We start from the raw sequence: 57,671 nt of genomic DNA on the forward strand, positions 1-57,671 counted from the left end.
TGTAATTGAATTACTACCACCCTTGGCTCGTGGATGAATATGCTCTACTTGAAAAGGAACGTCTTTCACTCCACAGTTTGTATCATAAATTTATGAAAATCTCTATAATAGAATCTCCTTTTCCTTTGCGTGAGGTGAAAAAATCGCTATTTATTTACGGATTTGCGTGATATAAGAAGGGATACAGAAAAATGTGTGCGATCGCTCAAATGAAGACAAATTCCCCAAAACCACATCCAAAGCAGTACGAATTTCTTCCCAATATTCATTTTCTTCTAAAGTAATTGTGACTTTCATCATTATGTATGACTCATTTATCTTACCAGTCAATCATACCACTCTTTTGACATTGCGTGAGGTGAAAAGAGATTTTAGGGGGTTGAGGGAGTGCGATAGCGAAGCACGACCTAGGAATCGCTGTTTGGGAGGTTGAAGGGATGCGATCGCAGCAAAATCTTTATTCAAGCAGTAGCAAATACAGTATATTTCCTTTCTTCAGGATCACGAAAAGCTAAAACAATATCAAGATTAGAAATACCTAACTTCATTAGTTTAATAGTACGATTATATCCTATACTCAGGCGATCAATGAAATTAATCTAAATCTTCTTCAGTCAAACCAGCATCTTTCAAAATACTTCCCAGTGTACCCGTAGGTAGATCACGATTACTATCAATAGGTATAGAAAGAATCACACTCATACCTTCCTTAATATAGATATGATGACTACCTGTAATCCTTTTTAGATTCCATCCATAGCGTTCAACAATCTTACACAGAGACTTACCAGAAACCGATTGCGTAAAGATAACTCAATTAACTGTTTTTGTGGTTCAATTTCTTCTTGCTGACTAGCAACTTCTAACCGACCTTGAACAGCATCTTTCAACATTTCTAATAAATGTTCATAACCTAAGTAGGTTGACGTTGAAAATTGTCGTTATAGCAAGGCAAGAGGCAAGAGGCAATAGTAAAGAAGTTTTCAGCGATTTTACGTTTCTTTACACAGTTTGGTTTTATTGTGTTCACCTACTTAGTCAGTGCTTGCGCTATCGCTCAAAACTTAAATTTTGTACAATTTGCAAGAAACAGACAAATAATCTATAATCATATTTGACCCTATAAATTTTGTGAGGCACTATGTCTGTCATTAGTGCAAGTGAAGCGCGGGCTAATTTTCCCGATATTATGAGACTTTTCTGTTTCAAAAATTCTGATTCGTCTAGCTCTGTATAAATCTTTTACCTACTGCTAGGAGGGAACTAGAACAATGCAGTAGAACCGCATAGATTTAATTGTCAAGGTACAGATTACCATTAGGCAGTGAGGTTTTTAGACAGGTTGATTACCTTTCCTGTGGTAATTATGTAACATAAGTCACTGGAGGAAGACAGCCTCTAGTTGGCTTTCATCCCTTGCCTAAAGGACAGTTAAGTTTTTCCGCCACGCTCCAAAACTTGCCCTCAATGGTTTTTAGCCTATTTTCTTATAAAAACTTGTAACTTTGTCAAGCGATACCTACAGGGATGCGATAGCGCAAGTGCTGACTTGTCAGTTCGCTCAACTTACAGCAAATTGTAATCAACCGTGCCACAAATAAAAATGGTGAAAACCAGTACCAAACTTCATTCTGCGATTAATTTTTGTGGTGGGTTTGATCTCAAACTGCTGTAAACCCCAAAACTCAAAAACCTACTTAGATGCAAATTTATTTGAGATTTGCTTTAAAGCTAACCACATAAAGGTTGGGATAGTTGTAATGTAGCGATTAAATAGTCTCAATGGTTCTTGAATCAAACGATATAACCACTCACATCCTAAATGACGTATCCAATAAGGCGCTCTTTTATGACTTTCTGCAAAGACAGAAAATGCCCCCCCCAAACCAATCATCACAGCCTGAATTTTGTCTTTGTGTTGGTTCATCCATAACTCTTGTTTTGGACATCCTAAAGCCACTAAAACTATTCCTGCACCACTATCGTGAATCTTTTTGATAATAGCTTCATCCTCTGCGTGTGTGAGTGGACGAAATGGTAAAGGCTCCATCCCAGCAATTTTTACATTTGGAAAGACACGCTCTAACTTGTTTCTTATCTTCTCTAGAGTTACTACATCAGCACCTAAGAAAAAAAGATGAATATCTCTTAGCGGAGCTAATTTACACAAAGATAAAAGAATATCCATACCAGCAACGCGGTTTTGAGAACCTGCACCCATTAGTTTCAACATCCAAACCAACGGCATTCCGTCAGGAGTTGCAATATCCGCACTCTTTAAAACAGAGGAAAACTCTGGATGCCAATAAGCCTCTACGAGCATATGGGTATTAGATACGCAAATAACTTTGCTGACTTTACTCATCGCCCATTCTAATATGATATTTATTTGAACTTCAAAGGGTAAAGCAGTAACAGGAGAGCCAATTATATCAATCCTGGCAGGGGTTATTGAAGTTTCAAATTCCGGAGATGGATGTAAGTATTGAATTTGATTTTTTGTAGTTAGCATCTTTTTATTTATATTGTTGAGTTGTAAAAATCTTAAGATAATGTTTAAAACTCAAAGTTAGTAAACAATCATCTGAGTTGTTTGATAGTAACCTTTTACCCTTTCACACTTCCCTTACCTGCCAACGATAAATAGTAAAGATTGAGGTCATACCAAAATCTCTACAATCATTTCCTGACAAGATTTTCTGGGAATTAAACACAAATTTCTATTCTCAATAAGAATTACGTAACGCCTATATTTTGATTACTTAGGGCTTGCTGAATAAAGCTAAAACCGTTTATTAATAAAGGTTTCGCGGATTTTTATCACAAAAAAGTGCCAGGTTTTGGCTTATTGTGTCTCAAAATAGGTGCATTTTTCCTTGTCGGGTTTGGAAGATTGAGCATATCCATATAGCTAAAACTGTTCCCTGATCCTTCCTGTTCCCTATCTTCACAAACAACTTTTTCAGCCAACCCTAATTATTGCGACTAAAGGTATGTTAATAACCCAAATTCAATTTTGAAACCTGCCCTTTGACTGGGTTTCAAACACCTGAATTCTTACGATAAATAAATGGTTTTGAGCAATTTATAGGAGGGAGTAAATAATTACGTTTTACAGTAATGTAAACCTAGTATTTGATCTTCATACATCAACAGTAATCGCACCCAAAATAGGAGTAGAAGAGAAATTTAATTGCTCTAATGCTTTGGCTAAAACAGAACGGTTTGTTTTACCTACTCCTATAACCAAAATACTTGCATCTGTATGCCTACTCAGGATATTAGTATCTGCAAAACCTAATAGATGTGATGTGTCATATATGATTAAGTCAAAACTTTGTTTAAATTGTTCTGTCAAGCTTTCCATCTGAGGAGATGACAGTAAACTTGTGGGATTTTGGGAAATTTCTCCAGTAGTTAAGATAAACAAGTTATCCTCTAAGAATAATTTTTCTATATCATTTGCAGTCGCTTTCTGTGAACCATAATTTTGTTCTCTGGTACCGCTACTATGTCTGTGTATAACATTCTCAAAATTTAGCCCTTCAGCAATCAGATTGCTTAATCCTTTTGTATTAGGCAAGTCCAATATTTTATGGATACTAGGATTACGTAGATTTGCATCCACCAATAGCACCCGTTTACCCATCACTGCTGCTGTCTGAGCTAGGTAAAAAGCAATTGTCGATTTACCATCTCCAGGAGCCGCTGAAATGACTGCTAGAGAACGGAGAGAACTATCACCTTTGAGCAGAGCAATATTTGTATAAACAGAGCGAAAAGATTCCCAAAACTTTGAGATGTTCTGTTTTTGATCAGGCTGACCATTTTTACCAAACTTAATATGAGGAATATTCCCTAATATAGGAAATTTAATTTTATCTTTAACTTCCTCATTGTCATAGAAAACGTTGTTGAGCTTATCTATAATTAAAGCAAATCCCGTGCTTAATAATAAGCCCAAAACTGTTCCTACAATTAAATTTTGTATGGTACTTGGTGCAAGATTTTCTGGCTGAATAGGAGGAGTAAGTATCTGCCAAGGTATCTGCTTTTGGGCTGAATCTATGCGTAATCTTTCCAGTTCCGTTAAAAAGTGATTAAGATTATCAACAGCAATTTTTAATTGTCGTTCTAAATCATCTTTTTGACGAATAATAAAGGGAAAGAGTTTAATCTGTTGCCGCAAAGAATTTTCAGCTTGATTAAGAGATTGGATTTCTGTTTTTAATACCTCAATTTGTTTATTTATCTCAAGAAATTTTTGAATTTCTCGCAGACGAGCTGAATTTGGTGTCACTAAATCTAAGGAATTCATCTTTGTGTTTGACAATTTTATTCCCAAAAGTCGCCGTTTTTCTCTGCCTACTAAATCCAGTAAATTTTGTTTTTGAATCAGCAGGGTTTGAATATTTGGACTATTTTCTGTATATTCAGATGATTTTATAGCAATTGTAGCTTCTCTATCTTGGAGTTGGCTTAATAGCTTCTGGTAATCAGGAGACTCACTCAATATGGAAATAGCCTCTGCTTCATCAGTTTCCAGTCTCAACTGTTTTTGTAGAATAGTATAGAGTGTTTTAGTTCTAGCTAATTGCATTTCTGCATTGAGCCGTTTCTGCACAATTTGGTTAAATTGACTAGCAAGTTCCTGTCCTTGAACTTCAGCATTAATCAGTCCATATTTTTGCCGAAAGAGTTGTAGTTGTGACTGAAGGGTTTCCATTCTATTTAGTAGTTGCGGCAATTGTTTTTCAACAAATTTAATTCCCAATTTAGTTTCTGTTTGGCGTTCTTCTAAACTGTATTTTAAGTATGATTCAGATGCTTGATTTAATACAAACAAAACTTTTTTAGGGTTGGGATCTTGGTAACTGACTTCTACAATTTTAGTATTTGGCAGGAGTTTGATATTGAGTTGAGGTGCGGTACTACCTGGATAATATTTTTGCACTTCTTGAGTCAGGGGAGACATCAGTTTAGGACTTTGTAAAATCTTCAACTTAGTTTCATCAATTTTGTTATCATCTGCTTTGAATCTATCATCTCGTACTACTTTATCTTCCGCCGTAATCGGCTCAGTTAAAATTTCAAATTTAGCAACATAAATAGGAGGACTATTCAAAGCTAATCCCACACCAGCACAAGCAAAAGTAGTTGTTCCCATGATAATGAAAATTATTCTCCGTCGAATTACTGCCCATAATTCGCCTAAGTTTAATCCACCTTCATTACTTTCTTCCGGCTGAACTGTATAAATGAAAGGAGTAGATTGACCCTGTTCTGTATTTATTTGAGACAAAGTTTGGAAAGCATAGGGATTTTTTATCATCTCAAACCTTATATAGTTTATAATTGATTTTTAACTCGATATTTCAATTAAGTATAAAACTTGCAAAGTCAAGTAGTTTGTAAATTAGCACTGTTTCATGAATTGTAGTGGACAAATTGGCAAAATCTCTATCAGCTTTCATTTTGCTAAATATATTATTGATAAATTTGTCAAGAGATAAGTTACATCTTGTTAGAAGATTTATAATTTAACTGTTTATATTAACAACCTGCAAAGATTGTGTAAAATTCACAGAAAATGAAAAATTAGGTATTGACTTTTATATTGAACTATCATTTAATTGCTTTCAATTCAGTATTTCTAAATTCAGATACATCATTCGATGGGCATAATTTTCTTCCCAAAGTGAGAGATTGAATTATCAGATATATCTACTCAAGTATAAAAAAGTAGATTTTATAAATTCATTTGCAAGCCTACACACTTTCTGCCAATTTGTCTACAATAAACCATGCAACAATGCTAATTTACAACATAGTTTAGTTTCAAGAAAATGTAGATACAAAAAATTCTCTTTAAATGAGCCAATCAGAATTTCTTAGTTAAAAAATTAATACCTCAAACAATGTTGAATCAGGAGTTGAACTTTGATGGTCTTATTGATCTCAGTCCCTCCAATGCAACCTTCTTACGATCTATTTTTTAGTTAATGATCAGGAGGCCAAAGTGCAGAAAAGGTGTGATCGAAATCGGAAACGTTCTAAACGCAGAGCTATCTATTGTCCAATACATAACTGTTATATAGATAGTGTCAGCCAAAAATATGGACTATTTACGGAACAAGCTGGACAACTCCAAAAACGAGGTATTTCTCGTCGAGAAGCCATGATTTTAGTTAATACTAAGAACACTGTTTCTTTACATGGTGAGTGGCTAGAGGCTTTTTGGTGTGAAGAGTGCCAAGAAACAAAATGGTATCATGTTTATAAGCATGAATCTAGATATAAATTATCTCTTGCTCCGGCAGAACTTTGGCAACAAGCAACAGGTGTAATTCATCCCCATCGAAATCCTTCTGTGGGAGAGTTTACCTATAGACAATCTCGGATGATTGGCGGTAATAGTGTGAAAGATTTTCGAGTCATAAATTGATATTTCAAATATTATGAAAGAAACTACTTTTCAGCCAGAATTAGTAATTGAAGCAGGGCGTACAGAAAAGCAATATTGGCAAGATATCTGGCGTTATCGAGAATTATTTTACTTCCTAGCATGGAGAGATATTTTAGTTAGATATAAACAAACTGTTATTGGTATTATTTGGGCGTTAATTCGTCCTTTTTTAACAATGGTAGTATTTACAGTTGTATTTGGACAATTGGCGAAATTACCCTCAGAAGGTGCGCCCTATCCAATTCTTGTATTTTCTGCCATGTTACCTTGGCAGTTTTTTTCTAATTCCCTTTCAGAGTGTAGTAATAGTTTAATTAGTAATGCTAATTTACTTTCTAAAGTCTATTTTCCCCGGTTGGTAGTACCGACCAGTGCGATAGTAGTTAGCTTTGTAGATTTTATGATTTCGGGAATGATTTTATTGGCATTAATGGCATGGTATAACTTTGTTCCTAGTTGGCGGATTTTGACTTTACCATTGTTTATTGGTATCGCCTTTGCGGCTTCTATGGGTGCGGGTTTGTGGTTAGCTTCATTGAATGTCCAGTATCGAGATTTTCGGTTTATTGTCCCTTTTATAGTCCAGTTTGGTTTGTACATTTCCCCTGTAGGATTTAGTAGTAGCATAGTTCCTGAACAGTGGAGATTCATCTATTCCTTAAATCCTATGGTTGGAGTAATAGATGGTTTTAGGTGGGCAATTTTAGGAGGAGAATCAAAATTATATTTACCAGGTTTTATGCTTTCGATGGTGTTAGTAGTTTTACTATTATTGAGTGGAATTTGGTATTTTCGCAAAATGGAACGAACATTTGCTGATGTGATTTAGTGCTTTGATAAATTATCAAACCACTTTTTGTTTTATTTCACCATTTACTAACTTATCGTTTGTAAAAAATTAGATTTTTTTAAGATGTCTGATACAGTGATTCGCGTTGAAAATTTAGGTAAAAAATATATTATTGGTCATCAGCAGCAAGAACGCTATACAGCACTGCGAGATGTGATTACTAATAAAGTTAAGTCTCTCAGTAGTTTGATTAATTCTCAAGCTAAAAAGGAAAATCCTGCTTTTGAAGAATTTTGGGCTTTAAAGGATGTTTCATTTGAAATTAAACAAGGTGATAGAGTTGGAATTATTGGGCGCAATGGTGCAGGTAAATCAACGTTATTGAAGATTTTAAGCCGTATTACTGAACCTACTACTGGAAGCATCAAAATCAAGGGTAGGGTTGCTAGTTTATTAGAGGTGGGGACTGGTTTTCATCCAGAGTTAACAGGGAGAGAAAATATATTTCTCAATGGGGCAATTTTGGGCATGGGTAAGGAGGAGATTAAACGCAAGTTTGATGAGATAGTTGCGTTTGCAGAGGTGGAGAAGTTTTTGGATACGCCTGTAAAACGTTATTCTTCGGGGATGTATGTGCGGTTGGCGTTTGCGGTGGCAGCGCATTTAGAACCGGAGATTTTAATTGTAGATGAAGTTTTGGCGGTGGGGGATGCTCAGTTTCAGAAGAAGTGTTTGGGGAAGATGGAGGATGTGGCAGGAAAAGAGGGAAAGACAGTTTTGTTTGTGAGTCATAATATGGCAGCAATTTCATCATTATGTTCAAAAGCATTAGTTTTAAAGACAGGAATTGTAGAATTTCCTCTGGGAACTGTAAATAATGCAATTAATAAATATTTAATGCAAGTTAATCAAATATCTAAACCTAACTTATCAGAACGTAAAGATCGTCGAGGTGAAGGTAAAATCCGCATTATGCGTCTCGGCTTCTTTGATGCTCAGGGAAATGAACTAAATTATTTAGTATCTGGACAATCAGTGGAGTTTAGAATATTTTATGAAAGCCAAGAGGAAACACTCAAAAAAGTTCATGCTGGCATTAGTATTAGTTCGGTTAATGGAACATTAATAACATTTCTTAGTAATCAGATAGCAGCACAAGTTTTTGAAACAATATCTAAAAAAGGCTTTATATCATGTATAATTAAAAAGCTTCCTCTTGGCTCAGGTAATTATATTATTAATCTTCTGATTCGAGAGAATAATATTATTCAGGATTGGATTCAAGAGGCAATTTGTTTAACTGTTGAAGATGGAGATTTTTATGGTACAGGCAGAATACCTCCATCTAGCCATAGTGGTATATTTATTGAGCAGGAATGGCTACAAGTTAATTCTTGAGATACTACTCTTTTCTAGGAGGTTTTATGATTTTTTCAATCACTAATCAATTAACAGTTTTTAAACTAAAAGAAATACTTAAGTATTTCTTGATATTTCGCTTGATTGTTAGAAAATACAGAATAGTGAATTACAAAACCAGGAAGCTAATTGAAAGAATTAGGTATTCACGACGACCAAACATATTAGGTCTTGAGCCTAGTAATATCTGTACTTCTAATTGTATTTTCTGCTCTTATCAATATGATCAGCTTCCAAAAAAGATTCCTTCTTTTGATGAATTTCAAGGAATTGTTGAGGAGTATACCCAAATGGGTGGAGATTCAATTCAGTTAACTCCCATTACTGGTGAAATATTTACCAACAAAAAGATTATTGATTGGATTAAAAAACTTGACTCATTTAAGTCTATAAAGCATATAGGTACATATACGAATGCCTCTCTTTTTCACACTATAGACCTGGACGAACTTGTTAATTCTGGTTTGACAGGATTACATATATCGGTTCCTCCTTTGGACGAAGAAATCTATCTTAAGATTTACAGATCTAATCTGTATTCTAAGGTTATCTCAAATTTAAAAAATCTTTTGATTGCATTCTCAAATGCAAATAATAAAACCATTAAGCTTCTTGAAATAAGCTTTAGGGCTGATCGTACATTAGATGAATGTAAGCAACTTCCTGATTATCTTGAGTTTGTTCACCCTTATTTATCAGAAGGAGTTATTGTAACTTCAATGTCATCTTTTGATTCATGGTCAGGCATGATTAAAGATAGTGACTTATTACCAGGAATGGAACTACTTCACACCGAGCTATCAGGTCCAATTCAACCATGTTCAAGAATATATAATGCCCAAATTGTTGTTGACGGATCTATTCGCCTGTGTGGAGCAAGGATAGATAATGGTAATAATGAAGATGAGCTTAAGATTGGACATATTTCAGAATTAAGTTTGACTGCTGCATACAATTCGCCTAAAGCTAAAAAGATTAGAGACAGCTTTAGGAGTGGTAATCTATTAAATATTTGCCAAAAGTGTAGTTGGTACGAAAAATAAAAGTTACCTTGATTTGTAGTATTTTCCGATAAATAAGCACTCTATAGGAATTAAGCTTGCTACAGATATAAATGATCAAAAATAGTCCTAGACTTAGTTATGCAATTTATTTTTGTAGCGAGTTTAATATCAAATTGCTATTAAAAAAATGCTTTCCTCATAAGAGTTTTAGTGACAAAGTTTCGTTGAAACAATGTTAATTTAAGAATTACAACTGTGTAAATTAGGTGATACACAAAATGAAAAAACTTCTAACTTCTTTCAAGAATAAATATACAAGCTTCAAGAATATAGTCCATTTATATAGAAAATCTTATGAAATTGGTGTTCATAACGTCATATATCTTATTAATCTCATTGAAAATGAATATGGTCATCAAAAATCAGTTCAGTTAAGCAAACCAGTAGATGCTTTGCTGAATCCAATTCCTTGGTATACTTATCCAGCTATTGAATATTTAAGACAATTTGATTTTAGTGGAAACCACATATTTGAATATGGAAGTGGAAATAGTTCTATATTTTGGTCATCATTAGCAGGAAGTGTTACTAGTGTTGAAATAGATTATTTATGGTTTGAAATACTCAGTAAATCAAAGCCTAATAATTTAAATCTTTATTTAAAAGAAAAACAATTTGACTATGTTAATTCCATAAAAAATGGTAATACACTTTATGATTTAATAATAATTGATGGAGCTTATAGATATGACTGTGCTGAGGTAGCAATAAACTATGTAGCTAATGATGGCTTAATTATACTTGATGATTCTGAAAGATATCCTGAATTGTGTTCAAACTTGAGAGAGCAGGATTTGATTCAGGTAGATTTTTTTGGTCTAACACCCATAGTTTACTATACAAAAACAACTTCTATCTTTTTGCAAAGAACATCTTCACTGAAGCCATTGTTGGGTAAGTTACCCCATTTTGGTATAGGTAGTTTATGTTGTGAGTATGATAGATATGACAATCTAAAATCATGAATAATTATTGTTCTGAAAACTAAAATAATTGTTATTAATTTTGGATGCTGTAATCGCGTGATCGTTAATCAATCATTGATATTTCCAAATTTAAGCAATGTTTAATAATAATCTATAAACTTTTTGAAAAGTAAGTATTTATGCGCCTAATCAGAATTACAACCAACTATTCCAGCTACCTAACCCAATTTTACAACAAATATCCTGAATTAGTAAATCAACCCTACCAAATCCAGTATCAAAAAATGGTGTCAGACTGTTTTGGCTGGGCAGATTTTTGGACAAACTCCCTTGGTAAAATTGGCTATGAAGTCTGGGAACCCATTGCTAATGCTGAACCCATGCAAAAAATATGGGCAAAAGAGCATCATGTTCCATATAATGAGCAGAATTGGCTAACAGATATTACTAAAGCACAAGTTAAGTCATTTAACTCTGATATACTTTTTGTTGATGACTATAATTCCTTTAAAAAAGAGTTTATTCTCCAATTACGCACAGAATGCCCAAGCATTAAATTAGTGTTAGGCTGGTGTGGCGCGCCTTATAGTGATGCTTCAATATTTTCTGCTTATGACATAGTTTTGTCCAATATTCCCGAATTAATCACAAATTTTCAAGCATTAGGTCATCAAGCACAATATTTTAGACACGCCTTTGAACCACAGATTTTAAATTTAATTAATACTACTGACGAACCATTTATAGACTGCTCATTTATAGGCTCGATTATGCCAGGTAAACAAGCCCATAATCAACGGATAATTTTACTTAAAGCATTACTGCAAAAAAGTAATATAGAAATTTTTTCTGATGTATACCGTCCTACTCAAAAAAACAAAATATTAAATTATATAAAGGAAAATTTGTATAATAGTGTTCAATTAGTTGCGAAAATTAAACCTGGGAAAAAGATTTTACAGCAAATTCCTAAAATCAAAAATTATATCAACATATATCATGATCATAGTCTACCAATTCAGTTAGATCCTATGATTGTAAAAATGGCTAATCTACCTCTTTTTGGCATAGAAATGTTTCAAGGATTGTACAACTCAAAAATTACTTTTAATAATCACATTGATATTTCGCAAAACTCGGCTTCTAATATGCGTTTATTTGAAGCAACGGGAGTAGGAACTTGCTTATTAACTGATTGGAAAAATAACTTACCTGAATTATTTGAACCAGATAAAGAAGTTGTTACTTATAAATCAGTAGAAGAATGTATTGAAAAGTTACAATGGTTGTTAAATAATCCCCAGCAAAGAAAGGCTATAGCCCAAGCAGGACAAGTCAGAACCTTAAAAGATCATACTTTCGATCAACGTGCCATTCAACTGGATGAAATTATCAGAAGAATTATATCAAGTTAGTCCTGTAGCTACATCTCTCAGATTTATTAATATAGTAAATAAAAGATAAACAGCAGTAAAAAACCTGGAAATATGAACTACTACGTTACCCTATTTGATAGTAACTATTTAACTCGTGGTTTGGTGATGTATCGATCTCTAGTGCGCCATGCTAAAGAATTTCATCTCTGGATTATTTGTTTTGATGATTTAGCCTATCAACTTTTACAACAACTAAATCTTGATCAAGTAACTTTAGTTTCCTTATCGAAATTTGAAGATTCGGAACTCTTACAAATTAAGCCGCAAAGAACTCGGCAAGAATACTGTTGGACCTGTACTCCTTCAACTCTTTTATATGTTTTGAACACAGAATCTCATGTTGATACTATAACTTACTTAGATGCAGATTTAATGTTCTTTTCATCCCCTGAGCCAATATTTACAGAAGCAGAGAACGCATCAATTCTACTTACAGAACATCGTTATTTACCTGAATATGATGAATCAACTATCTACGGCATACATAACGTCCAATTTATGATGTTTCGTCGCAACTTTGAAGGATTAAATGCGCTCAAGTGGTGGCGTGATCGCTGTATAGAATGGTGCTATGCTCGATTCGAGAATGGTAAATTCGGCGACCAAAAATATCTGGATGACTGGAAAGAACGCTTTACAGGAGTTCATGTAGTCCAACATCTAGGGGCTGGACTTGCACCTTGGAATGCAGCCCAATACCATTTAACTAAAAATATAGAAGATATATGCGTTGAAAAATACCCCTTAATTTTTTATCATTTCCATGGGCTTAAAATCTATCCCTTCAAAATTGGCTATTTATCAAGTTACCCACTTACACCAAAACTTTGTGAATGGATTTATTCCCCTTATTATCAAGAATTGAATCAAAGCTACAGGGAAATTCAAAATCTGATACCCGGATTTAAATTAGGAATTGTTAATTTTCCTAGACCACCGAAAAGACCTGATAATTTATATCGGTTTATTCGCAGCATCATCAAAGATATAAGACAAGAGAAATATTATTATTATGCGTGAAACTTATCAAGGTAAAAAGGTTTTAATTACTGGTGGTTTAGGCTTCATTGGTAGTACCCTAGCCATTAAATTAGTAGAATGGGGAGCCGATGTAACACTGGTTGATTCCATGATTCCAGAATACGGGGGTAATTTATTTAATATTGAACCTATTAAAAATCAAGTACGCGTAAATTTTTCTGATGTCCGCGATCCTCACAGTATGGAATATTTAGTTAAAGAGCAGGATTATCTCTTTAATTTAGCAGGTCAAGTCAGTCATATTGATAGCATGACAGACCCCTTAACGGATTTGGATATCAATACCAGAGCGCAAGTTGTGATTTTAGAAGCTTGTCGGAAGTTTAATCCTAGAATTGTGGTGATTTTTGCTAGTACCCGACAAATTTATGGTAAGCCTCAATATTTGCCTGTTGATGAACGCCATCCTCTATATCCCACCGATGTCAATGGCATCAATAATATGGCTGGGGAATGGCATCATACACTCTATCATAATGTCCATGACCTCAACACTGTTTCCCTCAGACTAACAAACACCTATGGTCCCCGGCAATTGCTCAAGCATAATAGGCAGGGGTTTATTGGTGTTTTTGTGCGCCAAATTATTCAAGGAGAAAAAATCAAAATCTTTGGTGATGGACAACAAATCAGAGATATGAATTATGTTGATGATGTTGTTGATGCTTTGGTGATGGCCGGGGCAAAACCAGAGTGTTATGGTCAAGTTTATAATCTGGGGGGGAATGAGCCAATTAATTTGCTTAATTTAGTCAAATTATTGATAGATTTAAACGGTGATGGGGCATTTGAAATTATTCCTTTTCCCCCGGAGAAGAAACGCATTGATATTGGAGATTATTACGGAGACTATCGTAAATTTTCACAAATGACAAATTGGCAACCTCAAACTTCTTTAAAAGAAGGATATACAAAAATGATTGATTATTACAAGGAACATTTAGAAAAATATTTAAATTAACAAGTTTAATTAAAAATCATGAAAATACCCTTTGGCGATTTAAAACGTCAGTATGATCAACTTCGTACAGAAATTGATGCTGCAATTAGTGAAGTATGTGATAGTGGCTGGTTTATTTTAGGAAATCAAGTTCACAGTTTTGAGAAAAATTTCGCTTACTATTGCAATGCAAAGTATGGAGTTGCAGTTGGTTCGGGGACAGAAGCTTTGCATTTAGCTTTGGTTGCTAGTGGTGTGGAATATGGGGATGAAGTAATTACCGTTGCTAATACCTGTGTACCTACTCTTTCAGCAATTTCTTTTGCAGGAGCAATTCCCGTCTTTGTTGATATTGATGAAACCACCTATACTATTAATCCATCCTTAATTGCAGAAAGGATAACTTCAAAAACCAAGGCAATTGTACCTGTTCACTTGTATGGACAATGCGCCGATATGACTCCTATTTTAGAAATTTCCCACCAATATAATCTAGCCGTGATTGAAGATTGCGCCCAGTCTCATGGTTCTTTGTATAAAAATCAAATGGCGGGAACTATGGGTGATGCTGGTTGTTTTAGCTTTTACCCCAGTAAAAATCTAGGGGCTTTTGGTGATGGGGGTTTAGTATTAACTAATAATCAAGAGATTGCGGAAAAACTCACTAAACTCCGAAATTATGGTCAAGAAAAGCGATATTACCACAGCATCAAGGGATTTAACAGCCGGCTAGATGAATTGCAAGCAGCTATTTTAAATACTAAATTACCTTATTTAAATGCTTGGAATCAACGCCGTCGAGAAATTGCCCAACGTTATCATCAAGCTTTTTCAGCAGTTGGGATAATTTGCCCTTTTGAGGACTCAGAACGGTTTCATGTCTATCATTTATATGTGATTAGAGTACCCCAACGCGATCGCTTTCAACAATTACTTCAAGAACAAGGTATTGCTACAATTATTCATTATCCTGTTCCTGTGCATTTACAAGAATCTTACTCTGAATTTCAGGGGCAAAGTAAATTTTTACCCGTAACGGAAAAATTAGCATCTGAAATTGTTAGTTTACCTCTATACCCTGAACTAACAGATGAGGAAGAGGAAATTGATTATATTATTAAAGGGGTTCTTGAGGTTTATGAGCAAATTAAATACAGCGAAAAGTCTTTTCCGAGAAATAGTTCCACCATTACTATGGAAAGGAATAAGACAAATTAGAAATAGCTTAAAATCTAAAACTTCCGACTATATTGAGTGGGAGTATATCCCTGAAGGATGGGAAAGACAAAATCAAGATCCTAATATTAAAGGCTGGAATGTTGAATCTGTTTTAGAGGCATATAAAGCCAACTTACCAACCTTTATTAAAAATTTAGAGACAACTTTACCTTTTGGGATTTCTCCTGAATCAAGTTCAGAAGAACGTACTAATATAATGTTTCATAACATTATCATTACCTATGGCTATGTTTTAGCTTTAGCTTCACGTCAGAAATCAGAGTTATCTTTGTTAGATTGGGGCGGGGGGATTGGTCATTATTATCTAATTAGTCAAAAATTAATTCCTGATTTAACAATAGATTATCATTGCAAGGATGTCCCTGTACTGGCAGAATATGGACAATCATTATTCCCAAAGGCTCATTTTTACAGTGATGAAAGCTGTTTGAACAGGAAATTTGATCTAGTTTTTGCAAGTACATCATTGCATTATTCACAAAATTGGCAACATACCTTAAAAGGTTTAGCTGAAGCAACCAGTGGCTATTTGTTTATTACTCGTTTACCCATTGTTCATCAAGTTGCATCCTATGTTATGGTTCAACGCCCTTATGAATATGGTTACAATACCGAGTATTTAGGGTGGTGTCTGAATAGAGATGAATTTTTACAATATGCTAAAAGTATTAATTTAATCCTAATTAAGGAATTTGTAATTGGTGAAAATCCAGTAATTCATAATGCTCCAGAATCTTGTCAATATTGGGGATTTTTATTTGCACCGATGAAAATATGAAATTACTTAATTTATGTTGCGGAAATCGCTATCATTCTTACTTAATTTGCGTTGCGATATCTATTCCTGTTCATAGATTTCGATAATTTTTGTCCGTAAATCTAGAGAATATGGTTTCATTTCTAACGCCAAAAGTTTGTTATTTTCTTTTTATAGTACATTTGATTGTATCTCACTCAAGTGAAAACTGCTATATCACTAACAATGATTAAACATCAAATGAAGCAAATTATCAAAGCCTCCCCTATTGGGCAAATATACAAGTCATATATAAGCTTCTCTCAGTGGTGGGGCGAAAAGCAATGGGAGAATCGAAGAAAAGCATATTTTGCCAAGAATATAGACCTTTACGGTCGTATTTTAACCCCCGAACAGGGAAATTCATTAATTGCCGATAGGATAGCAGATAATGAACCTCTCATGATTAGTAGATTTGGCAATACAGAACTGGACTGTGCATATGGTTATATGCAAGGTTGTTACAAAGAAGGAATGATAAATGAAATGATGGTTTGTAGCGGTTTTTTCCCTCAGCAAGAAAAGTTGCTAGACCAATTTAGTGAAGTTTACTTAGAAGCATCAAAAATGATAGATATTTTAGGAGTCTGGTGGTTTTTACCTGGAGAAGCTGAAATAATACGAAGTTATTCTCCAGACGCAAATCTTGTCAAGTTATCAACTCTTGAACCTTACTATCACGATAATCCTTGGAGTATGAACCTCAAGAATAAGAAAGTTTTAGTTATTCATCCTTTTACAGATACAATTTCAGAGCAATACATAAAACATAGAGAAATCCTTTTCAAAAACAAAGATATTCTTCCTCAGTTTGAACTAATGACTTTTAAGTCAGTTCAGTCTGTAGTAGGAACTAAAACAGAATTCGATACTTGGTTCGATGCTTACGATTGGATGCGAGATCGAATTAAAGAATATGATTTTGATATCGCTATTATTGGCTGTGGGGCTTATGGGCTGCCATTAGCAGCTTACGTTAAATCTCTTGGCAAAAAAGCAGTTCACCTTGGAGGAGCAACTCAAATTTTATTTGGAATTAAAGGAAAGAGATGGGACGAACGTTCGTTCTTTCAATCACTTTATAATGAACACTGGGTGAGACCGAAATCTGAAGAGACTCCTCAAAATTTTCAAAAGTTTGGAGATTACTGGTAAGTCAGTAAGTTAAGCTCCCAGAGCAATTTGAGTTGTATGTTTTTGGGCAAAAAATAAAGATTGACGGAAAAATTGCAACTTCAGAGGATCTGGTTAGAGTAAAGAAGTCTAACCAGGCTGATTTGGCACAGATAATTCCGTTAGATGGTAGTTAAAAATAGTTAAGATATTAACATACAATGAAAGATTTTCTCTATCTTGTCCAAGGTAAAGCTGACTTGATGAAAAATTACTTGCATCTATCAGAAAACCGAAATGCTGACGTTATCTTTTTAACTTATGATCAGCCCATTGAAGCAGTAATCAACCAAGCCATTGAAGAATCAATATTTTTTCCCAAATCTACATGGGCAGAAGGAAGAAATAAGCTACTAGAAATGGCTTTGAATAAAGGAGAATATCTCTACTATATATTTTGTGATGACGATATAAAATTCATCAAGGGAAGCTGGGAAACATTTGAAAAACAGCTATTGCAATACCAGCCAGCCATCGCTGTCCCGGTAAATCCCAAAACAGTCCAGACTCCCCTCAAAGGACTAAAATATCAATGCTTTTTAACTAATGACGAACAACTAATGGCATTTCATCAAGATGTAGTCAAAGATTTTATTCTTCTACCCTATCAAAATCAATTCGATAGTATCTATTGGTGGGTTTCTTGCAAAATTCAAGAGGCGCTTATTCAAAACTTTTATGGCTCTGATGTAATGCAATTTAATAATATTTTCATATCTAACGACTCAAACGCAAACTATGTCAGACCTAAATCAGATTCAGATAATAAAATGCTATATAAGCTTGTTCATGATTGGCTTTCTGACCAGTTTCTCTCTAAGTACAAGGATATGCCATCTCCAAAAAGGCGACCTATATTTATACTTGCACGAACATTCAGTTATTATTTTCATCGTTTACTTAGCACTCCTAAATACTCAGTTAGTGTCAATAAGCTCAAAGAATTATTGTCAACTGATTCAGAGTTATACAAACAGGCTATAAGTTTAAGAGAGAAATTCGATCACCTGAAATAACGGCAAGGTAGTAATCAGGAAAGAGAAAAATAAGGGTTTAACAATAAATGAAAATAGCGTACGTTACTAATTTTGATGCCAGGACTCTTCGTGATTATAACAACTGGGCTGGAACAGGTTATTACATTTCTCAGGCACTTAAAAATCAATCTATACCTCTTGATTACATTGGACCATTAGAGGCTAAATTAGCCCTCCAATTTGTGAGTAAATTTAAAAGTCGTTACTATAAATATTTTGGTAAAAACTATATAGAATACATTAACCCATTAATTGTCAGGGACTATGCAAGACAAATTTCTGAAAAGCTTAACAGTATCAAAACTGATGTTATCTTGAGTGCAGGAAGTGATTCAATTGCCTATCTCGAATGTAATCAACCGATTGTTTTTTGGGCAGATGCAACCTTTGCAAATATCATAGATTTTTACCCAGGGTATAGTAATCTCTGTAAAGAATCGCTACACAATGCCCATGTGATTCAGAGTATGAGTCTACAGAAATCTCAATTAGCAATTTATTCTTCTGACTGGGCAGCCCAAACAGCCATTAACTATTACAATACCAATCCTGAAAAAGTGAAAGTTGTACCTTTCGGAGCTAATATCGAAAGTGATCACAATATTGACGAAATAAAAGCTGCAATTGAATCTAGACCAACGAATAAATGTAAACTCTTGTTTTTAGGAGTTGACTGGTTTCGTAAGGGCGGTGATGTTGCTGTAGAGGTGGCTAAAAAATTGAATAATTCGGGTTTAAATACTGAATTAACAGTAGTTGGTAGCCAACCTACTGTGGATGAAAATTTACCTGATTTTGTTAAACTTCTTGGTTTTATTCCAAAATCCACTTCTGAAGGTAAAAAGAAAATATATCAACTGATTGCCGATTCTCATTTCCTAATTCTACCTTCAATTGCAGATTGTACTCCTATTGTTTTCTGTGAGGCCAATTCATTAGGAGTACCTTGTATATCTAGAAGCGTTGGTGGAATTCCGACAATTATCAAAGATGATTTGAATGGAAAACTATTTGATCGGGATACTGATCCTATGGAATATTGTGAATATATTTATAATATCTTTACGAATTACAATCAATACAAAGAATTAGCTCTCTCTGCTTTTAATGAATATGAATCGCGTCTGAATTGGAGAGTAGCTGGTCAAGAAGTTAGCGATTTGCTCATGACGTTAGCATAAAAATTGCAAATATTATGAAGAACATTAAAAAAATTTTCATTAGACTAAACGGACGGCTGGGTAATCAGTTGTTTCAACTGGCTTTAGCTTTGAATATTTCGCAGCGATTCAAGGTTAAACTTTTACTAGATGATTATTTGTCCATACGCCAAGGATTTGAAAGATTCTTATTTAAAGATCTGTCTGTATTTAACTATTTTCAATATTGCTCCAAGCTGCATTCATTTACTAATAGAGTTCAGCATAATTCTACTATCAGAAAGTTTTACAAGCCAAATAATATATTCATAGAAAGTGAAAAAAGTAATTATGAATTAGATTTCGTACAACCATATCAATCATACACAGGATTTTTTCAGTCCCCTAGCTTCTTCCCAGAAAAAGATGTAATTCTCAAAGCATTCTCTTTAAGAAGTGAATTTATATGTGAAGCACTTTCAAAACTTTTATATTTGACTGAACAAACAGAATGTCTTGCAGTTAGCATCAGAAGAGGTGACTTTTTGCAGCATCCTACATTGGGAGTATGTTCAAATGAGTATTATATTAACGCAATCAATCTTGTTAGAGACGGGAGAGCCGTTGATTACATTTTAGTTTTTTCTGATGATATCTCCTACTGTCGTGAAGTGTTCAACTCTCTTGATTGCCAAGTTATTTATATAGAAGGATTTACACCCGCAAAATCTTTATATCTGATGAGTCAATGCAAGCACTTTGTGGTTGCAAATAGCACATTTAGTTGGTGGGGAGCTTGGTTAGGGAATCATCAAGATAAGCTGGTAGTTCGTCCTGAACCCTGGAATGAACAAGAACCTATTTTATCTGACTTTCTTCCGTCTGAGTGGATTGGATTACCCAAACATCCCATTTCTCGGTATTCCGTAATATCGAAATCACTGTTTTCGGGCAGCTAGAAAATTCTTTGCCCTTTTTTACATAGGTTTTACTTATCTCATTACAAGTGAAAAAGTCCATGAAATCAGCGATATCTGTATGTATCCCAACATATCAAAGACCTAAGTTTCTCCAAGAAGCTTTGTATTCAGTATTTGAACAAACTCTCCAACCAATCGAAATCGTCATAGGTGATGACTCTGATGATAACCTAACTGAAAACCTAGTTTTAGATATTAAGAAGGAATGCAAAATTCCTATTTCCTATACTAGGCATTCTCCTTCTTTAGGTCAGGCAGGAAATATCAATTTTATATATGAGATAGCAAAAGGTGAGAAAATAGTTCTTCTTCATGATGATGACTTACTACTACCGAATTCCTTAGACGACTTAAATAGTTGCTGGGATATTCATCCAAATTTAGTCGCCGCTTATGGCAAGCAGTACTTCATTTCCAATGAGGGTGCTATTGATATGAATCATAGCTATAATATCAATAAATTCTACTTTCGTACTAGCAATAAGTCTGGATTACAAAAATCTTCTATAGAGGCTGCCTTACTGCACCAGTTCCCCAACGATTGCTTTATGATTCTGGCATCTGCCGCTAAAGCTATAAAATGGCGTTCTTATGAAGAAGTAGGAAATGGAGGAGAATTTGATTTTAGTTTACGGCTGGCCTTTGAATACTCGAATTTCTTTTTCTTGGACAAATATACTGCTAAATATCGACTTTCTCAGGTTTCAATTAGTAGCAACATCAATGATGATTCAACTGCCCAATCTTTCAATATAATTCTCAATACTGATTTTCCAGAGGAACTATCTTGGGCTAAAGAGTATGAGCTGAAGAGAGAAGCATCAACCGCAATTATTCAGTTGATTAATGTAGGTAAGAAGAAGCAATCTCTAGATATTTATTTCAGCCAATATTATCCCTTATTTAAAAGACTTAGCTTAGGTGGTATTCGGAGGTTGATGAAAGTATTGTTACCACGATCAATAGAAAAATTTATTTAGCTTTACCAGTATAAAAACTAATGAAATCAGCGATATCTGTATGTATCCCAACATATCAAAGACCCAAGTTTCTCCAAGAAGCTTTGTATTCAGTATTTGAACAAACTCTCCAACCAATCGAAATCGTCATAGGTGATGACTCTGATGATAACCTAACTGAAAACCTAGTTTTAGATATTAAGAAGGAATGCAAAATTCCTATTTCCTATACTAGGCATTCTCCTTCTTTAGGTCAGGCAGGAAATATCAATTTTATATATGAGATAGCAAAAGGTGAGAAAATAGTTCTTCTTCATGATGATGACTTACTACTACCGAATTCCTTAGACGACTTAAATAGTTGCTGGGATATTCATCCAAATTTAGTCGCCGCTTATGGCAAGCAGTACTTCATTTCCAATGAGGGTGCTATTGATATGAATCATAGCTATAATATCAATAAATTCTACTTTCGTACTAGCAATAAGTCTGGATTACAAAAATCTTCTATAGAGGCTGCCTTACTGCACCAGTTCCCCAACGATTGCTTTATGATTCTGGCATCTGCCGCTAAAGCTATAAAATGGCGTTCTTATGAAGAAGTAGGAAATGGAGGAGAATTTGATTTTAGTTTACGGCTGGCCTTTGAATACTCGAATTTCTTTTTTTTGGACAAACATACTGCTAAGTATCGAAGAACTAAAAATTCAATGTCTAGCAACAGTGATTCAACTGCACAATCTTTCCATATAATTTTCAATACGGATTTTCCTGATGAACTATCTTGGGCTAAAGACTATGAGCTTAAGAGACAAGCTTCAACCGCAATCATGCAGTTAATTAATATGGGGAAGAAAAAGCAAGCCATAGATATTTATTTCAGTCAATACTATCCCTTATCTAAAAGATTTAGCTTAGGTGGTATTCGTAGGTTAATGAAATTATTTTTACCGCCAGCAATTGCTAAATTGATTTAGCAAACTATTAGCAAATTAATAATATGCAATATCAACTATTTGTTAGCATTATCATCAACAACTACAATTATGATCGCTTTCTGCCAGAAGCAATCAATAGCGCCATTAACCAAACCTATCCTCATGCTGAAATTATTGTTGTTGATGATGGTTCAACTGACAATTCCCGTGATATTATTGCTGGATATGGCGATCGCATCATCCCCATCTTTCAAGAAAACGGCAAACAAGCTGCGGCTCTAAATAGTGGCTTTGGATCAAGTCATGGTGATATTATCCTTTTTCTTGACTCTGATGACTGTCTCTTGCCTAATGCAGTTGAGCAGGTTGTAAAGGCGTGGAAGCCAGGAGTTGGCAAAGTTCACTACCGCTTACAAGTCGTTGATACCCAAAAAGAACCATTAGGATATTACATTCCTACGACTGAAGCAAAGTTATCTTCTGGAGAGGTGTGGCGGCATTTGCTAGAAACCAGTGGCTATACAAGTACGCCCATGAGTGGTAATGCTTACAGTCGGACTGTTCTAACTAATGTTTTCCCAATTCCCGATGACTATAAGACCACAGCAGATGACTATTTGATGATCTCAACACCATTTTATGGTCAGGTTGTGGGCATTGAAGAAGCACTTGGTTTATATCGTATTCACAACAGCAACCAATGGGCGTTAACATCAGTTTCGGGTAGCCGATTTCGCCGATTTGTTCAACATGACTTGCAAAACTTTTCCCTGCTGCTACAACGAGCTAAGGAGTTCGGACTGGAAGTTCCTAATGACTTGGAAAAGAGATCCCTGGGTCGTTTGTGGTCACGTTTAGCATCGCTGCGTCTAGAACCTCAAGCCCATCCTGTTGTTTCAGATAATTCACTTCAACTCATTTATTGGGGGTTTCAGTCTCTTTGGAAATATTCTGACTTTAACTGGCAGAAACGATGTATCTATAGCATATTTTTTCTCTGGGTTGGACTGATGCCAGTTCCACTAGCAAAATTGGGCTTTACCTGGTTATATGCTCCGCACCTGCGTCCAAAAGCAATTGATCGGATATTAATTAAAATTCGCACATTAGTTAAATAAGTTACCGATAATACATACTCATTAAGAATTAGCTTTATGAACACTCCATTTCGTTTAGGTATTGTTTTTACCCATCCAACTCAACATCACGGACCTCTATGGAAAAAGCTCAATGAACAAGCGGGTCTTTCAGTCAAAGTATTTTATCTGTGCAATGAAAACCAAGCGAGTGGTGACGTTCTACTGGGTGGAAATTCTCAACCTTGGGATGTTGACTTATTGAGTGGCTACGAGTACGATTACCTCAAAGATTTTTCTGGAAGAGTACCATCCGAACAAAAAAAGAACGCTATCAGCCCAGATTTGTTCAATAGTCTGACTCCAGATAACTTGGATGCCATTTTCATGCAGAGTTTTGTTAATTACTCCTATAGATTAACTGCTCTGCTGTGTAAACTTCGTGGCATTCCTTTAGTTATGCAGAACGATGCAACCATCATGTCCGATTGTCGCTACAGTCGCTTGCGGCAAATTGTGATGGCGATTCTTTACCCCTGGATGCTTAATTTAGCAGATTACTGGCTCTCCTGTGGCGACCATAATGAAATTCACTTACGCCATTATGGTGTTGCAGACGAAAAAATTGTCCGTGGGTGTCACCCCGTAGATGGTGAACGATTTGAGCAATCAATTAGGCAAAACCAAGACGAAATTCAGAAAATTCGTCAGGAAATTAGTTGGAATGAGGATACTTTAATCTATGGGTTTGCAGGTAAATATATAGAGCGGAAAAATCCCTTTGAATTTATTGAAGCCATAGAAAAAGCCCATCAATGTGATCCGCGTGTCAGAGGAATCATGATTGGTGGAGGTGACTTAGAATCCGAGATTAATCAACGTCTTAGCCAACTGCGTAATGCAGAGGTGATCAACCTTGGTTTTGTGAATCAAGCCAAAATTCCTCTCTACTATGCAGCGATGGATGTTTTTGTAGTCACCTCCTGGATTGATCCCCATCCTCTTGTGGTTTCAGAAGCAATGGTGTCAGGTTGTCCACCTATTTTAAGCGATCGCTGTGGTAATTGGGGGTATAACGATACAGTTCGCCATCGTTACAATGGTTTGGTTTATCCTTGTGGCAATTCTAATGTTTTAGCAAATAGAATGCTAGAAATGACTGATCTTGAGACTCGCAAGAAGTACAGTACAAATTCTAAAGAAGTCTTTTACGGACAAGATATCTACTGCGAAGTCAAAGCTTTTTTAGAAGTGATAGAGAGAATTAAACAAGGTGTTGGAAGTATTCATAATGCTGTTCAATATTGTAATCAATAGAATCTGTTGCTATTGAACTTTAAATGGCTTTTTTGTTAGTCAAGGAGTTTCTTTCATGGTTAAGATAGCCTATTTATTGTTAGCTCATCACGATCCAATTCACTTGGAAAGATTGATCAAATCAATTGATTATAAGGCTAATATTTTTATACATTTGGACAAGAAAACAAACATTGATAGATATATACATATTGCCGATATGAACTCAGTATATTTTATTTCTGAAAGAATAAAAGTCTATTGGGGAGGGATTTCAATGATCAAGGCAATTTTAAATCTTATTAAAACTGCATTGGCTTCCAAAGAAAATTTTTCACATTTGGTGCTTCTCTCTGGTTCTGATTACCCGATTAAACCTGTATCGACATTCTATGATTTTTTGAGAAGCAATGCCGATAGACAATTTATTAAGCTTACTAACCTAAATGAATCGCCATTACCCTCTGAAAAACGACTCACTGACTACTGGTTCATGGAACCTTTGCAACCTTTTTATAATGACAGACTCTTTAGACAATTATTACAAAAAATATTGCATTTAGGAGTGACAAAAAAAACTCTCAAAAATGTGTCAACAGCTTGGGGTAGCCAATGGTGGGCAATTACTCCTGAATGTGCAGCGTTCATTGTGCAATATCTAGAACAAAATCCAGTTTTTATAAATTTTTATAAATATGCTCACGCACCTGATGAACACTTTTTTCATACAGTTGTAGCTAACTCTGCTTTTCTGGAAAAAGCAGGAGGGTTTTGTAAAGAAATTAGGTAGCCCCATGAAGTTTCAAATATTACCCTAAACTTTGAGGGAAGAATTTTTATTGAGGATGATTATGAGTTTATTGAAGACTTGTTTTTAAATAGAAAACCCACCGAACAGAGAATGTCTAAAGAATTATGCAAGCTGATGGATACATCATTAATCCGCGGAGCTTTTAGTTACTCTGACTTTTTCTTTGCTAGAAAATTTACAACAGAAAAATCTTCTAGCTTACTTGATATGATAGACAAAAATCTTTTTTCTTAAAAGTTGAATTTAAGGATATCTCGAAAAATTCAAACTACAATGATCAGATTATTTGGAGATAGATATGCAATGCGGTTAGTAATTGTTCGTAGAGAACCTAGTGTTGCCCTGAGTATGGATGTCTATGCCGACAATTTAGTTGCTGAATTAAAAGCAATCCGTCCAAATTGGGAAGTTGTCGAGGTTGCACCCCAACCTTGGAGCAAAAGCCAAGAAAACCTGTGGCACTCTGGCACTGGTATCCGCAAGTATTATGAGCGTTATTGGCATCATCCCCAACAAGTTTGTCAGGTAGAAGGAGACATTTATCACATTATTGATCATACCAATGCTCATGTAGCCTATTGGTTGAAAAATAAAGGCAAACCCATTATTATTACCTGTCATGACTTAGTGCAGTTTGTCTATCCAGAAATCCTCAAAGGACAATCCCGGTTTCCCGCTTTCAGTATGGCATCTTGGCAATTTTCAGTTAAAGGAATGTGTTATGCTGATTGTGTCATTGCTGTTTCCTCAAATACAGCTAAGGATGTTCATAAAAGGCTTGATATTGAATTAGAGCGAATTGTGGTAGTTCCGAACGGAGTTGAAGCATCGTTTCAGGCATTACCATCGGAGGAAGTAACATTTTTTCAAAAAAAATATCGGAGATTCCCTGAAGAAATCTGTTTACTTAATATTGGTTCAACTCACCAACGGAAGAACATTATTACTGTTTTGAAAGTGCTAAAAAAGCTAAAAGATCAAGGGCTATCAGTACGTCTTTGGAGGTCAGGAGGCAAATTTATGGGAGAGCAAATAACTTTTATTAAAGAACATAATCTTGAGGAAGATATTCTTGATTTTGGTATTGCTGATAAAAATATTCTGCTTCAACTTTACAATTCAGCTGATGTTCTTCTCGCACCATCTCTTTATGAAGGTTTTGGTTTGACAATTTTAGAAGCTATGGCCTGTGGACTGCCAGTAATTACTTCTAACGTTTCATCCATCCCAGAAGTAGTTGAGAATGCTGCTATCATGCTTAATCCTATGGATATTAAAAGTATGGCAGAAGCAACCTATCATCTTCACATTAATCCTATCTACCGCAAGCAATTAATAGATAAAGGGCTACTTAGATCAAAATCTTTAACATGGAAAAGGACATCTGAACAAACAGCTTTAAATTATGAAAAATTAATTGGCTTTGTTCCGCAAAGGTTAACTGAAACAATTTTCTAACTTGGTATTACCATATTTTGTACTTATCTGGAGGACGTTTATGTGATGAAATTGCTTTAGTTATTGACTAGTATTACCAACTGCCAAAATCTCAAATCCTGAAAGTTGTATCAATGATTATAAGCTTGTAAATTTTATCAAATCATAAAATATATTTTCAAAAATCAGAAAATTAAGGCTCTGAGGTATTCAATATCATGTATTTGCAGTCACCGACAACTAAGAAACTGAAAATAAAAGGAGTAATTGATAATACCAGCTTAATTATTTCTGCCTTTTCTGTAGTTTTCTACTCCCGCATTTTTTGTTCAATTACTCGCGCTCCCTCCATCTTTAACCTTACTCACTTCGCAGTTGTTCCCTTTGTTTTAGGAGTTGTATTATTCACAAGTCGCACTAAAGATCACAAACAAATTGCCATTACCTATTCTTTTTTATTGGGAATTTTCATTTTTCTCGTCGCCGTGTTGGCTAGTGCTTTATGGAATAACACAGGCTTAATTAACGCCATTGTCTCTTTCATGATGCTTTGCGAACCCTTCATTTTTCTCCTGTCCATCGTCTGTATTCCCATGTCCGCTGAATCTATTACCCGCATCAAGAAATGGCTGATATGGTCTGCGGTGATTAACTTTGTCCTCGCTGCTGTCCAGAAACCTCTAATTGATGCGGGGAAACTTTATGCTAACGGATTTAATGGCACGGATGGATGCGGTGGAGTCTTTTTCGTTTCTGGGGCGGGAAATTATGTATCGGCTTCAGTATCAGTTGCTTTTGCTCTTTACTTCTTCATTAATGAAAAAACTTTTCCATTATGGATGAGAATCGGGGCAGTTATCGCCGCTTTTTGGCAGATTCTCTTTTCTGATTCCAAACAACTTTTACTTGCTTATTTAGTTGCCTGGGTTCTTCTAGTCTTGGTGAATTCAAAAGATTTTGGTAAAACGATCAAACTTCTGAGTGCGATCGCTCTCTTTGGATTCGGATTCCTTTGGTGTGTGCAAAACTTAGAAGCATTTGCTGGATTTACAGCCTGGGCGCGACCGGAACTTTACGGAGCAGATGGTTATGCTTGGTATACCAAATTCTACTCAGTGCGTTCTATTTTATCTCATTATCAATCATCTCTGGATTGGTTATTTGGTCTTGGTCCAGGACACACTGTCAGCCGTCTAGGAGTCTGGTTTTTGAGAGATTATTGGTCTATACTCGGACCACTAGGTGCTACCACCAATCCAATTAGTCAGGAAGCAATGGAATTTTGTGGTAATTCTTGGCTTTGTATGGGTTCTACGTTGTTCATGCCCATTTTTGGTTGGGCTGGAATATGGGGAGATTTAGGACTTTTAGGTGTAGGAACATACCTATTTCTATCCTATCTAACTTGGCAACACTTTGGTTTCAATGATTCTTTGAAAGTTACCTTACTAGCTGTTCTAGTCTTTGGTCTGATTTTTACTCAAATGGAAGAACCTGGTTTCATGCTTTCTATCGCTTTTATTCTAGGACTAGCATGGCAAGAACGACGGCTGAAGAAACAGAGGAAGCAGAGGAGCAGGGAAAAAGAATTTCCCAATTACCAATTACCAATTACCAATTACCTATGAAGATTTTAATATCTGCTTACTCCTGTGAACCAGGTATGGGTTCTGAACCTGGTGTAGGTTGGAATATTGCCCGCGAAGTTGCTAAATACCATGAAGTTTGGGTACTCACCCGACCTGATGAGAGTCAGGATATCATCAACGCAGAATTGGCACATAACCCCATTCCCAATCTTCACTTTGTTTATTTTACTCTGCCCTTTTGGCAAGATAGCAGACGCTGGGGACAGTCTGGCGGAATGCAGCTTCACTATTACCTCTGGCAAATTCAAGCCTATTTTGTCGCCCGTGACTTACATCAGAAAATTGGCTTTGACTTGAGCCACCATGTCACCTTTGTTAAGTATTCCAGTCCTTGCTTCCTGTCACTCCTACCCATTCCCCTGGTTTGGGGTCCTGTAGGCGGTGGAGAATCAGCACCAGCAAGCTTTTGGCAGGATTTTAGCTTAAATGGCAAAATTTATGAAATTGCTCGTAGCAGTGCTGGCAGGCTAGGAGAACAAGATCCGTTTGTCCGTCTTACTGCTAAAAGAAGTGCTGTAGTCCGAGCCACAACTAAGGATACAGCCCAACGACTCTATAAAATGGGTGCCAGTCATGTGCAAATTCAATCTCAATTAGGGTTGTCAGCGGCAGACATAGAGCATCTGAATGAATATGAAATCCTTGATGAGCCAATAGTGAAATTTATCAGCATGGGTAGACTTTTGCACTGGAAAGGCTTTCATTTAGGACTGCGTGCTTTTGCTCAAGCAAATCTACCAAATACAGAATATTGGATTGTGGGAGATGGACCGGAATGGCATCACCTTCAAACTTTGGCATCAGATTTAGGAATTGCTAAAAAAGTTAAATTTTGGGGTAGGTTGCCTCGTGAAAAAGCTTTAGATTTATTAAAAGATTGTCATGTGCTAGTTCATCCTAGCTTACATGATTCTGGAGGGTGGGTGTGCATGGAAGCAATGGCTGCTGGTTGTCCTGTTATCTGTCTAGATTTAGGGGGACCGGCTGTTCAAGTTACAGATGAAACTGGTTTTAAAATTCCTGCTGACGAACCATATCAAGTTGTACGAGACCTAGCGGCCGCAATAATCCATTTAGTTAAAGACCCAGAATTGAGAGTTGGTATGGGTCAAGCCGGACGGAAGCTAGTAAGTGAAAACTATAGTTGGCAAGTTGTGGGAGAGCGGCTGCACAAACTTTATCTAGAGGTTGTCAGCAGAAAAGTTTCGGAAACTGAGGTTATATCTCAAGTTTTTTGAAACTTCTTTTAACTAATTAATTTTACCGAATTTCATAATATTGCTTTACACAGACCTGCAAAATCAAGGTGTATTTGTAGATATACTGCAACATAGTTTTCTTGAATCTAGAAGTTGGAAATTAAATTAAGGCATTTTACTATGAATAAAATTGAAAATAAGCAAAGACTATTAGGGATCGATTTATGCCGAGGAATCGCTGCTTTTGCTGTTGTTGTTGTACATTCCGGTGATGAAACCTGGGGAATTCCTGTAACTAATGGAGCATTGCATTTCCGATTATTCTTTTATTTTGCTGTCCCATTTTTTCTGGCTACATCTTTCTTCTTCATCATCCGTAACCTAAGTGAAAATATTGATTTACATTTTTTACGGATAAAACTTCAACGCATCTTTATCCCCTACTGTGTGTGGAGCATATTATATATATTTTTTGGAACAATATTTTCTTTTATTGCTAATCAACCTGATAGGTTTAATCAGTTGTTTAAAGACCCACTTTCAACTATTTTTTTCGGTGGTGCATCATATCATCTCTATTTCTTACCACTTTTATTATCAGGTATTTCATTAATATTGTTGCTAAAATATCTACTAAAACACAAATTTAAAATCCCAATTATGGTTGGTATATCTATTATTAGTATGATTATTAATAGGGTAATTTCATTATCAGGAAATTCTTTCCAGTTAAATCCTAATACTGCGTTCTCTGGATTATTAAGCTTGCTCGATGCTAATTCAATATATTACTCATTAGCTAGATTTTTATTTGTTCAGATTTCCTGGATTTTGATTTGCCTACCCTACTTTTGTATTGCTGTAATTTTGAACCATCTACTCTTGAAAAATGAGTCGTTTGTATTTAAAAAGAGTAAATTTTTATTTTTCTTATTTTTATCCATATTTATTTATGTCAACACTTTTCGTGAAATATTCATCTTACCTGAATTAAGCAATATTATTATTGCTTTTTCCTTGTTATTTATTGGGATTTGTTTATCAAATTACTTACAAGAAAGTAAAATAATTAAGAGTTTGGGTAATTGTTCATTTGGAATTTACTTAATTCATCCTATTATCAAAAAAATAACTGGAATTATTTTGACTTTTGCTGCTCCTCAAATAACCTCTCAAATTACTGTTACTTCTATGTTATGCTTATCTATGCCGAGTTTTTTAATGAGTTGGTTAGTTATAAATTTGTTAATGAATAACAAACATCTTGCTCAGTATATGTTTGGTATTAGGGTTAATTAAAAACAGCAGTGGGACTAACTCATCTACCCTGATATTAAAGAAATCCTAATTCAGACAGATATAAACTTTATTTAGATATTGCCAGCAAGACAGTATCAGAAACTGAGGTTATATCTCAAGTTTTTTGAACCTAAATTTAACTAATTGATTTTTCCTAATTTCATAATATGCACATACTAATTGCTGCTTTACATAGACCTACAAAACCAACAGGTGTTTGCCGCTACGCTGCAAATTTGGCTCAATGTCTAGCTGATACTCCAGATGTTAACAAAGTGACCTTAATTGTCGGAGTATGGCAGAAAGATTACTTTCAACTATTTTTTAACTCCCCAAAAATTCAGTTAATTACTGTAGATATTAAAAATAGTTCCTTGGCAAGAAATATCTGGTTTTTACTAGGTTTACCAAAATTGGTAAATAGTCTTTGTCCTGATATAGTTCATTTATCTTTTCCCTTTCCTTTTCTCCGTTCACTTTTTCCTTGTCCTGTTGTTTCGACAATTCACGATTTGTATCCTTATCAAAAACCAGAGGTGTTTGGATATCCAAATGTGATCTTTAATCGGTTCTTTTTAAAACAATGTATAGAATATAGTGATGGTCTTACCTGTGTTTCTCAATCTACATTAAGCAGCCTTAAATCATATTTTCCGAAAATTCAAACACTCAAAACCATTTCTGTTATTTATAATTACGTGGATTTTAGTGATATTATTGCTGAAGTACCTACTAATTTAGATATTAGTGATCAGGATTATTTTTTATTATGTGTTGCTCAACATCGCAAAAACAAAAATCTAGATTTATTAATTCAAGCATTTTCTTTATTGAAGAAATATGAGAATTTAAAAGATAATGCTAAGTTAATTATTGTTGGTAGTACAGGACCAGAAACAGAGATTTTATTACAGCTAATTCATAACTTATCCCTTCAAGAACAAGTGCTACTAATTCATACAATTAAGGATAATGAATTATGTTGGTTATATCAAAAATGTCAAGTTTTTATTGCTGCTTCATCTGAGGAAGGTTTTTGTCTACCTTTAGCAGAAGCTTTATATTTTTCCTCTCCTGTGGTGTGTGCTGATATTCCTATCTTTAGAGAAATTGGTAATTCTAGCTGTTGTTATTTTGATCTTCAAGGTAATGCTGTTGAAAATCTCTCACAAACCATTATTTCTACTTTAAAACAGTCTTTAAATAGAACTGCTGATAATTTTCATTTTTCTAAATTGGATATAGCAGATCAATATCTAAAATTTTACAGCAACACTTAGTCACTCGGTATCCCCCACCCGCTCTCTGCTCCCCTTGCCAACTACTGGTATCAGGCTGCTTATAACAAAAATAACTTAGCATAACATCCTCCCGTCTCTAACAATTCTTCGTGAGTTTTATCATAATTGGCGCGAATATTGATAACGAAACTTAGGTTTTAGAAGGCTTAAAAGCAGGCGATCGCATATTCATATTTATTGACATACCTAAAAGAGGATATCCCTGTTCTGTCAGATTGGGATATGCTCAAAATGACTTAATCATTTGATTCTATAGGTATGGGTAAAGCAAAAGCTAAACTATTACATATATATGGCTCTTCTCGTCTTGTCAAGGTCTATTTTTAGCTGTGTTTAGTATATTTAATCCCCGCAAGGGGACTGAAACTTTTATCAAGGATTTAGTGGGTTAATAATTTCAATCTCAAGAACCTTTAAAACCATGAGATCATGAGATCATGTAGACTGTTTTGTAATTAAACTATCATCAAAGGAGTCTGAACAAATGGAACAAAATCGTAAGTCAACGGCAATCATTACAGGTGCTTCTTCGGGAGTTGGTTTGCAAGCAGCAAAAGCTCTCGTAGATAAAGGAAACTGGCACGTTATTATGGCTTGTCGTGATTTAATTAAAGCTGAAAAAGCTGCTCAAAGTGTGGGAATCCCCACAAATAGCTACACACTTATGCAAATTGATTTAGGCTCTTTAGAAAGTGTTCGACAATTTGTAAATAATTTCCGAGCCAGTGGCAGAACCGTAGAAGCTTTGGTTTGCAACGCTGCCATTTATATGCCTTTAATTAAAGAACCTTTATTTTCTCCTGAAGGATATGAATTAACCGTTACCACAAATCACTTAGGACATTTTCTCCTCTGTAATTTGATGTTGGCAGATTTGCAAAAATCACCTGCGACTGATAAACGATTGGTAATTTTGGGTACTGTTACCCACAACCCAGATGAATTAGGTGGAAAAATTCCTCCTCGTCCAGATTTGGGTAATTTTGAAGGTTTTGCCGCAGGTTTCCAAAATCCCATTTGCATGATTAACGGTAAGGAATTTGAACCAGTCAAAGCCTACAAAGATAGTAAGGTATGTAATGTTCTGACGATGCGCGAACTACATAACCGTTTTCATGAATCCACTGGAATTACTTTTAGTTCTCTCTATCCTGGTTGTGTGGCAACTACGGCTTTATTCCGCAATCACTATCCTCTATTCCAGAAAATTTTCCCCCTTTTCCAAAAGTATATCACTGGGGGATTTGTGACTGAGGAATTATCAGGAGAGCGGGTGGCAATGGTAGTTGCTGATTCTGAATACAAACAATCTGGTATTTATTGGAGTTGGGGAAATCGTCAAAAAGAAGGTAGAACATCTTTTGTGCAAAAAGTTTCCCCCCAAGCAAGAGATGACGAAAAAGGTAAGCGGATGTGGGATCTTAGCTATCACTTGGTAGGATTAGGAAAAGAATCTGAAAAAGCAAAATCTCTAATTTAGTCAGTTGTCAGTTGTCAGTTGTCATTGGTAAGGGGGGAAAAATTTCCCCTGTTCCCTCTTGCCTCTTGCCTGTTCCCTCTTGCCTGTTCCCTCTTGCCTCTTGCCTCTTGCCTCTTGCCTCTTGCCTAAATTGAATAATAAAGTGGAAAAGATTTCGCATCTTTCGGTTTAACATAAACCTTTTTTTGTGGTTCTAATTTTAATTCATCGAACCGTTCCCGTGTTAAGTGGGCTGTCATCATTTGTCCATCATCTAAGGTTAATTCAACTTGAATTTCCCAGCCTAAATGAATGATTCTGCTGACAGTAGCTTGTGCTGTTGTGCCATTACCAACTGTTTCAATGATGATATCTTGGGGACGCAAAAATGTTTCTGGGTTTGTTGATTCGAAACCACTACTTTGGAAGATTTTTGCAGAACTGGGTAATACATTTACAGGACCAATAAAGCTCATCACAAATGCAGATGCGGGATGATCATAAATTTGTGCGGGTGTTCCTACCTGTTCTACTTTGCCTTTATTCATGACGACAATTTCATCAGAAACTTCCATTGCTTCTTCTTGGTCATGGGTGACGAAAACTGTGGTGACATGAACTTCGTCATGGAGACGACGTAACCAAGCTCGTAAGTCTTTACGAACTTTGGCATCAAGCGCTCCAAATGGTTCATCTAATAAGAGGACGTTGGGTTCTACAGCCAAAGCTCTAGCTAGGGCTACCCGTTGTCTTTGTCCGCCGGAAAGTTGGGAAGGATAGCGATCGCCTAATCCACCTAATTGTACCAGTTCTAGTAACTGTTCTACTTTTCCCGCAATTTTCTTTTTGGGGGCTTTACGAATTTCTAAGCCAAAGGCGATATTTTTACGGACAGTTAAATGTTTAAATAGGGCATAGTGCTGAAACACAAAGCCAATATTTCTTTCTTGGACACTTTGAAAAGTGGCATCTTTGCCCGTTAAAATGATTTTACCTGTATCTGGTATTTCTAAACCAGCGATTAACCGCAACAAAGTAGACTTACCAGATCCCGATGGACCAAGTAAAGCCACCAGCGAACCACTCTGAATTTCCAGGTTTACCTGTTCAACCGCTTGGAAACTACCAAATTGTTTAGAGACGTTTTCAACTACTATGCCCACTGGTGCTACACCTCTGCAAATAATCTACGGTTTTTAAGTAGGAATACCGTACTTTATATTTATATCATAAATATTGGCAGTTGTATCATTAAAATTCATGAATTAAGTTCACATTTAACCAAACAGTATTTCATACCCAAAACCATTACCCCAAAGACCCAACAAGCGGTAGAATTAACAACCAACCCCAATCCCCCCCTTGATATGTATTGCGACTACCTGGTACAAATCCTCACCGCCCGCGTCTATGATGTAGCCCAAGAAACACCATTGGAATATGCCCCCAATCTCTCCAACCGCATTCATAACAAACTCCTCCTCAAACGGGAAGATATGCAATCGGTTTTCTCGTTCAAACTGCGGGGTGCATATAACAAAATGGTCAATCTCACACCAGACCTACTTAAACAGGGTGTCATTGCGGCTTCTGCGGGGAATCATGCCCAAGGTGTGGCTTTAGCTGCCAGTCGTTTAGGAACAAAAGCCATCATTGTTATGCCCGTAATTACGCCCCAGGTGAAAATCAATGCTGTCAAAGCCCGGGGAGGAGAGGTTGTATTACATGGCAATAATTATGATGATGCTTACGCCCACGCCCGACAATTAGAAGCGGAAAAGGGGTTGACTTTTATACATCCATTTGATGATCCTGATGTTATCGCAGGTCAGGGAACAATTGGTATGGAAATCCTGCGCCAATATCAGCAACCTATTCACGCTATTTTTGTGGCTATTGGTGGTGGTGGCTTAATTTCCGGGATTGCAGCTTATGTTAAACGGTTACGTCCCGATATTAAAATTATTGGTGTTGAACCTGTAGATGCTAACGCTATGTATCAATCATTGCAAGCTGGCGAACGGGTACGATTGTCTCAGGTGGGTTTATTTGCGGACGGTGTAGCGGTACGGGAAGTGGGAGAAGAAACCTTTCGGCTATGTCAACAATATGTGGATGAAATTATTTTAGTGGATACAGATGCTACCTGTGCGGCAATTAAAGATGTGTTTGAGGATACTCGCTCTATTTTAGAACCTGCGGGGGCGTTAGCGATCGCTGGTGCAAAACTCTATGCAGAACGAGAACAAATTCAAAATCAAACCCTCATCGCCGTTGCTTGTGGTGCTAACATGAATTTTGACCGTTTACGTTTTGTGGCAGAACGGGCAGAATTTGGCGAACGTCGAGAAGCTATTTTTGCAGTCAGAATTCCCGAAGAAAGGGGTAGTTTAAGAAAGTTTTGTGACTGTATTGGTAAACGCAACCTGACAGAATTTAACTATCGCATTGCCGATGAAAAAGAAGCGCATATTTTCGTAGGTGTGCAAATAGAAAATCGTGCTGACGCTGCGAAAATGGTCGAAAATTTTGAATCTCACGGTTTAAAAACCATAGATTTAACAGATGATGAATTAACCAAACTGCATTTACGTCACATGGTAGGAGGACATTCTCCTCTTGCAGAAAATGAACTCCTTTATCGCTTTGAATTTTCCGAACGTCCAGGGGCATTAATGCAGTTTGTAACTTCTATGTCTCCTGATTGGAACATTAGCTTATTTCATTATCGCAATAATGGCGCAGACTATGGACGAATTGTGGTAGGAATGCAAGTTCCTCCCCATGAAACAGCAGAATGGCAATCATTTTTAGATAATCTTGGTTATCACTATTGGCATGAAAGCGATAATCCGGCATATAAGTTATTTTTAGGATAATTTTGATATATCCCCGACTTCTTCAAGAAGTCGGGGATATTTAACGATGTGAGAGTTCCAAAAAACTAATAGTTTGCGGCATAAAACTAGATGAACTTTCCCAATAATCTACTTTATTAACTTTTATTTTTAATAAAGCAATATTGGGTTCATCTATGCCTTTAGGAAACCAAACTTCTAATCCTGGCTGCCATTTTGATTGAATTTCCTGACGTTCTCTTGTTAACTGGGCTGTTCCTAATATGGAAACAAATCGTTCTTGATTAGGTGCGGAAAAACTCACATTCACCTGTTGATGATGTTGAATTTCTACGACTTTATGGGAATTAGCTGGGGTAAAAAACCAGAGTGTGGCATCATTATCAATTTCATTCCACATTGACATGGGACGACTATGTAAACTGCCATCATCATCAATTGTGGTTAACATCCCACATTCAAGACCTTCAAGCAATTTACGCAATTCCTGCACTTGTGGTTTTGTGTCTAAAGATTGTGTCATTATTTCTAGAATTCTAGTTTTATAAACATTAGTGATATTTTTAGTGTTAAGGTTTTTCGATTTATATACGTGAGTCTAAAGAGGTAATTATCAAAATCTGTTCTTACCAATTTATGACTAAATAAATATGCCTTAAATAAGATGTCACTTGGATAAAGTCATAATTAGAATATTATGGGATGGGCATCTTGCCCGCCCATTTTATTTTTAACTCAAATTAATTACCCAATCACGTAAATGTGAATTTACTTGTTCAGGAATTTCGTCATGGGGACAATGACCGGCTGTGAGAAAATATTCTGTTAATTGGGGATAATATTCATGAAACTTTTGTGAACGTTCTCGCGCTTTCATCCAAGGATCTGCTTCTCCCCATAATAACAATAAAGGAGAAGTTAATTGTTTGAGTAAGATGTCAACTTTCGGACCTTGAGGACTGCTAAAAACAGAAACAAATACATCTAACGCCCCTTTATCAAAAGCCGGACGCTGAATTTCTGCTACTAATTGATCTGTAATTGCCGTTTTATCAAGATAAACTTTTTCTAATGTTCGGCGAATTACCCACTTTTGGCGGGTATATTGAAATAACAAAGATTGCGCTAAACGTTGTTTAAAAAACCATGTAACAGTTTTTCCTAGAAGTTTTTGCAGAGGATTTATAGAAGGTTGAATTTGATTTTCTGGTTGGGAAAATGGACCTGCACTATTCAGTAATACTACACCTGCCGCACTGTCAGGACGTTGGGAAGCAACGCATAAACAAGCGTAACCACCTAAAGAATTACCTGCTAAAATGGTCTTTTGACCAATAATTTCACTAATAAAATCATGGAGTTGGTCGCGCCACAAGTCACCGCTATACTGTAAATTAGGTTTTGCGGAACGCCCAAATCCTAAGAGGTCAATGGCAAATACTTGGAAATCTGCACTCAATTCTGTGATATTCTTGCGCCAATGGTCTGTGGAAGCACCAAAACCATGTACCAATAGCAAGGGTGGACGTTGGGTTTGTGCTGCTCCTGCTTGGACATAGTATACGTTGTGTCCGCGCCATTGCCAATATTGACCAGGAATCGGATTTGTAGAAGGAGTGGTACTTGTTTGCATATTGCGAAGAAATATTAAGTTACTGTGAATAATTGTAAATTAAATTATTTAACAACGGACAACTGACCACTAACAATTGACAACTAATAAAAATAAAAATGATTACTGGAAAAACACAACTTTTGGGAGTTATTGGACATCCTGTGTCACATTCTCTGTCACCATTGATGCACAATGCGGCTTTAACTAAACTGGGATTAGATTATGTGTATTTGCCTTTTCCCATTGCACCGGAGAATTTGGAGAGAGCGATCGCCGGGTTTGCTAGTATTGGTATGGTAGGGTTTAGCATTACAATTCCCCATAAACAAGCAATATTACCGTTATTATCCGAAATTTCCCCTATCGCCCAAGCTATCGGTGCAGTGAACACTGTCACTCGTCAAGGTGATAAATGGGTGGGGACAAATACAGACGTGGAAGGATTTATTGCCCCATTACAAACAACATATCATCAAGATTGGAGTCAGAAAAGAGCGGTAATTTTAGGAAATGGTGGTGCAGCGAGGGCTGTGGTTGCTGGTTGTATTCAACTCGGCTTGGCAGAAATTCATGTTGTCGGGCGGAATTTACAGAAATTACAGGCATTTCATCAAAGTTGGCAAAATTCACCCTTTGCAGATAAATTTCAGGTGCATGAATGGACAGAATTACCAAACCTACTTCATCAAGCTAACTTATTAGTAAATACGACCCCTATGGGAATGTATCCCCATATTGAAGAATCGCCATTGAGTAGCCAAGAAATTAGTTATTTGCCTGATGCCATTGTCTATGATTTAATTTACACCCCTAAACCCACAAAATTTTTGCATCTAGCCGAAAAACAAGGAGCAATTATTATTGATGGTTTAGAAATGCTAGTCCAACAGGGTGCAGCAGCCTTAAAAATCTGGTTACAACAAGATAATATTCCCGTCAATGAAATGCGTCAAGCATTGCAAAATCACCTGGGGATATAGCAGAAATTAAGCTTGGATGTATCTATCACAGTTAGTGATGGTTGGGTGAGATGATGTGAACAGATATAGGGTTTTTTGGTTGTAACTTGGTGTTATTAATGGTGGGTTATGTTGTTGCTAACCCACCGAGAGTATTACTTATTTTAATTAGCTCAGAATAGCAAATTTTCAAAATCAGCAAATGATTTATAAATACAGACTCTGGAATCAAATTAAGTAGGTTAGCATTGAAAAAAGATTTGATAGATAATGTTAGGATAATTATATAATTACATGAATAAGGGTAAAGCAAGAGCTTCATTGGTGTCAACTTAACGTAAAACCTCTATCCCGCAAAGAACTCAAGTCATCTCATTCCCAGTCTCTGACTGGGAATGAATTCTAGAAGGCTCTGCCTTCAATAATATTAGAGGCAGAGCCTCATCAACTGCATTCCTAGTCAGAGACTAGGAACGAGATGTGGTAGGGATTTGAGCTTAAGTTGACACCAATGAGCATTGCTAAACCCCTACATAATTTATTGATTTTTTACTACTAAAATACCTACTGCCAAACGTAGATAAGTAGAAACAAAATAATCCAGATAACATCAACAAAGTGCCAAAACAAAGAAGTGGCATTTATGCCAAAATGACCATTATCAAAATTACCAGGAACGAAAGAACGCAACAAGACAATTAACTGTAATAGAATACCCGTAAAAACGTGCAAACCGTGAAAACCAGTTAAGAGATAAAACATTCCTCCAAACGTACCAGAAGTAAAGCCAAATTCTAATTGACTCCATTCCACAGCTTGTCCAAAAAGGAAATAACCACCCATAGCCATTGTTAAAAACAACAACAGCCGATAAGTCTTTAAATCATGTCTTTCCAGAGCTTTTTCGGCAAAGAAAATCACAAAACTACTAGCAACTAAAACAACTGTATTAATGCTAGGTTCTTTAACTTCCAAACCAGAAACACCAGTCGGCAACCAATTAACAGCAGAAGTTTTGTAGATAATATAGCCAGCAAAGAAACTCAAGAAAATGACACTTTCCGATAACAGAAACACAATAAAACCAAACATTTTACTGCCTTCTTCATCATGTCCATGCTCATGACTAACATGATCCAAATCATCAGGAGAAACAGAACTATCCATTGTTAAAAAACTCCAAAACTAGGAAACTAGTAATTAGGAAAAAAGTAATGAGAAAAACTATAGCGATTCTAAATAAGACGTAAAAAATTCTCTTCCTTCTCTTCCTCTGCGCCCTCTGCGTCTCTGCGGTTCGTTATAAAAAAAAATCAAATTTACACATCAAATAGAATCGCTATATTACCCATTACTCATGTTCAGAAGATGCCATTAATTCAGACTTACCATAACCATAAGGCTCACAAGTAACAATCGGAATTTCTTCAAAATTCTCAACAGGAGGAGGAGAAGAAACAGTCCATTCCAAACCAATTGCTCTCCAAGGATTAGCAGGAGCTTTTTCCCCATCCATCCAAGAAATCAACATATTGAAGATGAAAGGAAGAGTAGACATTCCTAACAGAAAAGAACCCAAACTAGCAACAATATTCCAACCAATTAACTCAGGTGCATAGGAAGCCGCCCGGCGTAACATTCCTTGCAAACCTAAAGGGTGCATGGGTAAGAAATTCAAATTTGTGCCGATAAATGCTAACCAAAAATGGATTTTGCCCCAACCTTCGTGGAACATTCTGCCCGTCATTTTAGGAAACCAATGATAGATAGCGGCATACATTCCCATAGTTACAGTTCCATAGAGAACATAATGGAAATGTCCGACAACAAAATAGGTATTATTAACATGAACATCTACAGGAACAGAAGAAAGCATAATTCCTGTAATGCCAGCAAAAACAAACATTACCAAACCACCCAAAGCAAATAACATGGGTGTAGTGAGGCGAATTTTACCGCCCCAAATAGTTGCCACCCAAGCAAATACCTTAATCCCTGTGGGAATAGAAACAAACATGGTTGTCACCATGAAAAACAACCGTAGCCAACCGGGAGTACCACTGACATACATATGGTGTACCCAAACAATGCCGCTAACTACAGCGATTAACATGGAAGAAATGGCAACGACTTTATAACCAAATAAAGGTTTGCGGGAATAAACCGGGAAGATTTCTGAGAAAATCCCGAAAATAGGCAAAATAATCACATAAACTGCGGGGTGAGAATAGAACCAGAAATAATGCTGGAACATCACCGGGTTTCCGCCTTTAGTAGGATCAAAAAAGGCAGTTCCCACTGTAATATCAAGAAGTAGCATGACCGCCCCGGCTGTTAAAGCTGGCAGTCCAAATAACTGGATAATTTGGGCGCTAAATACTGCCCAAACAAAGAGGGGCATTCTAAAGAAACCCATTCCCGGCGATCGCATTTTCACAATAGTAGTGACAAAATTTACCGCACCCATAATCGAGGAGACACCGGAAATAGCCACCGCTAATAACCAAAGAACTTGACCATTAATCAAGTTTCCCGTGGGGTTTTGCGTACTGACGGGGGGATATGCCCACCAACCAGATTGAGCAGGTCCACCAGGGACAAAGAAGCTGGCCATGAGGAGAATACCCACCACAGGAACCATCCAAAAGGCGACGGCGTTGAGGCGGGGAAATGCCATATCTCGCGCCCCAATCATCAGGGGAACGAGGTAGTTAGCCATACCAACAAGAGAGGGAAACGTCCACAGAAACAGCATCACTGTTCCGTGCATAGTGAACATTCCGTTGTAGACTGTGCGGTCTATTAAATCAGCTTCGGGGGTGATGAGTTCCCCGCGCAAAATCATAGCGAAGATACCACCAACCAGGAAGAAAATAAAAGAGGTAACGAGGTATTGAATACCGATAACCTTATGGTCTGTACTAAAACTGAAGTAGGTTCTCCAGGTTTGGGGCGGTTCGTGGTGATGTGATTCACCAGTGATATGAATGGGGATGTTAGCCATTTGTCAGTTATTAAGTAGGTGAACACAATAAAACCAAACTGTGTAAAGAAATTTAAAATCGCTGAAAACTTCTTTACTCTTGCCTTTTGCCTCTTGCCTCTTGCCTCTTGCCTTGCTATAACGACAATTTTCAACGCCAACCTACTTAGTGGTTAGTTGTCAGTAGCAAAGAAAAATTACAAAGTTAACCAGGGAAATTGACTAATGGAGGTGCTGCGGGTTCAACAGTTTTCCAACCGCTGTCAATGCCGTTTTCTATTTTTAGGGCATATTCGGAAGCTGCTTGGTTAGGGGCTGGGCTGGGTGTTTGACTCGCAGCTTTGCTTAACCACTGCTGATAGTTGCTAGGTGATTCCACAACGACCTTGGCTCGCATAGTGGCAAAGTATGTACCGCTATACTGAGAGTCAGTCAAATCATAAGTACCGGAGCGAATGGGGGTAAATTCAAAGTCGAGGTCGTTACCAGGAATAATGTCTTGTTTGAGGCGGAAAGCGGGGATATAAAAGCCGTGAAGTACATCTTCCGAATGGAGATTGAGACGGATACGGCTACCCTGCGGTAAATGCAATTCTGTACTGGTAACATTGCTTTGAGGATAATGAAACACCCAAGCCCACTGTTTAGCTAATACATCAATGTGTTCTAAATTCTCACCTGCTGAGACTGCTGAAGCTTCACCCAGTGCAGCATCAGCGGTTTCTGTCTTCATCGGATTATGTAAATGGATCTGATGAGAAGGTCCCTGGATGCCCATTTCTTCGTAAACTTGGTAACTATAACCCGCAATCCATAACACCAACATAATTGGGATTGCCGTCCAAACTACTTCTAAAGTAACGTTACCTTCAATATGCGGACCATCGCCTAAATCATTGGCTTTCGCCCGATGGAAACAAATAGAATAGAAAAGAGTAGCAGTTACTCCCAGGAAAATCAAAGATCCTAATGTTACCAAAAAGCTAAATAAATCATCAATTAGATGAGATTCAGCAGCCCCTTGGGGAGGAAGCCAAGAATAAGCCTGTTTACCAATCCATAGACTAGAAAGAGTTACCGCAACTGCCCCAGTAACTATGGTCAAAAAGTTCAGAAATTGCCGAATTTTCATAATGGTCAGTTGTTAGTTGTCAGTAGTCAGTAGTCAGTGGTCGGTCGTTAGCTAAGAATTTTTACCGATTACCAATTACTAATCACCCATTACCGATTACCAAATATTTGATTGATGTCTTTTCCGGCTCTTAGTAATTTATCGGCTGTATTGTGAACACCAAAATCTGCTGCCAAGTGCGCTCCTAATGTGCCGTGAAAATACATTAGTAACATAATAATTACACCGACAACCAAGTAAGAAATTTGAACTTCTCTCTCTTCGTATTTGCCAATAACGTAACGTTGCCAACCTCTCCAAAAGGTCATACCGACAATCATCGCTAATAGCAATACGCCGCCCACACCATGCCACATCATTGTCGGCATTGCCAGCATTCCCCAAGGACTTTTGATATCTGCTGGTGGGGCTGCCAACAACATTTCATAAAAACCTGCACCAACCGTGAAAAATGTAATCACAGCCGCAGCAAAAATGTTGTACCAGCCCACATCAAATAATTGAGAACGTTCAACCTTAATTCCCAAAAACTTGAACAACCATTTTTCCACAGGAAAAAATACACCTAAAAGATCAAAGATAATGGCAATGATAAATAAACCTAATGTGAGATGTACCAAATTAGGATGAATCGGAATGGCATAAGGTAAACCATTTGCACCCATTTGGTGACTAATTTGGTCTAATAATTCTGAATTCATGGCAAGATTCCATCCTTTACCGCTTCCACAACAGGTACAGTATGTAAGCCATACACCCATACAAGTTCATCACCAAGATATACTTGAAACCCAACCAGCACTGTTAATAAAACTGCCACAGCTATGTAATGAAATGGAAGTTTTTTTGAGTTACGACTTCGCAACACATAACGCCAAGCTGTAATTGCAGCAATAATACCCGAAAGTGACCAACCGATAAGAGTATGAACATTTAATACTGATTTAGCCAGTTCGTAGGGTTTCGCTAAACCAGCTTCAAATTGACCAAAAATAATCGCCACAAAAATAGCTACTGTGGCAATACACATATTCCACCAACTCACCTCAAATAAGGTAGTTTTCCCAGTTAAATACCCAGCGACATCACAAAAAACAGAAAATAGAACCATCGCAATTACAAAGTGAACCACGATAGGATGTAAAGGATCTGGATATGGTAAATTATGCTCATTCAATGAAGTGAAAAAATCCAGCATTAAATTCTCCTAGACTTACTACTCCTTAGCCAAACTTGAATAATTGCTAGATACTCACTAACATCAATAAATTATTTGATAAATCTGCTGTGAGTTCGCTGCAATGTATAACCAAATAGCCAATTACTTTTGGTCAAGTTATTTCCTCATCGTGACAACAGCAATTATGGATGTAGCTAAACTAAATCACTGTTAGAGGTTGAATTTACTAGATGTAAATTTTTATGAATTGTCCAAAAAACTAAAAGCAGAACTTCTAGAATTAATGAGAGAGACAACAACAGATTTTGATCTTGGCTCTATTACAATATTTTTAAATCAAAACCAAATATTTTTATGTTTATTGATGTACAATTACAAATTATCACTTTGTAATTTAAAAGACCGAAATATATAGTTTTTACAGTAGGTATGATCTGGGTTGAATAAGATTTCAAGAATAATTAAACGCAGATTAACGCAGACAAAGAAAGATGATTCTGTGCAATATTCTCTCTCTGCGCCTCTGCGCCTCTGCGTGAGACAAAATGCAATTCACTGATCCAAAAATCGCCGTCAACTGATATTTGTATCCCACATTCCGCACCCTTGACTGTCACAAACGGTGATTACGGAGGTAAATTGATGAAAAATGAGTAAAAGAATACATTTATCTATAAAAAAACAAATTTTAGATAGGAAAATTGATTCAGATACATTCTCAATAAGAAGCAATAAAGAATGAGGGTGGTTTCTGGCAGAAAATATAATATAATTTTATTGTTAGTCTATCAAGACTTAATCATAACTTATATCCTTCTAGAAATAAACTTAAAAACAGCATTAAAACTTAAACTCATTAATAAAATCAATGAGTCAAATTGTATAATTAAACTATTAATAATGTTGATAAATCAACTTATATATCTGTAGTAATTACGGCAAGCTTCTGGGAGGAATAGGAGAATGTACTTCATTTCTGATGTCAAATTATAAAATTCTCTTTTTCCTTGAAAAGTCACAAGATGAACTGATTGAAAACATTGAAATATCCACCGCATAGTTGGATTGTTTATGGCCTTTCCTAATTGATTTTTTACAGTATAGTTTAAAGATTTTAAAGCTGCTCTAATTTCTCTTTGTGCTAGAGTATAAACTAGCAAACATAACCCCATTATCATTGCCAATGCTTCTATTCTTTCTGGGCTTTTTAGAAAAATACTATCTGCTAAAAATAAAGGATTTTTGAGAAAACTAAATCCCCTTTCACAGGATTGCTGCGCTTTATATTCAGACAGCATTTTATCTTTACTCAGTTCCTTTTCTGATAAAACATTGGTGGCAATTATAAACCTTCCTGCACTTGACATTTCTTGCTCAATAGTATCTTTATTTTCAACAACTGTTGCTAAGATTTGATAGTATTTTGATTGATTTTCTTCTTTGATTTTAGGACTTTTTTCGATAACTTCAATATTTTCTACTTGATGATATTTAAATTCTTTACTTATTTTTGTTAATTCCTTTCTAGCATCAGCCGCACAAGCAAATTTTTCTTGCGATAGGTTTTTTAAGTTTTTTAACTTACTTTGAGTATTAGTCAAAGCTTTTTCTATTCTCTTTGATAATTTCTTTAAGTCAGATTTTTTTCTATCTTGACTTTGTACGATTAACCATCTTTGCTCTATATCTCCATAAGTTATTTTCTTCTCGGCATAAGAATATCCTGCTTTTTCACTTTTAACAAATTCCGATTCTGCTAAACTCATCACTAAGTTTTTTGCTGATTTTATCGTTAAGGGTACTCTGGTTAACCATTTGAGACTCGACATTAACTTGATATTTGATTCTGTATATAATGCGCTATCTGCTACTATCAAACTATCAACTTGTATTCTTTTCTGATATTCAACTGCGATTTCTCCAAATTTTTTAGAATCAACTTCATTCCCTGATACTGCTTTTATATATATTGGTATATCTCCATCTCCTGAACATACTAATTGTGTAATAAATTGTTTTAAATCTGGACGATGATCTCTAGAATAACCGTAAGTCAGCTTTATCGCTTGAGGTGATTGACTCTCTTCATTTTCTTTTTCTAATGAACCTGATTCTTTTGAATCTTCAAATATTACTGATGGTAAACTATTTTCATATTCTCCATGTACATGAAATGATGTTGAATCCAAGTGTGATGATGAGAGTGATATCTGATATATTTCTACTGCATTTAAACTGACGGCTAAAAATACTGTATCTAGTCCTTTTATAAATAATTTATCTAATACTCTCCCCAGCTTGTCATCATTGAGATATTCTGCTTTTACTCCTACACCAATTAAATGTTCACAAGCAATTAATTCAAAGAATTTTGGAAACATATATAACGGCTGTGACATCATACTTAAGCCGTTCAAAATCATCGCCTTTACCACCTGACCTGCACTGACTTTTTCTCCTGGCTCTGAACCTACTAAATTATTAATTATTTCTACAATCCCTATTGAATCTACTATTCCTGCTACTATCCCTAAATGGTCTATCTTCTTCAATTCCAGGTCTTTTGTACTAAACATGGTAACAGAAACTCCATATAAGTATCTGTTACCATGTTCTCATTTTTCTGTTGATTTAAAACGTTTTTTTAGTTTTTTATAGTCATTGAGGATAAAGCTTTCAATGATTCTGGACTAGGTTTTCCATTACAATCACCTCAGAATCAAAATTTCGTACTTAGTCGTTTTATTGACTATATATCTGCTTTAATAGTAATTATTCCTATTTAGCCTCAATAAATTTTAATCACCCCTCACAGGTATTAGTTCTTATGTACTAAATATATCGGTTTTCTTGGGGTGTGACACTTGGGGGTGCGGAATGTGGGTTGTATTTATACTAACCTAAATCCGTTCTATAAAACTTACCCAAAATTACCAAAGTCTAGACACATCTGGACAGCGATAATCTTAGTGTTTATTTCCTGCTTCATCGCGGTCTTAGAATGACTTCCAATCTTGTTTGCCCGCTCCACAGACAATCTCGGTAGAACTTACCGTTTCTGACCGTAGTTCCTAAAAAGAACCGCTACGCTACAGGGATAAAAATATCCACAAACCATCGGTCAATATTCTTAGCTGCGTTGAGGTCACGATCCTCTGTATGTCCACAATCAGGACAAACATAAACGCGGCTTTTTAATGGCATTTTATGACGATGATTACCGCAGTTAGAGCATATTTGCGAACTAGGAAAGAATCTATCTACAAGGATTAATTCACTGCCAAACTTCTCAGTTTTGTACTCTAATTGCCTTTGAAATTCATACATCCCACAATCTGCAATTGCACCTGCTAATTTGTGGTTCTTCAAAAATGCCTTAATGTGCAAATCTTCTATCTTAATTATGCTGTGGTTTTTAGCTAGATAGTAGGTTAATTTGTGAATAGAATCCTTGCGAATATTAGAAACTTTGGCGTGTAATTTAGCCAATTTTCTCACAGCTTTTTTACGATTATTAGACCCCTTGACCTTCTGGGTAACGCTACGCTGTAAACGTTTCATGCGTTTACTCATCCGGCGGTAGGCTTTGGGGTTTTTGAATATTTCACCATTACTGCAAACTGCTAACTCCTTTATTCCTACGTCAACGCCAATGGTCGGTCTGTCTGCAAGTATAGGAGGTTTTTCAACTTCGTATTTAACAGAAATAAACCATTTATCAGCCTGTCTAGAAATCACGCAATTATGAGTTACTGTAATCGGTAAAGGTTCTGCTAAACCTACCCAGCCAATTGACGGTAATTTAATTCTTTTACCATCGTTTTTAATTAACGGTTTCGCCTTAGTCCCTGACTCTAAATAAAAAGAATCGTGCTGTCCTTTTCTCTTGAATCGGGGTTGTTTCGATGTTTTGGAAAAACACCTATCCCATGCTTGGCGTAAGTCAGTTAACGCCTTTTGTGGGACATTTTTGTTAACTTCGTAATACCAAGCGTGTTCAGATTTAACCTCGGCGACTAACTTTTTATGCAAGTCAATCGCTGATGGTCAGAGGGAACAGGGAACGGGCAACAGGGAACAGGAAAAACTCATGTTTAAAAACATGAGATTGAAATAATGACACTGTTTTTTTCGTGCTACGCATCTTTTAAAAACATCCTTTTTTTGACTGAGCTTTAAACTCAGCAAATGAGTGTTTCTTATTTGCTCCCAGTTAAGAGTTCCCAGTTAAGAGTTCCCTTCTTTTGTAATTTAAGTTTTTCGCCTTCTTTGCGAGTAGCTAAAATATCTATGATTTGAGCATTTGCCCAGTTGTAAGCGTGTCTAGCGACTCCAGAAGCCTTGCGAAAAGCTGTAATCTGTCCGTTATTTGGAATTAGTGCAGTTTTGAATGATAAAAGCATTGATTCGACCTTCAATGTTGTGCTATGATATCTAGTATATCAGACATATTAAGATTTAGCAATGCCTCGGATTAAATTTAAACCACAAAATCAAGTAGCCTACGATAAATCACCCTTGCAATTTAAGGTTTTACCTGGAGTCAGGGAAAAAATTAAAACCGTCCCTGACACAGCAGCAACGGTTGAGGGATTTTGTTGATCAACTTATTGAAGACTCGGACAAACAGTAATATATCAGTAAACCAAAAAGTTTTTCCCAAAGAGCGATTTTTACGGAATGCTAACGCTATTGCTACAGACGAAGCAGGCATCAACAACAAAATACGATAGACATTTATGTGATATAAAATACTAAATACATAAGAAATAGTTATAGTAATTTGCACTGGGTCAAAATATGAAATGATGAATGTAGTGTGTAGCATATTGGTTGAAAAAATTGACTGTTTCATCTCTAACAAAAGCCACGCAGGGCGAATCTACAGAAGAACTCGTTTTAACCGACTCAGAAACCCAAGACGCAGGTTATTCAGTGTTTAGTAGAAAATTTTTCGATTGAAACGCAAGGAGCCTGTGACCAACAAACTTTATTCGAGATTCTGGTTAAAGCAGCCAGCACTGGAGACAGTATTGAAAACACAGCTAAATTGTTAAAAAATATTCCGACAGCTAATGATATTAGATATCATCTCAATAAAATTAATAATTTTGAGGAATTAGAAGCGCAAATAAATCAAGCATTAAAAAGTCGAATTCCTTTAGGATTAAAAAAGGGGTGTTTAAAAATAGCGATTGATTTAAATTTAATTTGTTATTATGGTAAACCAACACCGTCAGAATTACCCTACATATATCGAAGTGAAGCTAAATCTGGTACTAATTCATTTTACGCCTATGCCACTTTATACGTTATTAGTAATAATAAGCGTGTAACTCTGGCAATAAGAGGTGTTCGCCAATTAGATACTAGTGTGGCTTTAATTACTTATTTATTAGCAGAACTTGAACCCCTCAAAATAAATGTAAAAAAACTCTACTTGGATAGAGGATTTTTTAATACTCCTGTAATTAGATGGTTACAGGCATTAGATATCCCCTTTCTTATGCCTGCTATCAAGACTGGAAAAAAAGGAGGAATCAAACAATTTCTCAAGGGTAAAAAAAGTTATAAAACTACCTATACCATTACAAGAGACAAAGATGATTTCGTCACATTTGATTTATGGATTGTCTGTAAATATAGAAAGGGAAAGCATAAAAAGCATGGAGTTCAATACTTTGTTTATCTTGCTTATAAGGTCAAAACAAATTTAAATTATATCTATCAAGATTATCGAAAAAGATTTGGCATTGAAACTAGTTATCGTCTGAAAAATATTTGTCGAATTAAGACGAATAACAAAAATCCAGTTTTGAGATTACTATTCATTGGAATATCCTTTCTTCTAGTTAATATCTGGGTGAATCTACTATGGCTCAAAATCAGCCGTAAAAGGAAGGGTAGTCGATTAATTTATCGCACACTTTTCACACTCAAACAGATGTTAGCTTTTTTATCTCAAGCCCTACAGAGGAAATATCAAGTCGTTGAAAGCATTTATATTCCATCCGGTTAGCGTCAAGAAATTATTACCCAGCCAATCATAAGTAATTGTTATCTATATGATATCTACTGGTTAGAACACTGGGAATTAAAAAGTATTTTATATTACTGATTGTTTGATGATAGCATCAGTGTTTTATAGGAATCGCTTTTTGGGAAAAACTTTTTGGTTTACTGATATATGGATAGTTATGGGTAGAAATTATCAAGCTGTTTCTACCCCCAAATCCCTAATTAGCCTTGATAGGGATTATCCAGTCTATCTACAGAAACATTAACAGATAATGGTAGCCGACCGGGATTTAAGCGGGGTTCAGCCGCATAACCTACAGGTACTAAAACAGCAATACCTGTATCTGGGTCATTTTCTGCACCAATTATAGCTTTGACCTGGGTTGAGTCGAGGGGGGATATTATTCCCCGCCCCTCTCAGTTAGATCCGGACGTGCCACTTTCACGGCATCCGGCTCCCGATGTTCTTAGCTTTCGCTTTTGCTCATGTGAATGTAATCGTGGCAGCTTTCGTGAATTGCTAGAAGGTTTTTAGTTTTCCAGTTTTGGTGGTTTCCATCTATATGATGTAAATGTACCTTCTCGTCACTGAGCATTTTTAACCCACAATGACCACATTTATGGCTTTGCCGTTTGAGGGCTTTAGAGGTGTTATTGTCATATAACTTACTATTGCGTTCGCTCCAGTAGGTTAAATCTCCATCGTAGGGTGATTTCTCACCTTTGACATTGATGTGTTTGTTTTCGGAGTAAGGAACTGTTGGGAATGCTTTCTTTATTAGCTCTTGGCTATTATGGCGATTCTGCTTAGTTTCCTTGTTAAATACCTTGAATGCTCTGTGATTGATGTGCCATAAGGAAAACTTCGACCCATCCATCTTGCAGAAGCGGTGGTAATTCCTCCAACCTCTGACTACAGGGGCTAATTTCTCAGCCTTTGTGGTAGCACCATAATTCGAGTTGTTGACGATGAATTTTACTTTCTTGCGGAAAGCTTTGAAGTTGTCCACTGAGGGAGTACATCTAAACTTTCCGTTTTTCTGGACTTTAAAATGCCAGCCCAGGAAATCAAATCCATCTGTCGCGGCGGTTAGCTTTGTCTTTTTCTCACTGACTTTCATTCCCCGCTCTGCTAGGAACTGACTGATTTTGTCAAGTATTTCTGTGGCATCGTCTTGAGGTCGGAGTATTATCACCATGTCATCCGCGTAACGGATTGTTGGCTCGACAATATCTCCATTTGAGGTCTTGTCTGTAATTCTGTAGCTAGATATACGGTGATATCTATGAATACTTTCAATCCCATTTAAGGCGATGTTAGCTAACAGTGGACTTACCACTCCTCCTTGGGGTGTTCCTTGTTCAGAAAACTCTGGATTGACTCCGGCTTTGAGACATCGGAATATTCCCTGTCTTATACTATAAGGAGCGATGAGTCTATCCATTATGGCGGTGTGGTTTATCCGGTCAAAGCATTTTTCAATATCGAGTTCTATAACTCGTTTATCTATTCCATTAGCTTTAGAGTTTAAGTTGTTGTACAGGTATCTCTGGGCATCATGTGCCGAGCGTCCCGTCCTAAAACCGTAGCTCCTAGCGTGGAAGGTTGCCTCATGTGCTGGTTCTAGTGCGTATTTGACAAGGCATTGATATGCCCTATCTGCAATAGTGGGGACTTTGAGAATCCGGGTTTTTCCGTCCTTTTTGGGGATGGGTATTTCACGTAATCCCTGGTGTTTCCAGTCGTTACCTTCGGTTCTAAGTTTTTCACTTAGTTCAAACCTTTGCTCGAATGAGAGCGCGGTTTTGCCGTCTATTCCCGCTGTCTTTTTCCCAGCATTTAGCTGTGTTACTTGACGGATAGCCAGTAATCTCGCTGCGGTTGATTTCAGAATCAGCTTTTGTAGGGACTTAGCTTTGCGCTTGTCGCCAACTTGAACAGCTTTGTACACGCGTTTTTGTAGGCGGAATAAGTTACGACGGAATTGCTTCCAAGGTAACGTTTTCCAGGATTCACTAGAGTTTTCTCTGTGTCTAATCATGCTCTGCTCCAATCTGTGTATTCTGAACACCTCCGACCAATTACGGTCTGTCCTACCCGAACTGAAGGAATTCCGCTGCTCGTCCAGCCTACTTATAGGGTTCGACCGCCCTTAGACCTTCAATCCGTTTTTATTCGTTCCCTCGGCTAGATTGTTAGTTCCGTTAGGTGTAGCCACTTCAACCACTGGATTCCCTAGACTCTTACCGCTATTGAAGAACGATGCGGCGGGAATTAGCTCCAGTAAAGTCAGGTGTTGTTGTTGTGTCCTGCTTTGGACTAGGTTGCTTTTTTAGGCTCTGTTTCACCGTAGGAACTCCCCGTTAACGCCAAGTGTCATCTCACAACAGATGTCTGATTGCGTCCTGTTCCCAGCTTCGACCTCCCGATACCGAGTCGGGTCATCGTGGGCAGATAGGGAGTCATACCTGAGTCTGGTAGATGGGACTTACACCCATATCAGACCGAGAGTTCAACCTTTTTTTCCATGATTGGATTGGGTTGGTTAGCTTATGTACGGACTGATTACCGTGATTCAGCTAACAACGAATCGCACTTCCTCAATCCAACCATTCATAAAGCAGGTGGATAAACCCAAACTTTCCGCTGCTAACACTAAATTTGTAGCAGCTATCATGGCATCTTTAATGGCGTATTCCCGGCGCTTGTCTCCTAAACTAGCCTGAAATTGCGGAATCGCACCTCTAAAATAATTAACTGTTCCCTCATTCCAAGCCCCAGTGGCTGCACCTTGCTCTAAAATGGGTGTTAAATCTTTTCCTCCCGCAGCAGCGTCAGCCGCGAAAACAAAGGTAACAGGTGCTTGAATAATTTGCTGTTGCTTCCAAGAAGCCGCACATAGTGCTTCTTTTTGGGCTTGGTCCTGCACTAAAACTATTCTCCACGATTGGACGTTAAAACTACTGGGTGCAGCTACGGTTAATTCTACCAGTTGCTTAAGTAGTTCTGGGGAGATGGGATCTTGTTTAAAGGTTTTGATGGAACGACGTTGTACTATGGCAGTAGGTACGTCTAATGCTTTGATTTGGGTATTTGAAGTCACGGTATTTTCCTCTGTTTTATCCTATGCGCTTAGGGTAACGCTTTTTTGTACGCATTTCAATTGATGGACTGTCAAGCAATCACCTGAATTTCATCAAGTTGATTAATCACTACATCTGCACCTCGAACATTATCTGCCCTAGCAATCCAAGTAATCCCAATACAGCCGGCAGCCTTAGCATGACGCGCCATTTGCATATCACCTATAGAATCACCTACCATTAAAGTTGCCGCTGGTGATACTCCCAAGGCTTGGCAAGCTTCTAAAAACAGCGTCGGATCTGGTTTACTCGGACCATCATCAACTCCCTTTTCCAGTTGCAAATAATCGCTTAATTGGTGAGTAGTGACAAATTTTTTGACCTCTTGAGTCGTTGCTGCTGACAGGATTCCCAATTTTAAACCCGCTACTGACAAGGACTTTAATATCTCCAAACTACCCACAAATAAAGGTGAAGGAGTTTTACCAACATATTGTTCAGCTTCTTCTAAAGCTTGACGGGCGATTTTTAAGGATTCAAACCATCCCCTGCCAGTTTCGGCAATGTAAGCTGCTGCTGCAACTTCTGTTTCTCTACGACTCGCTACTGATATTAAACCTGCTGGATCTAAGAAATTGCCATTAATCCCAAAAGCCATTAATAAAGGTTCGCCAATTCCAGGAATTTGTGCGTCTATCATCCGTGCCGCTTTTTGTCCTAATGTTCTTAAATATGACTCAGAATCTTCTAAAGTACCGTTTTTATCAAATAAAATTGCTTCAATATTAGAAAACGCAATGTTTTTACATTTAATAGTTGCCAAAATATCTCACCCCATTCATAATTAATTGCGAATTTTAGATTGTAAATAAAAAAAAAGAGGGGTTTCCCTCTTCATAATATACTTTAACAATCTGAGTTGTAATCACTGACAATTATCAATCTATGATTCAATAGCTGCGGGGATCTCTTCTTCAATCTCTGTGGCTGGGGGAATTTCTTCCTCAACTACAGTTTCCATAGGTGCAACTTCTTCAGCTACGGCTTCCACATCTGTAGCTTCCACAGGTGTAGTAATGCCTTGCTGTTTGGCAAGCAATTGTTCCCGATACTTAGCTGCCATTTCTTCGGCCTTATCGTAAACCAAATCACGGTTTTTGATCATGTCACCAGGTTCGGGTTCTAACTGTTTAGTAGACAGTGAAATCCGTCCCCTTTCTGCATCCAAGTCAATGATCATTACTTTCACTTCATCATTGACATTGAACACACTATGAGGAGTATCAATATGCTCGTGGGAAATCTCAGAAATATGTAGCAGTCCGCTCACGCCACCAATATCAATGAAAGCACCGTAAGGTTTGATACCGCGAACAGTACCAATAACCACTTCGCCAACTTCCAAACGGTTCATCTTCCGCTCAACCAGCGCTCGACGATGGGAGAGAACTAAGCGGTTACGCTCTTCATCTACTTCTAGGAATTTCAAGGGCAGTTCTTCGCCTACCAAATCTTCCTTGGGTTTGCGAGTGCTAATATGAGAACCGGGGATAAAGCCGCGCAGTCCTTCAATTCGCACTAATGCACCACCACGGTTGGTTGCGAAAACGCCAGAACGGACAGTAGCATCTTCTGCTTGCAACTGCCGAACTCGCTCCCAAGCCCGCATATACTCAATCCGACGAATTGAAAGGGTGAGCTGACCATCTTCATTTTCATCGGTAAGGATGAAAAATTCCCGTGTTTCGTTTGATTGTAAGACTTCTTCCGGGGCATCGACCCGGTTAATAGACATTTCTTGTATGGGTATATATGCTGCGGTTTTCGCACCTATGTCAATCAGAGCGCCGCGCGGCTCTATACTGAAAACTGTACCCGGTACGACATCTCCAGGGCTGAAGTGATAGTCGTATTTATCAAGTAGAGCAGCGAAATCTTCGTGGGTAAATCCAATTTCTGTAGCGGTTAAGTTCTGATTGACCATGCTAATGTGTTCCTGGGTCTAGTCTCCGTAAAGGTTTTGTCATAAATTCAGTTTATATGTAAGTAGTGGGAGGACAATTTCCACTTACATTGCTGTCTTATCCTAGCTTAGAATAGCTAGTCTTAACACATATCAACTTCCAGACATAAAATTATATCATATATGGCGGTGAATAGGGAATAGGTGACAGGTGACAGGTGACAGGTGACAGGGAATAGGGAACAGGGAATACGGAATAGGGGACAGGGAATAGGGAACAGGGAATAGGGAATATCTGAGTTTTAATACCTAAACCAAAATATCCGCTGCTACTTATGATAGTAACAACGGATATTGTTAGTATATATTCCCTAATGAATTGGGAATAAGTAACCTATTTCTCTTTTTTCTCAAACCGGGGGGGTTCGCGGAAGGCGATCGCAAAAAAGAGTACACCTATTGCTAGGGTTAAAATCAAGATGTAAGCAACACTTTCCATATTTTTCAGATCCTGTCTGTTGAGCCAGTAATTTTAGTTTAACAAACCACAGAAAAAGCATGAAGTAGAAAAATCTACTTCACACCTCATCCAAGTTTTAAGCTTCCTTTCTCCGGCGAGTTGTCTTGTCACCCAGCTTCTGGAACAGACCCCATTCAACTTGTTCTTCTTCAATTTCCACACCGGCAAATACATCACGGTAGATTGTCCGTGAACCGTGCCACAAGTGACCAAAGAAGAATAATAGAGCAAATACAGCATGACCAAAGGTAAACCAACCTCTAGGAGATGTGCGGAATACACCGTCAGAGTTCAAGGTTTCTTTGTCAAATTCAAATATTTCTCCACCTTGAGCTTTGCGGGCGTACTTCTTCACATCAGCGGGATCTGTAAAGGTTTGACCATTCAGGTTCCCACCGTAGAAGCTGACTTTTACGCCAGTTTGTTCAAAGCTGTATCTAGATTCTGCGCGACGGAAGGGGATGTCAGCACGGATAACGCCATCTTTATCAGTCAAAATGACTGGGAAGGTTTCAAAGAAGTTAGGTAGACGACGAACTGTTAATTCCCGTCCTTCGGCATCTGTGAACACAGCGTGACCTTGCCAAGATTCAGCAATACCATCACCTTTCACCATTGCCCCTGTACGGAATAGACCACCTTTTGCGGGGCTATTACCAACATAATCGTAGAAAGCCAGTTTTTCAGGAATCTGCGACCAAGCTTCGGTCAAAGAAGCACCTTCGGCAACGCTTGTTTGCACACGACGCTGAATTTCTTGGCGGAAGTAGTCTTGATCCCATTGGTAGCGGGTAGGACCAAACAGTTCGATGGGGGTAGCAGCGTTACCGTACCACATAGTTCCGGCTACTACGAAAGCAGCGAAGAATACAGCAGCGATACTGCTGGAAAGTACGGTTTCAATATTACCCATCCGTAGGGCTTTGTAGAGCCTTTCAGGAGGTCTAACTGTGAGGTGGAATAAACCTGCAACAATACCGACGATACCAGCCGCAATGTGGTGAGCGACTATACCACCTGGATTATAGGGGTTAAATCCAGCCGGACCCCATTCAGGGGCTACTGGCTGAATACTGCCCGTCAGTCCATAGGCATCAGATACCCACATTCCTGGACCAAATAGTCCAGTCTGGTGGAACGCACCAAAACCAAAACAAAGTAAACCGGATAAGAACAGGTGAATACCAAACATTTTTGGCAAGTCTAGTGCAGGTTCACCGGTGCGAGGATCTCTAAAGAGTTCCAAATCCCAGAAAACCCAGTGCCAAACAGCAGCCAAGAATAATAAACCAGAAAGAACGATGTGAGCAGCAGCAACGCCTTCAAATGACCAGAAACCGGGGTCTACTGCTGTGCCACCAGTTACACTCCAACCGCCCCAAGATTCGGTTACGCCTAAACGTGCCATGAAGGGAAGTACGAACATCCCTTGTCGCCACATGGGGTTGAGAACTGGATCACTAGGGTTATAAACGGCTAGTTCGTACAG

At 37.0% G+C, this 57,671-nt stretch carries 51 protein-coding genes and 2 pseudogenes (1 of these 53 running past the window's edge); 28 read left to right on the forward strand and 25 right to left on the reverse strand.

Features of this window, described 5'->3' with window-relative positions:
* Positions 1-150: 150 nt before the first annotated feature.
* From HEQ36_RS17035 to HEQ36_RS17060, 6 genes are all read right to left on the reverse strand, one after another.
* Positions 151-300: a hypothetical protein gene (locus HEQ36_RS17035; RefSeq protein WP_168636354.1), complete on the reverse strand. Its 150-nt coding sequence runs from the start codon at positions 298-300 to the stop codon at positions 151-153.
* A gap of 161 nt (positions 301-461) precedes the next feature.
* Positions 462-548, reverse strand: coding sequence for an element excision factor XisI family protein (locus HEQ36_RS17040; RefSeq protein ID WP_233455526.1), 87 nt, complete (start codon positions 546-548; stop codon positions 462-464).
* Between the two features lie 46 nt (positions 549-594).
* On the reverse strand, positions 595-810 hold the full coding sequence (locus HEQ36_RS17045; RefSeq protein ID WP_053538744.1) for a type II toxin-antitoxin system HicA family toxin: 216 nt from the start codon (positions 808-810) through the stop codon (positions 595-597).
* Positions 744-893: a hypothetical protein gene (locus HEQ36_RS17050; protein ID WP_168636355.1), complete on the reverse strand. Its 150-nt coding sequence runs from the start codon at positions 891-893 to the stop codon at positions 744-746. The genes HEQ36_RS17045 and HEQ36_RS17050 overlap by 67 nt, the downstream gene beginning before the upstream one ends.
* Before the next feature lie 800 nt (positions 894-1,693).
* The gene (locus HEQ36_RS17055) at positions 1,694-2,512 is read right to left on the reverse strand and encodes a WecB/TagA/CpsF family glycosyltransferase (protein WP_053538743.1); all 819 of its coding nucleotides are present in this window, start codon (positions 2,510-2,512) and stop codon (positions 1,694-1,696) included.
* A 630-nt stretch (positions 2,513-3,142) separates the two neighbouring features.
* A complete protein-coding gene (locus HEQ36_RS17060) occupies positions 3,143-5,332 on the reverse strand; it encodes a tyrosine-protein kinase domain-containing protein (RefSeq protein WP_168636356.1) in 2,190 nt (729 codons plus the stop codon).
* A 687-nt stretch (positions 5,333-6,019) separates the two neighbouring features.
* Here HEQ36_RS17060 and HEQ36_RS17065 point away from each other — a divergent pair.
* The 25 genes from HEQ36_RS17065 (at position 6,020) to HEQ36_RS17185 (ending at position 33,891) form a co-directional block, all read left to right on the forward strand.
* Positions 6,020-6,445, forward strand: a complete 426-nt coding sequence (locus HEQ36_RS17065) for a hypothetical protein (RefSeq protein ID WP_168636357.1) — start codon at positions 6,020-6,022, stop codon at positions 6,443-6,445.
* 13 nt (positions 6,446-6,458) lie between these two features.
* Positions 6,459-7,295, forward strand: coding sequence for an ABC transporter permease (locus HEQ36_RS17070; protein ID WP_168636358.1), 837 nt, complete (start codon positions 6,459-6,461; stop codon positions 7,293-7,295).
* A gap of 84 nt (positions 7,296-7,379) precedes the next feature.
* Positions 7,380-8,654: an ABC transporter ATP-binding protein gene (locus HEQ36_RS17075; protein ID WP_168636359.1), complete on the forward strand. Its 1,275-nt coding sequence runs from the start codon at positions 7,380-7,382 to the stop codon at positions 8,652-8,654.
* A gap of 26 nt (positions 8,655-8,680) precedes the next feature.
* Positions 8,681-9,718, forward strand: coding sequence for a radical SAM protein (locus HEQ36_RS17080; RefSeq protein ID WP_168636360.1), 1,038 nt, complete (start codon positions 8,681-8,683; stop codon positions 9,716-9,718).
* A gap of 239 nt (positions 9,719-9,957) precedes the next feature.
* A complete protein-coding gene (locus HEQ36_RS17085; protein WP_168636361.1) occupies positions 9,958-10,704 on the forward strand; it encodes a class I SAM-dependent methyltransferase in 747 nt (248 codons plus the stop codon).
* 140 nt (positions 10,705-10,844) lie between these two features.
* A complete protein-coding gene (locus HEQ36_RS17090; protein ID WP_168636362.1) occupies positions 10,845-12,080 on the forward strand; it encodes a glycosyltransferase in 1,236 nt (411 codons plus the stop codon).
* Between the two features lie 72 nt (positions 12,081-12,152).
* Positions 12,153-13,121 (forward strand): glycosyl transferase, encoded by a 969-nt coding sequence (locus HEQ36_RS17095; protein ID WP_168636363.1) that lies wholly within the window; start codon positions 12,153-12,155, stop codon positions 13,119-13,121.
* On the forward strand, positions 13,114-14,103 hold the full coding sequence (locus HEQ36_RS17100; protein ID WP_205748557.1) for an NAD-dependent epimerase/dehydratase family protein: 990 nt from the start codon (positions 13,114-13,116) through the stop codon (positions 14,101-14,103). Before HEQ36_RS17095 ends, HEQ36_RS17100 begins: the two co-directional genes overlap by 8 nt.
* Positions 14,104-14,121: 18 nt before the next feature.
* Complete coding sequence (locus HEQ36_RS17105) at positions 14,122-15,300, forward strand: DegT/DnrJ/EryC1/StrS aminotransferase family protein (RefSeq protein WP_290708127.1); 1,179 nt, start codon at positions 14,122-14,124, stop codon at positions 15,298-15,300.
* Positions 15,221-16,099 carry a hypothetical protein gene (locus HEQ36_RS17110; RefSeq protein WP_168636365.1) on the forward strand — a complete coding sequence of 293 codons (879 nt, stop codon included), beginning with the start codon at positions 15,221-15,223 and terminating at the stop codon, positions 16,097-16,099. The genes HEQ36_RS17105 and HEQ36_RS17110 overlap by 80 nt, the downstream gene beginning before the upstream one ends.
* A gap of 204 nt (positions 16,100-16,303) precedes the next feature.
* Positions 16,304-17,272 carry a hypothetical protein gene (locus HEQ36_RS17115; RefSeq protein WP_168636366.1) on the forward strand — a complete coding sequence of 323 codons (969 nt, stop codon included), beginning with the start codon at positions 16,304-16,306 and terminating at the stop codon, positions 17,270-17,272.
* A gap of 179 nt (positions 17,273-17,451) precedes the next feature.
* A complete protein-coding gene (locus HEQ36_RS17120) occupies positions 17,452-18,306 on the forward strand; it encodes a hypothetical protein (RefSeq protein WP_168636367.1) in 855 nt (284 codons plus the stop codon).
* Positions 18,307-18,353: 47 nt separating this feature from the next.
* Entirely contained in the window at positions 18,354-19,508 is a 1,155-nt protein-coding gene (locus tag HEQ36_RS17125; protein ID WP_168636368.1) for a glycosyltransferase family 4 protein, read from the forward strand.
* A gap of 14 nt (positions 19,509-19,522) precedes the next feature.
* Positions 19,523-20,425 (forward strand): alpha-1,2-fucosyltransferase, encoded by a 903-nt coding sequence (locus HEQ36_RS17130; RefSeq protein ID WP_168636369.1) that lies wholly within the window; start codon positions 19,523-19,525, stop codon positions 20,423-20,425.
* Positions 20,426-20,484: 59 nt separating this feature from the next.
* Entirely contained in the window at positions 20,485-21,426 is a 942-nt protein-coding gene (locus HEQ36_RS17135) for a glycosyltransferase (protein WP_290708130.1), read from the forward strand.
* A 20-nt stretch (positions 21,427-21,446) separates the two neighbouring features.
* Positions 21,447-22,382 carry a glycosyltransferase gene (locus HEQ36_RS17140; protein WP_168636370.1) on the forward strand — a complete coding sequence of 312 codons (936 nt, stop codon included), beginning with the start codon at positions 21,447-21,449 and terminating at the stop codon, positions 22,380-22,382.
* A gap of 23 nt (positions 22,383-22,405) precedes the next feature.
* Positions 22,406-23,461 carry a glycosyltransferase family 2 protein gene (locus HEQ36_RS17145; protein ID WP_168636371.1) on the forward strand — a complete coding sequence of 352 codons (1,056 nt, stop codon included), beginning with the start codon at positions 22,406-22,408 and terminating at the stop codon, positions 23,459-23,461.
* Positions 23,462-23,497: 36 nt separating this feature from the next.
* On the forward strand, positions 23,498-24,736 hold the full coding sequence (locus tag HEQ36_RS17150) for a glycosyltransferase family 4 protein (RefSeq protein ID WP_168636372.1): 1,239 nt from the start codon (positions 23,498-23,500) through the stop codon (positions 24,734-24,736).
* Between the two features lie 55 nt (positions 24,737-24,791).
* A complete protein-coding gene (locus tag HEQ36_RS17155) occupies positions 24,792-25,505 on the forward strand; it encodes a beta-1,6-N-acetylglucosaminyltransferase (RefSeq protein ID WP_168636373.1) in 714 nt (237 codons plus the stop codon).
* A gap of 294 nt (positions 25,506-25,799) precedes the next feature.
* A complete protein-coding gene (locus tag HEQ36_RS17160; RefSeq protein ID WP_233455507.1) occupies positions 25,800-26,984 on the forward strand; it encodes a glycosyltransferase family 1 protein in 1,185 nt (394 codons plus the stop codon).
* Positions 26,985-27,181: 197 nt separating this feature from the next.
* Positions 27,182-28,591, forward strand: coding sequence for a hypothetical protein (locus HEQ36_RS17165; protein WP_168636374.1), 1,410 nt, complete (start codon positions 27,182-27,184; stop codon positions 28,589-28,591).
* On the forward strand, positions 28,588-29,850 hold the full coding sequence (locus HEQ36_RS17170; protein WP_168636509.1) for a glycosyltransferase family 4 protein: 1,263 nt from the start codon (positions 28,588-28,590) through the stop codon (positions 29,848-29,850). The genes HEQ36_RS17165 and HEQ36_RS17170 overlap by 4 nt, the downstream gene beginning before the upstream one ends.
* Before the next feature lie 141 nt (positions 29,851-29,991).
* Positions 29,992-31,110, forward strand: coding sequence for an acyltransferase (locus HEQ36_RS17175; protein ID WP_053538725.1), 1,119 nt, complete (start codon positions 29,992-29,994; stop codon positions 31,108-31,110).
* Between the two features lie 167 nt (positions 31,111-31,277).
* The gene (locus HEQ36_RS17180; protein ID WP_168636375.1) at positions 31,278-32,390 is read left to right on the forward strand and encodes a glycosyltransferase family 1 protein; all 1,113 of its coding nucleotides are present in this window, start codon (positions 31,278-31,280) and stop codon (positions 32,388-32,390) included.
* 505 nt (positions 32,391-32,895) lie between these two features.
* Complete coding sequence (locus HEQ36_RS17185; RefSeq protein ID WP_168636376.1) at positions 32,896-33,891, forward strand: protochlorophyllide reductase; 996 nt, start codon at positions 32,896-32,898, stop codon at positions 33,889-33,891.
* Positions 33,892-34,016: 125 nt separating this feature from the next.
* Here the strand turns inward: HEQ36_RS17185 and HEQ36_RS17190 are convergent, their stop codons facing one another.
* Positions 34,017-35,033, reverse strand: coding sequence for a TOBE-like domain-containing protein (locus tag HEQ36_RS17190; protein ID WP_039199333.1), 1,017 nt, complete (start codon positions 35,031-35,033; stop codon positions 34,017-34,019).
* 144 nt (positions 35,034-35,177) lie between these two features.
* Here HEQ36_RS17190 and ilvA point away from each other — a divergent pair, with 144 nt between their 5' ends.
* Positions 35,178-36,749 (forward strand): threonine ammonia-lyase, biosynthetic, encoded by a 1,572-nt coding sequence (ilvA, locus tag HEQ36_RS17195; RefSeq protein ID WP_290601884.1) that lies wholly within the window; start codon positions 35,178-35,180, stop codon positions 36,747-36,749.
* Positions 36,750-36,789: 40 nt separating this feature from the next.
* Here the strand turns inward: ilvA and HEQ36_RS17200 are convergent, their stop codons facing one another.
* Together HEQ36_RS17200 and HEQ36_RS17205 are read right to left on the reverse strand one after the other, a co-directional pair.
* Positions 36,790-37,251, reverse strand: coding sequence for a pyridoxamine 5'-phosphate oxidase family protein (locus HEQ36_RS17200; RefSeq protein ID WP_053538720.1), 462 nt, complete (start codon positions 37,249-37,251; stop codon positions 36,790-36,792).
* 207 nt (positions 37,252-37,458) lie between these two features.
* Complete coding sequence (locus tag HEQ36_RS17205; protein ID WP_053538719.1) at positions 37,459-38,361, reverse strand: alpha/beta fold hydrolase; 903 nt, start codon at positions 38,359-38,361, stop codon at positions 37,459-37,461.
* Positions 38,362-38,459: 98 nt separating this feature from the next.
* On the opposite strand from HEQ36_RS17205, the gene HEQ36_RS17210 reads away from it, so the two are divergent.
* Positions 38,460-39,323: a shikimate dehydrogenase gene (locus tag HEQ36_RS17210; protein WP_168636377.1), complete on the forward strand. Its 864-nt coding sequence runs from the start codon at positions 38,460-38,462 to the stop codon at positions 39,321-39,323.
* A 543-nt stretch (positions 39,324-39,866) separates the two neighbouring features.
* Here the strand turns inward: HEQ36_RS17210 and HEQ36_RS17215 are convergent.
* The 9 genes from HEQ36_RS17215 to HEQ36_RS17255 all read right to left on the reverse strand — a co-directional run bounded on the left by HEQ36_RS17215 (position 39,867) and on the right by HEQ36_RS17255 (position 49,425).
* On the reverse strand, positions 39,867-40,469 hold the full coding sequence (locus HEQ36_RS17215) for a heme-copper oxidase subunit III (protein ID WP_039199341.1): 603 nt from the start codon (positions 40,467-40,469) through the stop codon (positions 39,867-39,869).
* 184 nt (positions 40,470-40,653) lie between these two features.
* Positions 40,654-42,306 carry a cytochrome c oxidase subunit I gene (ctaD, locus tag HEQ36_RS17220; RefSeq protein ID WP_168636378.1) on the reverse strand — a complete coding sequence of 551 codons (1,653 nt, stop codon included), beginning with the start codon at positions 42,304-42,306 and terminating at the stop codon, positions 40,654-40,656.
* A 184-nt stretch (positions 42,307-42,490) separates the two neighbouring features.
* Positions 42,491-43,417, reverse strand: coding sequence for a cytochrome c oxidase subunit II (locus HEQ36_RS17225; protein ID WP_168636379.1), 927 nt, complete (start codon positions 43,415-43,417; stop codon positions 42,491-42,493).
* Between the two features lie 89 nt (positions 43,418-43,506).
* On the reverse strand, positions 43,507-44,118 hold the full coding sequence (locus tag HEQ36_RS17230) for a DUF2231 domain-containing protein (protein WP_039199347.1): 612 nt from the start codon (positions 44,116-44,118) through the stop codon (positions 43,507-43,509).
* A complete protein-coding gene (locus tag HEQ36_RS17235; RefSeq protein WP_027401298.1) occupies positions 44,115-44,615 on the reverse strand; it encodes a DUF2231 domain-containing protein in 501 nt (166 codons plus the stop codon). The genes HEQ36_RS17230 and HEQ36_RS17235 overlap by 4 nt, the downstream gene beginning before the upstream one ends.
* Positions 44,616-45,508: 893 nt before the next feature.
* Positions 45,509-47,173, reverse strand: a complete 1,665-nt coding sequence (locus tag HEQ36_RS17240; RefSeq protein ID WP_290708140.1) for an IS1634 family transposase — start codon at positions 47,171-47,173, stop codon at positions 45,509-45,511.
* Between the two features lie 508 nt (positions 47,174-47,681).
* Positions 47,682-48,629, reverse strand: coding sequence for a transposase (locus tag HEQ36_RS17245; protein WP_233455357.1), 948 nt, complete (start codon positions 48,627-48,629; stop codon positions 47,682-47,684).
* A gap of 167 nt (positions 48,630-48,796) precedes the next feature.
* Positions 48,797-49,000 (reverse strand): helix-turn-helix domain-containing protein, encoded by a 204-nt coding sequence (locus HEQ36_RS17250; protein WP_053538716.1) that lies wholly within the window; start codon positions 48,998-49,000, stop codon positions 48,797-48,799.
* Between the two features lie 152 nt (positions 49,001-49,152).
* Positions 49,153-49,425 carry a hypothetical protein gene (locus HEQ36_RS17255; RefSeq protein ID WP_290708143.1) on the reverse strand — a complete coding sequence of 91 codons (273 nt, stop codon included), beginning with the start codon at positions 49,423-49,425 and terminating at the stop codon, positions 49,153-49,155.
* Positions 49,426-49,629: 204 nt separating this feature from the next.
* Here HEQ36_RS17255 and HEQ36_RS17260 point away from each other — a divergent pair, with 204 nt between their 5' ends.
* Positions 49,630-50,616 (forward strand): ISH3 family transposase, encoded by a 987-nt coding sequence (locus HEQ36_RS17260; RefSeq protein WP_290602942.1) that lies wholly within the window; start codon positions 49,630-49,632, stop codon positions 50,614-50,616.
* Positions 50,617-50,837: 221 nt separating this feature from the next.
* Here the strand turns inward: HEQ36_RS17260 and HEQ36_RS17265 are convergent.
* From HEQ36_RS17265 to psbB, 7 genes and pseudogenes are all read right to left on the reverse strand, one after another.
* Positions 50,838-50,996, reverse strand: a pseudogene (locus HEQ36_RS17265) (nitroreductase); the annotation flags it as partial.
* Between the two features lie 86 nt (positions 50,997-51,082).
* Entirely contained in the window at positions 51,083-52,657 is a 1,575-nt protein-coding gene (locus HEQ36_RS17270; RefSeq protein ID WP_053538715.1) for a reverse transcriptase domain-containing protein, read from the reverse strand.
* 537 nt (positions 52,658-53,194) lie between these two features.
* Positions 53,195-53,719, reverse strand: a pseudogene (locus HEQ36_RS17275) (nitroreductase family protein); the annotation flags it as partial.
* Positions 53,720-53,790: 71 nt separating this feature from the next.
* Positions 53,791-54,522 carry an HAD family hydrolase gene (locus HEQ36_RS17280; protein ID WP_053538714.1) on the reverse strand — a complete coding sequence of 244 codons (732 nt, stop codon included), beginning with the start codon at positions 54,520-54,522 and terminating at the stop codon, positions 53,791-53,793.
* A 120-nt stretch (positions 54,523-54,642) separates the two neighbouring features.
* On the reverse strand, positions 54,643-55,683 hold the full coding sequence (locus HEQ36_RS17285) for a 30S ribosomal protein S1 (protein WP_053538713.1): 1,041 nt from the start codon (positions 55,681-55,683) through the stop codon (positions 54,643-54,645).
* A 373-nt stretch (positions 55,684-56,056) separates the two neighbouring features.
* A complete protein-coding gene (locus HEQ36_RS17290; protein ID WP_027401293.1) occupies positions 56,057-56,161 on the reverse strand; it encodes a photosystem II reaction center protein T in 105 nt (34 codons plus the stop codon).
* 97 nt (positions 56,162-56,258) lie between these two features.
* Positions 56,259-57,671: the 3' portion of a photosystem II chlorophyll-binding protein CP47 gene (gene psbB / locus HEQ36_RS17295; RefSeq protein ID WP_053538712.1), read on the reverse strand. The gene runs 114 nt beyond the window's last position; 1,413 of the gene's 1,527 nt are visible here — the last part of the coding sequence; its start codon lies off the right edge, out of view — the gene reads right to left on this strand; it ends in the stop codon at positions 56,259-56,261.

Source organism: Anabaena sp. 54 (assembly GCF_017355725.1).
GTDB lineage: Bacteria > Cyanobacteriota > Cyanobacteriia > Cyanobacteriales > Nostocaceae > Dolichospermum > Dolichospermum heterosporum.

Excerpts from the sequence above, each read along its gene's own strand:
- HEQ36_RS17100 (WP_205748557.1), top strand. The coding sequence starts at position 13,114 with ATGCGTGAAACTTATCAAGGTAAAAAGGTTTTAATTACTGGTGGTTTA.
- HEQ36_RS17270 (WP_053538715.1), bottom strand. The coding sequence starts at position 52,657 with ATGATTAGACACAGAGAAAACTCTAGTGAATCCTGGAAAACGTTACCT.
- HEQ36_RS17055 (WP_053538743.1), bottom strand. The coding sequence starts at position 2,512 with ATGCTAACTACAAAAAATCAAATTCAATACTTACATCCATCTCCGGAA.
- HEQ36_RS17090 (WP_168636362.1), top strand. The coding sequence starts at position 10,845 with ATGCGCCTAATCAGAATTACAACCAACTATTCCAGCTACCTAACCCAA.
- HEQ36_RS17160 (WP_233455507.1), top strand. The coding sequence starts at position 25,800 with ATGATCAGATTATTTGGAGATAGATATGCAATGCGGTTAGTAATTGTT.
- HEQ36_RS17240 (WP_290708140.1), bottom strand. The coding sequence starts at position 47,173 with ATGTTTAGTACAAAAGACCTGGAATTGAAGAAGATAGACCATTTAGGG.
- HEQ36_RS17125 (WP_168636368.1), top strand. The coding sequence starts at position 18,354 with ATGAAAATAGCGTACGTTACTAATTTTGATGCCAGGACTCTTCGTGAT.
- HEQ36_RS17290 (WP_027401293.1), bottom strand. The coding sequence starts at position 56,161 with ATGGAAAGTGTTGCTTACATCTTGATTTTAACCCTAGCAATAGGTGTA.
- HEQ36_RS17150 (WP_168636372.1), top strand. The coding sequence starts at position 23,498 with ATGAACACTCCATTTCGTTTAGGTATTGTTTTTACCCATCCAACTCAA.
- HEQ36_RS17105 (WP_290708127.1), top strand. The coding sequence starts at position 14,122 with ATGAAAATACCCTTTGGCGATTTAAAACGTCAGTATGATCAACTTCGT.
- HEQ36_RS17230 (WP_039199347.1), bottom strand. The coding sequence starts at position 44,118 with ATGAATTCAGAATTATTAGACCAAATTAGTCACCAAATGGGTGCAAAT.
- HEQ36_RS17170 (WP_168636509.1), top strand. The coding sequence starts at position 28,588 with ATGAAGATTTTAATATCTGCTTACTCCTGTGAACCAGGTATGGGTTCT.
- HEQ36_RS17255 (WP_290708143.1), bottom strand. The coding sequence starts at position 49,425 with ATGCTACACACTACATTCATCATTTCATATTTTGACCCAGTGCAAATT.
- HEQ36_RS17040 (WP_233455526.1), bottom strand. The coding sequence starts at position 548 with ATGAAGTTAGGTATTTCTAATCTTGATATTGTTTTAGCTTTTCGTGAT.
- HEQ36_RS17250 (WP_053538716.1), bottom strand. The coding sequence starts at position 49,000 with ATGCTTTTATCATTCAAAACTGCACTAATTCCAAATAACGGACAGATT.
- HEQ36_RS17210 (WP_168636377.1), top strand. The coding sequence starts at position 38,460 with ATGATTACTGGAAAAACACAACTTTTGGGAGTTATTGGACATCCTGTG.
- HEQ36_RS17225 (WP_168636379.1), bottom strand. The coding sequence starts at position 43,417 with ATGAAAATTCGGCAATTTCTGAACTTTTTGACCATAGTTACTGGGGCA.
- HEQ36_RS17205 (WP_053538719.1), bottom strand. The coding sequence starts at position 38,361 with ATGCAAACAAGTACCACTCCTTCTACAAATCCGATTCCTGGTCAATAT.
- HEQ36_RS17035 (WP_168636354.1), bottom strand. The coding sequence starts at position 300 with ATGATGAAAGTCACAATTACTTTAGAAGAAAATGAATATTGGGAAGAA.
- HEQ36_RS17165 (WP_168636374.1), top strand. The coding sequence starts at position 27,182 with ATGTATTTGCAGTCACCGACAACTAAGAAACTGAAAATAAAAGGAGTA.
- HEQ36_RS17085 (WP_168636361.1), top strand. The coding sequence starts at position 9,958 with ATGAAAAAACTTCTAACTTCTTTCAAGAATAAATATACAAGCTTCAAG.
- HEQ36_RS17175 (WP_053538725.1), top strand. The coding sequence starts at position 29,992 with ATGAATAAAATTGAAAATAAGCAAAGACTATTAGGGATCGATTTATGC.
- HEQ36_RS17050 (WP_168636355.1), bottom strand. The coding sequence starts at position 893 with ATGTTGAAAGATGCTGTTCAAGGTCGGTTAGAAGTTGCTAGTCAGCAA.
- HEQ36_RS17145 (WP_168636371.1), top strand. The coding sequence starts at position 22,406 with ATGCAATATCAACTATTTGTTAGCATTATCATCAACAACTACAATTAT.
- HEQ36_RS17155 (WP_168636373.1), top strand. The coding sequence starts at position 24,792 with ATGGTTAAGATAGCCTATTTATTGTTAGCTCATCACGATCCAATTCAC.
- HEQ36_RS17070 (WP_168636358.1), top strand. The coding sequence starts at position 6,459 with ATGAAAGAAACTACTTTTCAGCCAGAATTAGTAATTGAAGCAGGGCGT.
- HEQ36_RS17130 (WP_168636369.1), top strand. The coding sequence starts at position 19,523 with ATGAAGAACATTAAAAAAATTTTCATTAGACTAAACGGACGGCTGGGT.
- HEQ36_RS17180 (WP_168636375.1), top strand. The coding sequence starts at position 31,278 with ATGCACATACTAATTGCTGCTTTACATAGACCTACAAAACCAACAGGT.
- HEQ36_RS17075 (WP_168636359.1), top strand. The coding sequence starts at position 7,380 with ATGTCTGATACAGTGATTCGCGTTGAAAATTTAGGTAAAAAATATATT.
- HEQ36_RS17185 (WP_168636376.1), top strand. The coding sequence starts at position 32,896 with ATGGAACAAAATCGTAAGTCAACGGCAATCATTACAGGTGCTTCTTCG.
- ctaD (WP_168636378.1), bottom strand. The coding sequence starts at position 42,306 with ATGGCTAACATCCCCATTCATATCACTGGTGAATCACATCACCACGAA.
- HEQ36_RS17095 (WP_168636363.1), top strand. The coding sequence starts at position 12,153 with ATGAACTACTACGTTACCCTATTTGATAGTAACTATTTAACTCGTGGT.
- HEQ36_RS17120 (WP_168636367.1), top strand. The coding sequence starts at position 17,452 with ATGAAAGATTTTCTCTATCTTGTCCAAGGTAAAGCTGACTTGATGAAA.
- HEQ36_RS17080 (WP_168636360.1), top strand. The coding sequence starts at position 8,681 with ATGATTTTTTCAATCACTAATCAATTAACAGTTTTTAAACTAAAAGAA.
- HEQ36_RS17060 (WP_168636356.1), bottom strand. The coding sequence starts at position 5,332 with ATGATAAAAAATCCCTATGCTTTCCAAACTTTGTCTCAAATAAATACA.
- HEQ36_RS17135 (WP_290708130.1), top strand. The coding sequence starts at position 20,485 with ATGAAATCAGCGATATCTGTATGTATCCCAACATATCAAAGACCTAAG.
- HEQ36_RS17200 (WP_053538720.1), bottom strand. The coding sequence starts at position 37,251 with ATGACACAATCTTTAGACACAAAACCACAAGTGCAGGAATTGCGTAAA.
- HEQ36_RS17115 (WP_168636366.1), top strand. The coding sequence starts at position 16,304 with ATGATTAAACATCAAATGAAGCAAATTATCAAAGCCTCCCCTATTGGG.
- HEQ36_RS17140 (WP_168636370.1), top strand. The coding sequence starts at position 21,447 with ATGAAATCAGCGATATCTGTATGTATCCCAACATATCAAAGACCCAAG.
- HEQ36_RS17235 (WP_027401298.1), bottom strand. The coding sequence starts at position 44,615 with ATGCTGGATTTTTTCACTTCATTGAATGAGCATAATTTACCATATCCA.
- HEQ36_RS17285 (WP_053538713.1), bottom strand. The coding sequence starts at position 55,683 with ATGGTCAATCAGAACTTAACCGCTACAGAAATTGGATTTACCCACGAA.
- HEQ36_RS17110 (WP_168636365.1), top strand. The coding sequence starts at position 15,221 with ATGAGCAAATTAAATACAGCGAAAAGTCTTTTCCGAGAAATAGTTCCA.
- HEQ36_RS17215 (WP_039199341.1), bottom strand. The coding sequence starts at position 40,469 with ATGGATAGTTCTGTTTCTCCTGATGATTTGGATCATGTTAGTCATGAG.